This is a genomic window from Mucilaginibacter inviolabilis, from assembly GCF_011089895.1.
Classification (GTDB): domain Bacteria; phylum Bacteroidota; class Bacteroidia; order Sphingobacteriales; family Sphingobacteriaceae; genus Mucilaginibacter; species Mucilaginibacter inviolabilis.
Window position 1 is genome coordinate 288,356 of record NZ_JAANAT010000001.1, and the last position, 57,671, is coordinate 346,026.

The following is a 57,671-nucleotide window of genomic DNA, read 5'->3' on the forward strand; positions in this document are numbered from 1 at the left end:
AAGTGAAGCCTCTCTTTGCTGGATAAATCACGGTGCATCACCCATCTGGAAAAAATGGGATTATAAAGATGAACGGTTTTTACCTTATATGATTAATGCCGATGTCGAAAATGTATTGGCAGGTCGTAACCATCCATCAATCATCATCTGGTCACTCGGAAACGAGTCGGAGTGGAGCCCTTTGTGGGAAAAGGTATTAGCAGTTGTTAAAATGCTCGATCCTTCGCGTTCGACAACTTTTCATGACCAATGTTGGGGTGGTTATAATAATGCCCATAGTAAAGCCGATATCGCTGTATATCATTATCCTGGCATCAACGGAGCCGCTGCAAGCGATACCATGAAACGTCCGGTTCTTTTCGGTGAGTATGCTCATATTTCTTGTTACAACCGACGCGAATTATTGACTGACCCGGGTGTGCGAAGCAGTTATGGAAAACCCCTGGAAACCATGTATGATTCCATGTACTATCATAAAGGGTGCCTTGGCGGTGCTATATGGAGTGGCATTGATGATACTTTTCATATGCCCGACGGGAGGATTATAGGTTATGGCCCCTGGGGACCTATAGATGGGTGGCGCCGACCAAAACCAGAGTATTTTGGTATGAGAAAGGCCTATTCGCCTATAAAAATAAAGCAGATTATTTGGCCATCCGCTGGTAAAAAGTATATTGAACTCAGTGTAGAGAACCGGTATGATTTTATCTCATTAAAAGAGGTGACGATTACTGCTGTTTTAAATGGTGTTCCGCAACTAGTTAAAGCAGATATTAGACCCCACAGTAGCGGAGTTATCAGAATTCCTGCCGGTAATGTAAAAACGCTGGAAATAAACTTTAAAGACCCACGGGGTTTTATTGCCGATGAAGAAAAATATGAAACAACGGTTGATGAACCTATATTAACTAATCAGGATGTGGTGGCAGTATCCTACACAGAAAATGATGCCGCTTACATGGTAAAACAAGGCGATGTACAATATATCATCAGCAAAAATACGGGTATCATTATCTCGGCACGAAAAGGTGAGGTGGAGATATTGAAACAAGGTCCGGTATTTAGCATGGTACCCATGAATGATGAGGATGGCGGTAAACCCAACGTAGCAGGAGAAACATATCAGAATAATATTTATCCGCTTAAAAACTATCCTTCATATACTTTATTTGCCAGTAATATTATAGTACAAAAGACTGATTCGGGATTGAAATTTTCTATGGATATTACTTATGCTGATTGTAAAGGAAAACAAAGCTATTTGTTTACGAATGATGGGAAATTGATAACCGAATACGAGGTACAATATACAAAGGCCGATAGATCTCCGTACCAATATGGATTAATGTTACAGTTGCCAAAATCATTTAACCAGCTCACTTGGAAACGAAAAGCAGAATTTACTGTTTATCCGGCAAATGATATAGCCCGGGCAATAGGTACTGCCAAGCTTAATGCAAAGCACATGAAGGCGGTGGAGGATTGGGGTATTGTACAAAAAAGTGACTGGAAAGACGATACAAATGATTTGGGAAGCAATGATTTTCGTTCTACCAAGCGATATATTCAAAACGCATCACTACAGAATGATCTGGGAAATTTGGTTAATGTACTTTCTGATGCAACTCAAGCTTCCCGTACATGGTTGCAGGACGAACATATAAACTGGTTGATAGCTGATTATTGTAACAATGGATCAGAACCATTTTATGGGTCTCCGCATTCAGCCGGAAGAATTAAAATAAAAGATAATGTTTTAAAAGGGAAACTAGTACTTATATTGAAATAAAATGACAGGTAACTGTTACTGAAAAATATGAAAATTACTGACGTAAGAGTGTGGCTGGTTGAAGGGGTTAAATATAACTGGACATTACTGAAAATATATACAGACACCGGGCATACTGGCGTTGGTGAAGCCACAAACTGGCCAGGTAGTCCCATTGTTTACCATGCTGCAAAACACGTAGGAGAGCGTATTATAGGGCTCGACCCTATGAAAACGGATTTTATATGGACAAAGCTATATCGCGACTTGAATTGGATTGGGCCTTACGGAGCCAGCATGTGTGCTATTAGTGGCATCGATATGGCCTTGCTTGATTTGAAAGGTAAAGTGCTCAATACACCATGTTACGAGTTGCTGGGCGGAGCATTCCGTAAGGAAATCTTATTATATGCTAATTATTGGTTTACCGGTGGCGGGCACAATGATGATGACTATGCCGCGCAGGCAAAAAAGGTAAAAGAAGCCGGGTTTACCGGTTTAAAATTTGATCCCTTTGCGCATACCAATTATTTATACGGCGAAGATTTGTCAAGTAATCTAACCCTTACCGCTGCTCAACAAGATCTGGCCTTTAATGTGAGTAAGGCCGTTCGGGATACGGTGGGCCCAGATTTTGATATCATGATTGAGACCCATGCTATGCTTAATTATCGGGTCGCAGTAAAAATGGCTCAGCGATTATCCGAACTTGATATTACCTGGTATGAAGAACCCGCCGGACCTGAAAGTGCCGATACCTTACGGGCCATGCGTGAGCGTATCCCTTCTAATGTGTCTATATGTGTTGGTGAGCGGCATTATACCCGGTATGGTATCCGCCCGGTATTGGAAAAAAATATTTGTGATATCATGATGCCGGATATAACCCGTTGCGGTGGTCCCTCAGAAATGAAACGTATGGCCACTATGATGGAAGCATATAATGTTTTACTGGCACCTCATAATCCCAACGGACCATTATCTACACTGGCTTCTGCTCATGTATGTGCATCGGTACCCAATTTTTTCAGACAGGAATTTATGTTTAATGATGTACCATGGAGAGATACAGTGATTACCCATCCTATTAAAGACATGGTCATAAATGGGAATCTACATCTGAGTGATCGCCCTGGTTTGGGGGTAGATTTAATAGAGGAAGAAATGGAGAAATATCCAGGAGTAACAGTTTCGAGACCAGGTTTTTATGTGTAATAAAAGTATATTATATGTTTCAAATTGATTATACCGGGAAAACAGCGCTGATAACTGGCGCTTCATCAGGCATCGGATTAGGTGTCGCCAAAATGTTCGCAAAAGCGGGTGCTAACGTTTCTGGTTGTGGTTTGGAAAACATTGGTAATGAGTTTATAAATGAAGTGGAAAATCAAGGTGGTAAGGCATTGTATAGTGCATGTGATGTTACCAAAAAAGAAGACTTGCAAAAACTTGTCCAGAATACAATTGAAAAATTTGGTCAAATAGATATTTTAATATCCAATGCGGGCGGTAATATTTTTGAAGGTGTTGAAGATTGCGATGATGAACACTGGTATCAAAACATTGATCTGAACCTGGCGTCACATTGGCGGCTGGCAAAACTATGTAAACCTTATCTCCGAAAAAATAATGGGGGCATTATTATTATAACTTCCAATCATGCATACAGTTCTATTCCCGGCTGTTTCCCATATAACCTGGCTAAAACTGCTTTAACAGGCTTGGTAAGAAGTATGGCTATTGAATGGAACCCTGAAATAAGAACGGTAGGCCTGGCCCCCGGTTTCATTGATACCCCGGGCAATCAGCAATGGTTTAACTCATTCCAGGATCCTCAACAAGAAAGAACGCGGACAATAGATATGCACCCGGTTAAAAAATTAGGCACTACTGAAGATATGGGTGCTTGGTGCGTTTTTCTTGCAAGCAGTTATGCAGCCTTTGCGTCGGGTACCACCTATCTGATAGATGGAGGTAGAAGCGCACTGATGCAGGATCATAATATCTAAAGAAAGCATGACAGATTATCTATCTAACAATTACGCAATGCAAGTTTGGAACGCTGAAGTACTCTATAAAACAGATTTGATTCTAGGAGAAGGTGCATATTGGTACGAAGGCTGGAAGAAGTTTCTGTATGTTGATATTGAAGGACGAAAAGTAGGGTGTATTGATCCGATAACAAAAGAAATAAAGGAAAAGTATGTTGGTAAAAGGGTAGGGACAGTTGTACCAGCCACTAATGGTAAATTGATAGTAGCATTGCAGGGTTCAATTGAAGAACTGGACTTTGAAACCGGAGAATTGAGGGAATTAGTAAGGATTGAGCAAGATAAGCCAAATAATCGCTCTAATGATGGTAAATGTGATGCAGCTGGCAGGTTATGGATAGGTACTATGCATGTGGATGCAAAATTGCATGAAGGTGCGTTATACAGATTTGATGGTGAGGTGAAAAAAATGCTGGATAATATCAGCATATCAAATGGGATTTGCTGGTCGGCAGATAACCGGACAATGTATTATATAGATTCATCTGATTATAATATCAAAGCCTACGATTTTAATCTGGCTTCAGGTGATATCTCTAATGAGCGGGTTATTGTTCACATAAAAGAGCCTGATCATACACCAGATGGGATGTGTATCGACAAAGAAGGAATGTTGTGGGTTGCCATATGGGGTGGCGGTTGCGTAAATCGTTATAATCCTCATTCGGGCAATTTGATTGGTTGTGTAAATGTTGATGCACCAAATGTTTCCAATTGCGCTTTTGGAGGAAATGATATGAATCTGTTGTTTATCACTACCGCCAGAGCGGACCTGAGCGATGAACAATTACAGCAATATCCCTTAAGCGGCTCCTTGTTTTGTGCCAATATAGATGTATCCGGAGCTGACACAAATTGGTTTAGTCACCAGTTTATCGTGCCAGCTACGGAGTCTTAGCTATCTTACTTATTCGCGCCTCTTGCCCATTCTTTTAATTGATCTATGACATTGGCTAACACGCCTGCTGATCCTTTAAAGGAAGCGGATCCATTAGGCTTACCATTAACACTGTACCATTCGTAAAAACCTTTGTCCTTAATGGTTCTGTTAACCATAGGTTGTAACTCTTCGTAGGCTTCTTTAATAAAACCATATCTGATGAGCTGTTGTATCATCCGTGCCCCAAACCAGGTCCAATCGCCCCCATTTTGGTAAATGTATTGTTTTGATGCGGTAGAGCCTTTGTAAATTCCTTCTGGATAAACTGGGTAAAGTGTTAATCCGATGGATGGTGCGCCAGATAATTTTACATTACGTAACATATCCTGATTAACAAGCCGTATTTCATTTTTTGATAAAATACCAGCTTCAATGGCTATAGCCGAGCCTCCGTGAAAATAAATCTTATCTTCATGGAAACTTGCAGGAAAAGGTGATTTATCAAGATAGAGGTGAGGAATAAATTTATGGTTTTTTGAGTTCCAAAGGTATTTTCGGATCGAGTTAATCGTGGTCACTTTCAACTGTCGCCAATCGTGCTGACCCTGTTCCTGATTATAAAAGCCAATCATATCATTCAAGGCAATTACCAACATGGCATTATCGTAAATATCAATTGCCCAGTGGGTGTTTTTATCAATATCTACTGTAGCTCCGCCTTCAATCTGCACATCCCCCCAATCTTGTGTAGTGGCCCCGGTTAATAAATGATATTTAGTTGAATAACGATTCTTTAATAGATAGGCTATTGAAAGTTCCAGTCGTTGCAGTGCAGTTTTACCTGCAATTACTTCCTTAAGGATAGATCTGTCGCCGGTAACACGTATATACTTGGCGATGGCCTGTATCAGCGAAGTTTCCTGGTCTGTTTCTACTGTGTTTTTAAAGCCCACATGGGTACTATCATAAGGTGAGGTATAAATGTTTGGATCATTCCACGTTACATGTCCTTTTAATACATATCCATCTACAATTTCGCCATTAGGTTGTTGAAGCCGCAGAAAAGTGAGTAGATTAGTGCGGATACTATCGTGGTTGTAAACTTTGCATGAAGTTTCAATAAAAGTATTAAAATCACGTATCCATACCTGTGGGTAACCATCGCCTGCGTTAAACCCTTTGCTTAAGAGGGCTGTAGCCTTGGCGTACACGGTATCCAGTTTTTTATCTGCCAAGATCCGTGCAGCTAATTTCTGATCTTGCTGCGAATATCCCTGCACAGAAACACCAATTATCAAAGAAATAGCAATAATGATAGTTTTCATGTACTGTTCTTATAAGCCTCTAAAGGGTGAAAATGAAAAAAATAACCTGTAATCTTTTATTCTGCCATTGGCGCCATCCTGGCGGGGTAAAAGCCTCATTCCACTTACTTTATAGGATTTTCCAAGATCTATTACGATTTGATGTGGTGGTTTTGGAGCCTTATTCTCCCATTCAGTATGCCAAATGCTGGTATACTGTAAATCAAATACATTTGATGCGTCCCCATCATCACCATTTAGTTCTTCACTGTCTGCATAAACAATTTTCCAATTTGTTCTTGGAATTTCTTTTCCTTGATCATCTATTAAAATAATTTCTGCTATGGAGCTATAAGGCTGACCTTTTTGTTCAGATAGGGCTTCTAAACAAAAATAACGTGCGTTAATTGGTGGGAAACTTACGTTTTGCCATTTATTAGTGTTTTCAAAGGTGCCTTCAAAATGCGGACGTAATTGATCTGATATCCATTTTTGACCGGTCGTTTTATGCAACTGAGGTTGTTGTTCGTTAACAATATCCAGTATTGGCTTATCCAGAAACTGTAATTCGGGTGTCTTTACTCCAAAAAGATCAAAAACTATAACTTCATTTTTTCCCTTTTTAAGCCAGCTGCCGGGTAATAACATGGTTTGAGTGGGGCCTATATTCCAGTAGCGACCAAGGCAATTACCATTTACCCAAACAAGACCCTTATTCCATTTACTGAGATCCAAATAGGTGTTTTGTAAATTATCGGCGGTAAAATTGCCTTTATAAAATCCAACAGTTGGGTTCTGATTGGTTATTGCATTGTATTTTACCGGAATTGTGTTTTCCCCCATCTGTATAGGATAGTTTTTCCAGTTTCTGATCTCTGTTTTTTCTTCTCCGGTCAGTAAGTATACTTGCCCGTGTATACCTTTTCGATCATGCATAGCATAGCCGTAATTTACACGACCAGTGGCCTCTGCCAGTATAGTCAGTTTGGTGTTTTTCTCCCGTTTGGGTATTTCGATACTGTATTTATTTTTCCGGCGGTCAATTGTGCCAATTAGTTTATCATCAGTATAAATTAAGGCATAATCGTGTATCTCTTTAAATTGCAGCAGAGCTTTGGCTCCGGCTTTAATCGTAGTTTCATAAAGTACACAACCGAAATCCTGGTTCAGATCCTCCATTAGTTTTGCTGTATCTGATATAACCGGCCGAGGAAGATTTTTGTCCAACGCTGCATAGGACGTGAATTTAACAGGTTTCAGCTTTTGTATTTTATTGAGAGCAGGCACATCAGGTAGGCTTTCGTCTGTTTGTAAATAATTACTGAACAGGTTTCGAATCTGGTAATATTTTTCTGTTGGATTACCGGCCTCATCAATAGGCGCATCATAATCATAACTTGTGGTTTGAGGTAAATATGGAGGGGCATTAGCTCCACTGTAAGTGCCAAAAGAAGTGCCGCCATGTACCATATAAATACTGAAGGATTCTTTATGGTCAAGCATGTATTTTAATTCGCTGATAATTCTGGGGGTATTACCGGTATGATGCGGTCTTCCCCAGCTATCAAACCATCCCGGGTAATATTCCCCGCACATAAGCGGTCCTTTAGGTTGAATGGCCCTTAGCGCATTAAAATTACCCTCAGGTCCTCCTCCAAAATTCACGACAGGAAAAAGACCATCTGGGTGATCATTTTTTAATTGAGAGGGGCCATCGCAATGAAATAGAGGCACAGTAAAGCCTGCTGTTTCAATATATGATTTTATGATATTCATATATGCCTTATCATCACCATAGCTGCCGTATTCATTTTCAATCTGCACCATGATAATATTACCTCCCTTAGTTATTTGTAATGGAGCCAATTGCTTACCTACTTCCAGCAAATATTTTTTGCATCTATCCAGGTAATATGGATCCTGCGTACGGAGTTTAATGTTTTTGTTTTTTAAGAGCCACCATGGAAAACCACCAAAATCCCATTCGGCGCAGGAGTAGGGGCCCGGTCTCAAAATAACATATAAACCTTCTTCTTTTGCTATTTTGCAAAATGTCGCTGCATCACTTTGACCAGTCCAGGTAAACTGGTTAGGTTGTTTTTCGTGCATATTCCAAAACAAATAAGCGCAAACTGTATTCAATCCCATGGCTTTGGCCATTTTTAACCGATTTCGCCATTCGGCTTTTGGAATACGAGCAAAGTGCATCTCGCCACAGCGAATTATATATGGCTTACCATTTAACTCAAATGAGTCTTCTCCTATTTTAAAAGTTGGGTTTTGCGCTGATGATGAGAAATATAAAAATATAAATACGAGAACAAACAGGATACGCTTCATTTTTAGATTTAGTGGTTTATAATTTGGATAGCTGAAATTACTTGTATTTGAATAAAGCTGTATCTTATTTATTAACGCAAACGTTTGTGAAAGACTAATATTAACCCAAAGGTTTACTGATCGACTAACGCATATGCAATTTTGATAAAATATTAGGGTATTCTTTAGTTCCTGCAGATGTCCTAAAAATTCCTAAAATCAGAATCTGGATAAAAGCCTTTAAGGTTAGAATCTTTTTTAAATCTTGCTTGGTGTCCAAAAAATAATATCATCTTTAATTGAATATTAATTTTACATCTATGAAAATGATTAAATCCTTTGCTTTTTTGACCTTTATGCTGGCAATTTCCTTTAATGCTTTTTCACAAACCAAAACAGGGCAGGTTTATCTGATACGTTCTACAGGTTATACGGGTTCTGCAGTGAATTATAGATTATATATTGATGATCAGTTAGTTTGTAAGTTGAAAAACAAATCTTACTCCGTGCATGATATAGGCGTGGGTCAACATACTGTTAGTGTGGTTAGCGGGGGAATATCAAACGGGAAAAAATCAGCGCCATTAACTATAACGGTGATTGAGGGTAAAGTGAACTATGTGAGTGTTGTTAGTACGCAAAGCGGTTATGTAAACAAACTTACCTGCCAGGAAATTACCCAGAATTCGGCTGAGCCTCTACTGGCGAAAGCCACTCAAAATCAGAATTGTTTACCTGCTAAATAAAATAAGAGGAAAGGGATTCATTTATTATAACAACTGGTATTTAAAAGATATCTAAGTTCTTTTAACAAGTATGTCAAATTCATAAAATATGGAGATGCCCGAAATTGAACGTTTCCATCTGGGTTTATTTATCTCATATTTAGAAAAAATCAGCCTATAGTCTTCAGAACTTGGATGTTGAACTATTCAGAAATGAGCTGACTGTTTTCCAATAGGCAAATATCGCTAATTTAGTTAAAGCTTATTATGACTGTATTTTTGTAAATGCTATAATAAGCTTTAACTTAAAACTGTATAAATTACATTTTATGATGATTTTTAGCTGTTTACGATCCTGTTTTGACCTGTTTTTATGACTTTAAGTTGTTGATAATGTTATTCTTTTTTAAAGATGAGTTAAATAAAGGCTCTTTTTTTTGTCAACTTTTTAATTTTTATCGATTGTTTCTGATCGAAATAATAAAAGTTTATTATTTTTTTAATATCACTTGGTAAAACGTTTTTGTTAATTATATTTGTTAAAACCAATTGTAAAAAATACGTTACTGCTCAATAACTTAGTCCACCTGAAAGGCTTTTTTTGAGATTTATGTACTTATTAAATTAACCAATATCACTAACATGAAGAACCTGATTTACCTGTACCACATCTTCCGGGAATCAATATCCTGATAAGGAAGCCATCAATGAAAATCTCTTATGGAGGTTTTTAGATGCCAAGAGTATTTATTAATTAACCTAATCACCAAAAGTGAAAAGAACACAAGGGTTTCGTCGTCCCTGATGACAAATCTGTGGGTGCATAAGTATGCGCCGTTGTCAAGAATATTCCTGCAGATTATTTTTGGTAACGTGTTCTTTTTACTCAAAATCGCCACTATGGAAAAAGAATTACATTCTACTTAATCTAAAGGCATCCTTTGTTCGCGCAAATCATTTGCGGACATAACAGGATATGATCCTTTAAATCACAAATTTTTATTTCATCAATCTAAAGATCCATTAATTATGCGATACTTATGGCTGTGCCTTGTGGTTTTTGCTGCAATTACCACGTGTGCACTTACTGGCTTAGCTAAGGGGAATGAGGGTAAAAAAAGCAAAATAAAGCATGCTCTTTTTAATGATAATGCTCATGTCCGCCGCGATACGGTGGTTAAAGATTCATTATTAAAAGATAGTATAAATATTATTAAAAGACACACCATTTATAATAAACTGGCAGACAGCGTTAGCAAGAAGCCTTATGATTTGTCAAAGTTTCCTGGTGTTTCCCTGCAGCAGCTTTTAAAAGGACAATTTTCCGGTTTATATATACAAGAGCCTTCCGGTGAGCCAGGCAGTGTGCAAAATATGTTTATAAGAGGTGTTCCTATGCCGCTGCTTTCTCCCAGAGATGTTTACCAATCGCAACCATTGGTTGTACTTGATGGTATCCCGCTTGTAACCGAACACCCGTTTGCATACGATATACAGTTATATAACTATAACAGAATGGGGACTGCTACCAATCCTTTTGCAGATATCGATATGAATAATATCGCTTCTGTAGAAGTATTAAAGGATTTAGCTGCCACAGCAATTTATGGCCCACGGGCAGTAAATGGGGTTATTGTTTTAACATCTAAAACTCCCGTGGCTGCCAAAAGCATCACCTTTGATTCTTATATAGGTTTGGCGCAACGGCCCCATGTAACTACTATAAATGGTAAATATGAAAACGCTTTCAGGCAACGTTTTTATGACCTCTATACAACTAATGGAAGATATTCAGATGATGAAAATTATCCTATTTATCTGAGCGATTCATTAAATAATGTTTATAGCGGGAAATCCGATTGGAGTGATCTTTATTATCGTAACGCGGTAGTTTATGGTATCAATTTTGGCATCTCCGGAGGAACCGACCGGGCTAATTTCCGCTTCTCATTAGGTGATCTGAAAAATGAAGGTGTTGCTGATGGTACAGGGCTAAACCGATATAGCGCCATGTTCAATATCAACATGAAGCCTATAAAATGGCTCCTTTTTTCGGCTATGGTAAATGCTAACCGGGTTGAACGGCAACGAAATAAATACCTGCGTGACCGATTTGCCCAGATCAATTACTTCCCAGACCTGAGCGCGCCGCTGCCACCCAACAAAGACTTTTATGCCGATTACCTTGAACAGTACAAAAAAGGTTTTGATAATAATAAGAACAATATTATTGATGGTTATGCCAAAATAGGGATCGACCTTGGGAAATTTAAGTTTGTGACCACCTTTAATGTGGATTACAATGAAGGTTATCGCGATGTATTTTATGCGCGTACTCTTTTACAAGGCAATAGCTATGCTTCCAATTATTTTGGTTTTAGTCAACGCATCATGGCAGATAATAGGGCAACCTACGATTTGACCATAAATAAAGTACATGATTTTCATTTTGAACTTGGACAATCAACTCAATGGGATATTTATAAGTATAGCAACGCTTACGCTTACAAAGGGGTAAATGATTATATTAAAATAAATCTGTTAGTTTCAAATCCTAAAAACCCAGATGGATCTGATAACCCTGATTATCTGAATACCACAGCTTTTCCACGAGAATTAACCTATCGTTTTCTGGATAAGATCAAGGACAACCTGGTTTCTTTTTACGCTAAAACAGATTATTCATTTAAAGGAAAATATTTTTTATCGGCAACAGTACGTGCCGATGGCTCATCAAATGCCCAACCTACCAGCAGATGGTTTTATTCACCAGTAGTATCTGCCGCCTGGAGTATTAAAAAAGAATTACTTAACCACAGTACTACTGTAAGCGATCTTGTTTTACGTGCAAGCGCGGGTAGGTTAGGTAGGCTTAACGCATTTGACAATTATGCGCAGGGCCCTCAGTATACCGCATCGGTAGGATATACAGGTAATTTAACCGTACCCGGATATAATGGGTTTGGTGTATTAACCAGGCCTTATTCTACCGGATGGGTAGGCTATGGAATTCCGTGGTCATATTCAAATCAGCTAAACCTGGGTACAGATGCAAGTTTACTGAACAACCGTTTACATCTTTCGGTTGATTGGTACTTGAAACAGGAAAAGAACCTGCTGATTGGTATCCCTGCTTTTGCTGAGTATGGTTATAAGCAGTCGATCGAAAGCGGCATGGCTGTAAATAATACGGGTATCGATGTGTCTATATCAGCCAATATCATCCGCAGTACAAAATTTGGGTGGACATCATCCTTGAACCTTAATCATAACGCTAATAAATTAAAAGCTCTGCCAAGAGGTTTAAACCAAATTATAATAGATAATAAGCTTTTAAAGGTAGGTAGTCCGGTAGATCAGTACTGGCTGCTAACTAACGATGGCATTTATAAATCTGAAAGTGAAATACCAATTGTAAACGGTCAATCACTTAAATATAATGGTATTGCATTACACGCTGGTGATCCCAAATGGCAGGATATAAACGGCGACAATGTAATTGATAACAAAGATAAGACATTGAAAGGGCACTCATTGCCCCGCATATCAGGTGGCTATGATAACACTTTTAGATATGGCAATTGGAACTTAAATGTAAACCTCTATTTCAATCTGGGCCGCGACCTTATCCACCAGGAAATGGCCAATCGCTTTGACTTTATTAACCGCGAAGGTAATAGCGATGTCAATTCTGTTAAGGAGATCACATTTTGGGAGAAGCGCGGCGATTACAGTAAGTATCCCTTGTATAACCCCTGGAGCACAGTTATCCCGTATCGGGTAGATCAGGATCTTTTTCTTGAAAATGCTTCATTCCTGAAATTAAGAACAGTTTCCATAGGATATGATCTTACCAAAGTTATGCGCTCAAAGAAAATTAAACTCACCAGGTTTTATGTGTACGCAACTGCGAATAATGTGTTTACCATAACACCCTATACGGGTCAGGATCCTGAACTGGTAAATTATGATGGTTATGATACTGGCTACGGTTTGCCGATACCAAGAACATACACCCTTGGTGTAAAAATGGAATTATGATATGAAGAACGATCACAAAAATCATGTTATAAAAATGAAAAAGATATCATGTATCGCGCTGCTATTGGTAACGGCACTGATGAGCTGTAATAAAACACTGGATATTGATTCCTCAAGAGTTGTGGGTGAAAAAAATATGTGGAACAAGCTTGAAGATGCACGTGCGGGCATATTAGGGGTTTACGCTCTTACTAGGGCTGCCTTGTCTGACAATGATGGGCACTGGCTTTACGGCGATGTAAGGACGGGTGAGTTTATCAGTCCTAACCGGCAGGATCTGAAGGCATTGGCCAATAACCAGCTCAATGCATCCTATCCAACCATCGATGCCCTGTCTGACTGGACACGATTTTACGCTATAATTAATGCGGCAAATATTTTCCTTGAACGTATTGGCGACGTGAAAGCCGCTGATAAGCGATATACAGACAATTACCTGAAGGTTGATGTTGCACAAGTTCGCTTTTTACGAGCTTTTACTTACTTCTATATGGTGAGAATATGGGGAGATGTGCCATTTATCACCGCTTCGCACGATGGTAAGTTTGAAAATCAACCACGCGAGAACAGCAACAAAATATTAGTATGGGCGCAACAAGAAATACTTAAATCGGCAACGGATCTACCCTTTATTTATAGTGGCAACGATGTTCAGCAACCTGGCAATTATTATAATGAAGATGCCACCCGGTGGGGCGGAGCATTAGCTACAAAAAATACAGCTTACGCGGTTTTGGCTCATTTAGCGGCATGGCAGGGTAACTATACCGATGTGGCTACCTACACCAAATTTGTTGAAGACAATTATGGTAAAAGTGGTATCAATTATCAGAGTACAGAAGACCTTACCAAATCAAACGGGTTCTTTTATAATAAAAACACCAGTCAGATGTTTGGCTTTGATTCTGATTGGGGACACATCGACGGATCTGTAACGGGTCACCTGGAAGAACTTACCTTGGCCGAGCCTGTAGTAAATAAAAAGGTGCCTGATATTTATATCCCGAAAGATACTATCCTGAAAATATTTGATCAGCCTAAAGATGAGCGCTTTAGCATAGACACCCTGGGCCAGCCGCGATCGGAAAGATACTTTACCAACATTAATGGTAAGTATCCCATTTTTAGTAAAATAAAGGTTATCCAGGGAGGCGTTTCTGATCCAACTTTCAGATACTTTACCAGTGCACTGATTTTTACCAGATTGGAAGATATCGTGCTGCTTCGGGCCGAGGCGTTGGCTGTTTTGGGTGATCTGAATGGTGCCATGAACGAAGTAACGACGGTAATGACCAGAAGGGGAATAACCGAATTTGATTTCAATCAGGATATCATTGACATGATATTTAAAGAACGACACCGCGAGCTCCTGGGCGAAGGCCATCGATGGTATGATCTGATACGCTATAATAAAATCAAGCAAAATAACCCTGCATTTCTGAAACTCATCAATTCGCAGGGTATATACTGGCCTGTATCGCGTAAGCTTATTTCACAAAATAATCTGTTAACTCAAAACCCATTTTGGAAATAAACTAACCATATATGAAAAGACTAATAAAATATATGCTGTTTGTAGTGTTGTTGCAAAGCGCCTGTAAAAAAGATGGTGGTTATCACAATGCCGCAGGAAACAGTACAAAATTCTCGGGTAATACCTACGAGTATTTGAAAAGTAAACCAGGTGTATATGATTCATTGCTGGCTGTGATAGACAGAATGGGCTTAAAACAAACGCTGGCGGATAGCAATGTTACCCTTTTTGCAGTTACCAATCCTAGTTTTCAGTTAGCCATTAATAATTTGAACACCCTAAGACGACAAGGAGATAAAGATCCGTTGTTTTTGGCAAACATTGATGGCGTACAACTAGATACTATGGTTTCATACTATATTATCAGAGGTAAACGTACCACAGACTCCCTGCTTCTGCAAGACGGCCTTGATCTTTATAGCGTACGTTTTGGATACCCAATGCATGGTAAGGTTTCCAAAATAGCTGCATCTGGCCTAACAGGTGGAGGTCCTGATGTTATTGAATACAGTAATACCAAACGGAGTAAGTTCATCAGAAACTGGTCTTCCACTACAACTGGTTCTAATAATATCAGTACCAAAAATGGTATTGTCCATGTAATAAGCCCCGACCACATCTTTGGTTTTGATGAATTTGTATCGCGATTAACATTTGTTCCGCCACCGCCCAATCTGATGACTTTGATAGGAGGTAAGCTTACCGTTTTAAGAGATAACGACGGAGGTCCCGATAATGGTGAAGGCTCTAAAAAAGTAATTGATGGCGATGATCATACCAAGTTTCTGGCTAATCTTCAGGGGCGTTTGTGGATGCAGTTTGAGTTAAATGAACCTGCAGTATCAGGAGTTTACACACTTACGTCGGCTAACGATGCTCCGGAACGTGACCCCAAAGCATGGACCTATGAAGGTTCAAATGATGGTAAAGCGTGGACCGAACTCGACCGCAGGAGCAACTTCTTTTTCGAGGAACGATACCAGACAAAGGTTTTCAGATGCCCTAATACTACGGCTTATAAATTTTATCGTGTAGATATCACTGAACTACGTGACGGCGGCCTTTTCCAACTCGCTGAGTGGACTATAAATAAAGTGAAGTAAGCTATGGAAGATCAAAATATCAATGCAATGAAAAAAACTAAACAGATGCAAATATTCGTAAAAAAAGGATTTATAGCTATCCTGTTTGCTGCAGCAGTACTCAGCAGCTGTAGAAAGTTATACGGTATTCCAGACGAGAAGGATTATCTGAGTTCAAATATAAATTACAGCAATAAAATTTTTGAACCAATTTTAGGGCGCACCACTTTAATGGGCGGGTTTAACGGCGATAATTCAACCCAGCCGATAAAATTTGAGATAATTAATGCCCGTTTTGGCGATGGAAAACCCGTTACTGATCTTTTTCAGAAAAAGCAAACTTATGTATGGACAGCCCCTTATAGTGGTCTTGAAAAAAGTCTTGCCGAGATAGAGGCGAAACGAAAACTGGAAGAGCACCCATTATTTGAAGTGCGCTCGTCTGGTGAGTTTATTATGTGGGCTTCATCTACCAATGACCTCATTAAACCAAGGCCGGCCGATAGTACCAACTTTCCGCAGGATACCCGTTTCTTCGATATTAAAATAAGTAATACAGGTGGCAGCACTGTTATCAGGGATTTGCAGGTACGTCCATTTCGTGAACGCCCGTATGAACCTTCAGATGATTTTAACATTTATTCTGGTGGACCTGCTCCGCATCCTAAAACACCTTATAACCCGGCAAGCCGAAACTATATCAGACCATTTTTGAACGGCGTGATAGGTGCAATAACCGATATCCCATTACAAAGCAACGATGATAAAAAAGATGTAGTGGTTTATATACGACCATTTAATGGTGGTACCGGAAATTCACTCAGGTTTAAATTTCTAAATAAGGATTCGGTAGAAATGAACCCAGCTTTGTTCAACGAAACCGTATGGGATAAAATTGTGCATGGCTTTAATATGCAAAAAACGGCAACCTATGTGCAGTATGATGTTGCATATCCTATTCCACTGGTAGCAATACCAACTATTTATGCGCCTGGTGGAACAAGAGATCACTCCGAATTTAAATACTCCAGAATTGGATTTGGCGGTGGCCGGGTGGTGGCAAGTTTCGGAATTGATTTCGCCATATATAAAAAGGGGAACTGGGAGGTAGTGTTTCACTTTTTAAAGGACAACCCAAAGTTTGAAGACGAATAACCGAATTTAAAGCTTATCACGATGAGAAAACATATACTATTTTATATAGTGCTTGTTGTTTGTACGATGCTCTGCTGCACAGACGTTCATGCTCAAGCGCAAAATGTAACTATCACTGGTACGGTAGTCGAGAAATCAACTAATAAAACCTTGCCGGGTGTAAATATATACTTGGGAGGTAAGGGCTTAACCCAAACAGATACCAAGGGAAGGTTTACTGTTGCTATACCTGTTAACAGTATACTCACATTTACTTTTGTTGGTTTTGTTTCAGAAAAAGTAAAACTTGAGCCCGGTCAAAAAAATATAACGGTAACACTAACTGAGGATAAAAAGGGTCTTAATGAGGTAATTATTGTGGCCTATCAGAACAGAAATAAAGAAAGTACCCCAGGTGCTTCGGTAACTATAACGGCTAAGGATATTCAGGATGTTCCAACTTCAAACGTCGAAAATTTATTACAAGGTAAAGTTGCCGGATTAAATGTTCAAAATAATACAGGGGCTCCTGGCTTCAGAGGTTCTGTTCAGGTACGTGGTTTATCAACCCTGAGCGTAACAGGTAGCGGTAGCGAATCATTTTTACAACCCACATCTCCTTTATACATTATTGATGGAGTGCCTTTGGATGCAGATAAGGCTGCTGAATTTGGTTTTCAGACACAGGGACCGGGGGTGAGCCCTTTATCATTGATACCGGTAGAGGACATTCAAAGCATACAAGTGATGAAGGACGCGCAAGCAACCTCTATGTATGGATCAAGAGGCGCTTACGGTGTTATCATCATAACCACCAAACGCGGGAATTCAAAAGTGCCAAGGGTGCGGTATACCGGTAATTTCTTTGTTAATGCAACACCAAAGCTACGTGAAACACTTGGTGGGAATGCCGAACGCCAGGCAAAAATTCAGCAGATACTATCAAATGCCACAACCATTGATGAATTGAGAAAGCTGGGCATGACTGGTTTCCTGGCTGATAGTTTGAACGCTTACTGGAACAATTCCACAAACTGGCAAGCCATTTTTTACGGTACAACACATAACCAAAGCCATAACGTATCCCTCGATGGTGGAAATGAGCGCTTTAACTATAAAGTGAATATGGGATACTATTCGGAAAAAGGGGTTATTAAAAATACTGGTTTCGACAGGTATAACTTGAATATGAACATGGAGTTTAAGCCAAATGATAAATTCAGGTTTTTTGGTTCATTATTCGGTTCCTTGGGTAGTCAGGCCAAGGGAAATGGTGTTGGTTTATTGCAACAGGGAGTAGCTCAAAATGGGCAGGCTTCTACTTTACTGCCACCTCCCTCGTTTTATCTTTCACCCGATGGCGTGACTTCTGCTTTACAAACTAAAAATAGTAACAGTACAAGAAATATACGCACCAATATTGATGGCCGGTATGAGTTTCTTCCCGGTCTTGCCTTGTCTTCCAGCATCAGCTATGATTATACCTCTGATGCCGAATCAACATTTACCCCTGCTGCCGCAAATGCCCAGTTTGCGCAGATATATGATTATGAAGGTCGAAACTTTACATTATATAACCGTAATGCTATCACCTATGCTAAAACGTTCGGCGCAGATCATACTATATTCATCAATACTTTTAATGAAATATATAAGCAGGGCGGCCAAAGTGGTATCATCAGACAAACCCGCATTCCGAACGATCAATTAGAAGGTCCAATAGGATTCGATCCTTATAATTCAAGAGGCGGGGGCGTATTATCCAATTACAAAAATGCTACTATAGCATCGTTTGCCGGTTCATTTAATTATGATTATAAAAAGAAATATGTTTTGGAGCTTTCATACCGTTTGGATGGTACATCATCAAATGGTTTAGAGAACCCGTATTCAAAAAACCCTGCAGCCGGTTTCAGATGGAATTATTATAAAGAAAACTGGTTTAAAAACTGGGATTGGCTTACCTCAGGAGGTTTAAGATTAACCTGGGGACAGAACATTGTGCCAACGGGCAGTTTGCAAAGTATTTATGGACTGTATAATCTGAATGGTAATTTCAATAACAATCCAACTATTGGGGTTAACTACGAATTTATACCCAACCCGGCATTAAAACCGACCACAACCACGCAGTACAACCTTGGTTTTGATATGACACTTTTGCAAGGCAAGGTTGACTTAAGTTTTGATACCTATTATAAAAAAGTAGATAATTTATTGTTCGATAGATTTTTACCTAATAGCACCGGCTTTCAAAAGAAAACAAGCAATGATGTGTCTATAGCCGATTATGGTTATGAGCTCATGTTAACGGTACGGCCAATAACTTCTAAAGATTTTAACTGGACAGTATCGTTTAATGGAGCTATTAATCGCGATTATTTGTTGAGGCTACCTGCGGAGTATAACGGGCAGTATATCAAATTTGATTATAATAATTATCAGCATATTGTTTTCAGAGTAGGTAAAAATACCTTGTCAAATTACCTGCTTATCAATCAGGGGGTTTACTCAACCGACGCAAACGTGCCTGTGGATCCTGTAACAGGTAAAAAGTATCAAACAAACGGCCTGGCATTTAAAGGCGGCGACCCGATTTTTAAAGATGTTAATGGCGACTATATACTTGATAGCCGTGATTATGAAATAACCGGTAATTCACAGCCTTTAATTACGGGAGGTATATCCACAAATATCAACTATAAAAATTTCGGATTAAATATTTACGCCACTTACACAGCAAAGCGCACAATTTTAAATAATGCCCTTTCCGATAGGCTGTCTATCATGCGCGATCCCTATGCATTATTAGCTGTAGTACCATTGGCTAACCTGGATATATGGCGCAAACCCGGAGATAACTCAGTTTATCCTAATCCTTATTCGTTTTCGAGATTTAACCAGATACAACCTCTCCGTGCCGATCAAACACTGTGGCAAGAAGATGGATCATACCTAAAGATCAATACCGTTACGCTCTCGTACATGTTTGACCGCCGTTTTACCAGGAGAATCGGATTTAACACGGTAAGGGTTTATTTCTCCACCAATAACCTTGTCACATTTTCCGGATATAAAGGCCCCAACCCCGAGAACGTGACTTCGCTTGGGCGGGACGTGTCAAGCGGATATCCGGTACCGCGTACTTATAATCTAGGTTTAAATATTGAACTCAATACAAGTAAATAAAATTCAGGATCATGAAAAAAAGTGTGATATACATTTTAGTAACGGCAGCAAGCTTGTGTTTACCTTCCTGTAAGAAGTTTTTAAATGTCCAGCCCATTGACAAATTAACAGGAAACAACTTTTACCGCTCAAAAGACGACGTTGTAGCCAATATTTATGATATGTCGAGAACCTTCTTCGGCAAAATTAATGAAACGCATTTTATAGGTGCTACCGGTGAATATCGCTCCGGTGAGGTGTTGTCTGAGGCTCAGGCTGATAATGGCCCTGCTCGCGCATTTGTGGAGGTACTTGGCCGGAATGATTTGCTGGGTCTTATAAACGGCAATCCCCCATGGAATTTCTATAATTTTTATTTAATCACCGATTGGACAGGTTATTACCAGGTAATACAGAGTGCCAATATCCTTATCTCGAAGCTGGAAACAGGTGTGCCTGGTGTAAGCGAAACCGAGAAAAAGCAATTTGAAGCTGAAGCGGCTTTTATACGCTCGCTTGCTTATTTCTTCATGGTTAGGCTTTATGGTGATGTGCCTTATTATACCGATGCATTTCATTCAACCGCATTACCGCGCGAAAACATGGTGTCCGTTTTAAATAAATGTGTCGCCGACCTTAAAAAATACAAAGATGGTATACCTTGGAACTATACCGACCCTGCATTAAAAGGTGTGCGGGCAACCAAGGGCAGTATTATAGCGCTCATCATGAATATGAATATGTGGAACGCTGGCTTTGACAAACCAAATGCAAACAAATACTATCAGGAAACAGCCGATCTGGGGCAGGAACTTGTGAAGAGCAATGCCTACAGATTATTACCGCTAAGTGAGTGGGCAACGGTTATTAAAGGACGATCGGACGAAAGCCTTTTTGAGTTTTATCGCAGCATTAATTATGGCGATCAGAATACCAATGTAGCACCCATAGGGGATATGTTTTTGCATTACCCTTATAAAAGACCCGAGTACACGCATAGAGTGAGTTTTGCATATTACCGGGGCGAATACATGCAGAAGCTGTATTCGGGCACTGCAGATAAGCGTGTTTCCATATGGTTTAACTCAGACATATATGCTGATAATGGAAAATTCATGATGCTCAAATTTGCCCAAAATGCCTTTGCAACCGGCGAAGAGGACGCTAATCCTGATAACACCTTTATGATATTCAGATATGCTGGTGAAATATTGCTGTGTGCGGAAGCTTTGGCTGAATTGGGACAGGATGATGCTGCGATTGCTATGCTTAACAAAGTTAGAGATAGAGCCGAAGCTACACGTTATACTGGTGGTGGTGGGCAGGATCTTAAAGATTTTATCTTCCTGGAAAGATCGCGCGAACTGATGGGCGAGGGGCATCATTATTTCGATCTGGTTCGTACCCGTAGAATCATGAACAGCGAGTGGTCATATAATGTATTAACGCTAGACAAATTTAATCGCGGTGCCTGGACATGGCCGCTCAATAGTAATGCACTTGCTAATAACCCTTTTATGTCATTGAACATGTACTGGGTAAACGGAGGCAATTAACCTATTCCTAAAAGAGTAATAATAAGAAATATGAAAAATATAATTATTGTTTTTGCCGGTTTTTTACTGGTGTTTACCAGCTGTAAACGGGATGAGTATTATAAGGACGGAGGTAAAGCCAAAGCCGATTATCCTGGAGATATGTTGCAGTATCTACAGGACAAAGCAGTTCCGTTTGATACCATTGCGCAGATAGTAAAACTGGCTGGGATGGAAGAGACATTCCGCAAAACCGATTTTACCTTTTTTGCTCCTGATGATGATGTTATCAAAAGGACTATTGGCAATAACAAAACAGATGGCTCATTAAATAAATTTTTGTTCGATGCCGGACGCGATACCGTGAAAAAATTGTCGGACATCGACTCCGCGATTTGGAAAAAATATTTACAGCGATATATGTTTAAAGGCATCAACAGGCTTAAAGATTACCCGCAGATAGATCTTACACTGCAAAACCAATACCCTGGAGCTTTATACTACTCTTATAGCGGAGATGTGGTGAATATTGGGGTGATATACGGCGATGCCAATAACGTAAAATATATTGGCCCCCGTACACTGGTAATAGGATTTATAAATGATATAAATAATGCAGAAAATGCAGTTTTCCGTACCCTCATATCTTCCTCGGATATTAAACCCAAAAACGGGGTAGTGCACACCCTGCAATATAACGGTGCTTACTTTGGATTTAACCCCAGCGACTTTTACGAAGAGATTTATTTCGCGGGACTTCATCCATCCAATTAAAATGTTATAAATGATTTTTTCAATGGTAATGAATTGAAACATGAGCAAAATTAACTACATCATAACGATTATCCTTGCTGTATTTACCCTGGAGGCATGTAAAAAGGATAAAACAGAGTTTTCGGATCCATATGGAGACGGAAAACCACCCTTGGGAGTTACGCTAAGCAGAGATGCTACGCCTACACCTGCAACGGGTTCGGTGGGTACAGAGGTAACTTTTAAGGCTACCGGGCTTATACCCTTTAAGGATAAAATAAAGTTTATGTTCAACGGCGAACCCGGTCAGGTTACTGAAGTCACGGAATCAACCATTAAAGTAAAAGTGCCTCCGTTTGGCAGCACAGGCATTACTTCTATTGCTATAGATGACCAGTTAGTGATTGGCCCAATATTTAAGGTGACCGGATTAATCAATATTGATCCTTCATTCAGGGCCACGGCAGGGGCAAATAATTATGTAAATCAGGTATATCCGTTAGCCGATGGTCGAAATCTGATACTTGGTTGGTTTACCAATTATGATAATAAAGGGATTATTACCCCACTTAACAGACTTGTAAGAACATCGGCCGATGGCGAGTTTGACCGTACATTCAGAACCGGTAAAGCAGCAAACGGAGGTTTATCCAGAGTTATTGAACTCGGTGGGAAATATATTATTGCCGGTGGGTTTAGCGGTTACAATCAACGTACAGAAAATATCAGCAATATTACCAGTTTAAATATTGATGGCAGCATTGATACGATAGGTATAAAGACCTACAGAAGACCATCGCAAACGGATACAACTAAGTACTTCCCCAAATTCAACGGAGGAACCAATGATTTTATAGGCAAGATATATAAGCACCAGAATAAGATACTGGCAACAGGTAACTTCAGATATTATGTACGCCGGGTTTATACCGAGCATAATCATGATTTTACCCGCGATACAGTAATATTGGATAGTACAGAAATACGGCAGGTGATTCGTTTTAATCTTGACGGGTCACTGGATAAAACTTATCGTTTTGACATGGGCGCTAACAAAGGTCGGCCCTCGGCAAATGGGCCAATTGATTCTTATATGCATACCGATGCAGACCAATTGGAAAAACTGGTGCTGTTTGGAAGTTTTACCACATTTGATCAGAAAGCCGCTGGTCGTCTGATACGGTTAGGTGCCGATGGTAAAATTGACGCATCGTTTAAAACCGGTGTAGGTACTGATAATAGTATCTCATCTTTAACATACAATGCCGTAACCAAAAAATATCTTATAACGGGGATATTCAGGACATATGACGGCAAATCGGCTATTAGCATGGCTTTGCTCAATACGGATGGTTCGCTTGACCAAACCTTTAACGCCAAATCATTTGAAGGAGGATATCCGGGCTTTGCCCGTCAACTCGATGATGGGCTGATTGTAGTTAGCGGCAGTTTCAAAAAATATGATAACGTTACGCGTAATGGCTTTATGGTATTAAACGCCAAAGGTGAATTGGCAGCGAATTATAATTCCACAGGGCCATTCTCGGGTACTTTGAATGATATCATACAAACCAAGTCGGCTGACGGAAAAAGAGGATTGTTGCTAATTGGAGGGTTTGATCGCTTTGACAACGTACAGGTTAGTAATATCATACGCGTAACCATTGAATAAATTTTAAGAGAACCTATAATTTATAAAGAGATGCGGAACAGGAAAAAATATAAAGGAATAATTTTTTCGATCATTTGTGCATTGGCTGTAGCGGCTGTATCATGTAATAAGGATTTTGTGCGTGCACTGTCCGATAAAAATTATACGGATACGGCCAAAGCATCATTTGGCCAGCGCAAGGTGCTTTACCTTATTGTTGACGGAGCAAGGGGGGCGTCTGTAAGTAGTGCCAATGTACCCAATATTAAAGCCTTGTTGCCCAATTCAATTTACAGTTGGGTTGCACTGAGTGACCCGGATTCGACCCGCGATGTAAGTAATTGGGCCAATATGCTTACCGGTGTTAAAAAAGAAAAACACAAGGTTTTATCCGATGATCTTACAGGTAACAATCTGGCAACTTATCCTGTGTTTTTTGAACGGGTAAAAGAAGAAAAACCGAGTGCTAAGATTGTGTCTTTTTCGTCATCGGCTATTTTTAAGAACAAGCTGACGCAGAGCGCTGCAATAAATCAATTATTTGATACTGACGAACAGATCAAAACCGCTGTTGTAAATAATCTTAATGCCGATACGGCACAATTGATCCTGGGTCATTTTAATGATATTGAAGAAGCCGGTGCCAAATATGGATATGATAATTCGCGGACTCAGTATAAAGCCGCTATTGAAAAGTTTGATGGCTACGTTGGCGAAATAATTACTGCACTTAAAAATAGGAAGAATTATGCCAGCGAAGACTGGCTGGTGGTGATAGCTTCAAGCGGTGGCGGTAAGTTTGCTATTCCGGCTAATCAGGATGATAATACGGTTTTCAGTAATACAGCTGCAAATACCTTTACTATTTATTATAATCCAAGATATAAACAGAGGGTAATAGGTAAGCCGTTTACGGGTAACAGATATCTGGGCCGTACTGTGCGCTTAAAAGATACAGCTGTTAGGGCAGAGATAGATACTGCTGATATTTTTAATCTGGATGATACCACCAAGTTTACCATTGAGCTAAAAGTCAAGAAAAACGAAGACAAGTTCTTTTGGCCAAGTATTCTGGGTAAAAGAAAAGAGTGGTCTGCTGGCCACCCCGGTGTGGGCTGGGTAATTTACCTGGAAGATGCTTACTGGTATTTTGAATTTCGGGGTACTAAGGATAATGATTACCATCAATGCCGGGGAGGCGATCTGCAAAAAGGTAGATGGCAAAATCTTACTGCCAAATGTGAAATACGTGCTGGTAAACGATATATCAGAACATACACCGATGGTGTTTTCAATAATGAATTGGAGGTAACTGCGTCTGGTAGCTTTAGTAATAATAGCCCGCTGAAATTAGGTTTTTTAAATGGTACGGGACATGGTACGCCTGATGTATATGTAAGCGATATCAGGTTCTTTAAAGTTGATGTGCCTGATGCTGTGATTGGTAATTATGCTTGTGAAACATCCATCAGTGAAGGTCACCCTTATTATTCTTTTCTTGCAGCCTACTGGCCAGGCACAGATGGACAGGGAGATAAAATCAGAGATGTTGGCCCGCAAGCCCGCGATTTTCAATTAAAGGGAAATTATAAATGGGAGGATTTTAATGACCTCATTTGTCCACCACCTGCAGGAGCGCTTGCTGTATTTGTTCCGCAAACGGCAGATATCCCGGCACAAATAATAAACTGGTTCAGAATACCCAATAGGCAGGCATGGGGCCTTGATGGCCGTGTTTGGCTTGATCAATAAAATTAACCACAATAAACTAAATTATTTGATGATGAAAAAATATAAGTATAGTTTGCTTATAGGATTGTTTATACTGCTGGCAGGAGCCTGCAGGCAAAATGATCTGAATGATTTAAGTCCGGTTAAAAACACAGATAGGGACATTTCTGGTGCAGGCACCAATAATGGTGGTATAACTGCAGACAATGAAACTGTTAAGGTCCCATTTAAAATATCATTGTCAGGGCCGGCAAGTAAAGCTTTTCAGGTGGGTATCACCCTTAATAATGATACCGTAAATAAGTTGATCGCCAATGGAACGCTAAAAAATACAATAGTATTACCAGCAGGAGCAATTGATTATTCAAGCGTAATTAATGTGTTATTTGGGGCTGATACTGCTATGTCGGTCGCTACCATCAGGTTATCGGCTATTGAGGCCAATTATGGCAAAAATGTAGCTTTTGCATTTAAACTAACCGACCCGGGTAAGGGTAACCAAATCAAAGGCGGGCAATCAAATATATTGGTAGTGCTTGATACTAAAGCCATTGTTAAGGAAAGTGATATTCACTACCTGTCACTTTTAAATGGTGGTGGTATTATGGATGTTGATTATCAGAAAAACTATACCACATCACCGGCTGGTATTACAATTCCTCTAACCATAAACCTGGCGGGTGTTCCAGCTGGAGCATTCAATGTTAAAGTAAAATTAAACATGGATACCATAGCTACTCTTGTAAACAGCAAGGTGCTGCCTGATAATACCATCGCCCTCAAGCCAGATCAGTTTACAATTGACACATTGATAAGAGTAAACTCCAATGCAGCTACCGCGCAAATACGTTTATCAATAGGTTGGCCTATTTTTGACGCCAACATAACAGCCAATAAACGCTTTGGCTTTGTGGTGAGTCTGGCCGGCCCAACAAAGCATATTTTACACCCTACAAACAGTAAATTGATTGTTTTGGTACAGCCCGGTGTAAATCTCGATAATAACTCATATATAACCGGTAGTGGCACCGGTTTAAAAGCTGAATATTTTTCAAATAATCAACAGCTTGATTTTGATGGCAGAAAACCAGATCTGATACGAATAGAACCTACTATTGATTGGCCAAATGATGGGGTTTGGCAGCCTACAATACCAAACATAAGTCATGATAATTGTTCGACCCGATGGACGGGTGAGTTTCTTGCCCCCGTGCGAGGGGAATATGTTTTTTGGCAAAACGAGTGGGACGACGGATCGAGATTATTTATCGACGGCAAAGCCATTATCAATGATTTTACTACAGAGTGGGATAAAGACAGCCGTACCGCCAAGATATTCTTAGAACGCGGAAAACGTTATAAAATAGAAGCGGACCACCGTCAAAATGGTGGAGGAAAACGGGCGAGGCTAACTTTTGAAGTGCCATCAGCGGGCATTAATGGCCGAAGAATAGTACCGCAAAGCCAATTATATCCGGCTCCGTAAACCAATTATGATGATTGCTAAATGAAAATTAAGGACATGAAAAAGGTATTAGATATTATATCTGTATTTTCAATAGCGGCAATATTATTTGCCGGATGTAAAAAAGATAAAGCAGCACCTAAGGTTGAGCCGGATGTGCCTAAGCCAACAGCAGGATTCACAGCTGCCCGCACAGATAGTGTTGACTTTTTAAGTTATCAGTTTACCAGCACCTCAACCAATTACACCGATATATTGTGGCAGTTTGGGGATGATAGCACGTCGGCAGAAAAAGCACCGAAACACAGGTATGCTTTTGATGGTTTGTATCACGTAGTATTAACCGCAAGAAACTCTCAGGGATATTCAGCTGCCAGGGAGATAATACTAAATGTAGCCGATCCAAACTTTGACCGGACCAAGGTTGGTGAAAGCTATTTTGCTACCATAGGAGGCACGTTAACGGTATCGCGCGATAATGGAGGCGGACCTACGGCTGGCGAAGGCTCATTAAAAGTTGTTGATGGCGATCCCAATACTAAGTTTTTCCAATCGGGTTTCTCCGGCGATCTGGTGATGAAATTTGAGCTTAAAACACCAGCAGTAGCAGGTGCCTACACTATGACATCTGCAAATGACTCGCCAGACCGTGACCCCAAAAGCTGGGTACTCCAGGGCTCTGAAGATGGTATACGCTGGATAAATTTGCACAGCAAAAACAATGAGAGTTTCCCAAATCGTTTGCAACGGATTATATACCACTTTAACAACAATGTAGCATACAAATTTTACAGGATAAGCATTAAGGCCAATAATGGTGCCCGTGATTTTCAAATGGCTGAGTGGACGGTTAACAAAAAGCAACCATAATCGTTAATAATTATTATTTTGAAATAAGGCCTTTACTTGTATTAAACTTTCACATTAAGGGAATATTAACTTTTTTTTAATGGGCTGGCTGTTATTTGCTCGTGAGTTGATGAGCTAAATCGGCTGAGCCTGATAAATTAAATTCAAGTAATATTCTATATAATATGAAAATAAATACACAAACATTTGCGGGACTATCCCTAGTTATTTACCTCTTTTTTCCGTTGGCGGGTAAGGCACAAAACCCTATTATTCGAAATATTTATACAGCAGATCCATCTGCCCATGTTTGGAGTGATGGAAGGCTATATGTTTATCCATCTCATGATGTTGACCCTCCGCGAGGATGCGACCTGATGGATAAATACCATGTGTTTTCTACGGATGATATGGTACACTGGAAAGACCACGGTGAGATACTTAACGCAAGCGACGTAGCCTGGGGGCGGAAAGAGGGTGGTTTTATGTGGGCACCCGATTGTGCCTATAAAAATGGTAAGTATTATTTTTATTTCCCGCATCCTAGTGGAACGGACTGGAATAAAACCTGGAAGGTTGGGATTGCTACCAGCACAAAACCTGCTAGTGGTTTTGTGTCACAAGGATATCTTGATCTGGGCGATGACAGTCGCTCTATGATTGACCCTTGTGTGTTCGTTGATGACGATGGTCAAGCTTATTTTTATTACGGCGGTGGTGGCAGATGTGTTGGTACAAAGTTAAAAAGTAATATGACGGAAATAGCTGAACCATTGAAAACAATGGATGGCCTAAAGGATTTCCATGAGGCCACCTGGATATTCAAGAGAAATAATATTTATTACCTGACGTATGCAGATAACCATACCGAAAATGGCAAAGGAGCCAACAGGCTCAATTACGCCACAAGCAAAAGCCCTCTTGGGCCTTGGACTTATGGCGGTGTTTATCTGGAGCCAACAGGTTGTGATACCAGTCATGGCTCTGTGGTTGAGTATAAAGGTGAATGGTATGCTTTTTATCACAATAGCGTATTATCAGGTCGTGGAAATTTACGGTCGGTTTGTGTCGATAAGTTGAATTTTAATGAAGACGGATCAATACAAAAGGTAATTCAAACGGGTATGCTAAGTCAGTAGTAACATTTTATACTCCATCAATTAGTTTAATCCGCGTTTTTATAAAAATGCCCCCTTTAATGTTTTTTAAAAGGGGGCATTTTTTATATGTGTATAAACAGTACCCGTAAGTGATTTTCGCAATCCCGCAGTTTATCTCTACTATAAAAGCAATATAATTTATAGGTGTTTCTCCCAAACTTAAGCTAATGATACGATGGTTTTTACATTAAACTCTGAATTTGTTACCGATATAAATATTTGAATTTAAGTGTGTTGTGTTTAGTGGCTCTCTGTTATTGCTATATTAATCTGTTATTAAGATTTTATTAATGCCCGAGAGGTTATTTACTCCTAGTTAAATAAACCAATTTTTTATAACCCAAATTTTCAATAGAGCATGAAAAGATTTTTATGTATACTGTTGGTATGCTGTATAACATGGAGTAGTTACGCCGCAGCCACGCACTTAAAAGGCAAATATGCCTCGGCCGTTGCGCCTATAAATGGTAAAGTTAAGGATAGTAAAGGTGTGCCGCTGCCTGGCGTATCTATAAAAGTACAGGGAAGTAATACCATCGCCTTAACTGATGCTAATGGTGCGTTTAAAATAGATGCCCCGACAGGCGCCACACTGATATTCACTTATGTTGGTTTCGAAGACCAGAAAGTAGTTTTTAACGGACAAGCTTCCCTGGACATTACCTTGATTGATAAAACCATTGGTTTAAATGAGGTGGTTGCTGTAGGTTATGGTATTCAACAGAAAAGGGATGTGACCGGAGCTACTAGTTCTGTTACCGCCAAAGAGATAGCCAAACGGCCATTGGTTAGGGTAGAGCAGGCCTTACAAGGTACCACAGCAGGGATAACTGTATCCAGTAATAGTGGTCAGCCAGGTGCAGGCTTAAGCGTAAAAATACGAGGAGCCAATTCAATCACCGGGTCTACAGAGCCTTTATATGTTATAGATGGTTATATTGGTGGCAGTATCGAATCGATAAGTCCAAGCGATATCCAGTCACTGGAGATATTGAAGGATGCATCCGCAACAGCCATCTACGGTTCACGCGGTGCCAATGGTGTGGTACTCATCACCACCAGGAGCGGTAAATCAGGCAAACCTATCATCAATATCAATACCTGGTTCAGTAAAGCAAGCGTACCTAAAGAGCTAAGTTTGATGAATGCTTATGATTTTGCCCGTACCTTAAATGCACAGTACGCCACAACCGGTAATCCACCCGCGTTTTCTGATGCTGATTTGGCCAATTTTAAAAATAACCCAGGTACCGATTGGCAAAAAGCCGTGCAGCAAAAGCCATGGATCAGAAGCTATCAGGGTGATATATCAGGGGGCAGTGATAATGTGAATTACCTGGTATCATTCAACCATCTTGATCAGCCTGGTTTGATTCTTAACCAGTACTATAAAAGAACCACGCTGCGAGCCAACCTGGGTATTAAACTGAATGACCGGATGGATTTGAAAGTGAACCTTACCGCCCTACTACCACAAAGTCGTAATACAGGTTATGCGGGTGATATCACCGATCCGTTTGCACAAGCCAGTCAATGGGATCCTACTTCACCTGTGCGTGATGCCAGTGGCAACTATATCTTAAGATCCCAGTATGCATCAAACCAAATAAATCCGGTGGCTCAGGCCAATAATCAACAGGTAGATGTAAGTACTACTAATATAACCGGTACCGGTGTATTTACCTACCGTATAACTAATGATCTGACTTTGACATCCAATAATACCTATGAAAATCAATCACAATTAACCCAAACATTGTATGGTTTACAAACCAGTTTGGGTCTGGTAGGAGGTGATTATGCTGCTGCAGCTACCGGTAGGTATCGTGCTTATCAAACAAGCGATTTCTTAACGTATAAGAAAAAGTTGGGCGATCATGCATTAACGGTTACCGCATTATATGAGTTTCAAAACCATCAGAATACCAATATTAATGCACAATCAAAAAATTTGTCCACCTATGCTTTGGGCTATTATAACCTAGGCCTGGGTACCACACAACTTACTACATCGGGGTATTATCAGGATGCCCTACAATCGTTCATGGGCAGGGTTAATTACGCCTATAAAGATAAGTACCTGTTGACAGCTAGTTTACGTTCTGACGGCTCGTCGCATTTGGTTCAAAAATACAGTACTTTTCCATCCCTAGCATTTGGCTGGAATGCTGCACGCGAAAGTTTTATTGAAAAATGGAATGTTTTCTCTGACTTAAAATTACGTGCAAGTTGGGGTAAAACCGGTAACCAGGCTGTAGCTCCCTATGCTACTATCCCGCAATATGTAACTGGCGGGGCAGCTTATTACTTTGATGGTACAACGCCATCAATCAGTACCCCGTTGGGTACGCCGGTATCTAATACTTTGAAGTGGGAAACCACCACTACTACGGATGCGGGTTTAGATATGTCGTTTTTTAAAGGCCGTTTAACATTAACCGTTGACGCTTATCAAAAAAAGATCAACAATTTATTATACGCTAAACAAGTGCCTGCTTATGACGGAGGAGGTACCTATTTAGCTAATATCGGTAGTTTGGAGAATAAAGGTATTGAGTTTGCTTTAGGCGGAACACCATTAGCCGGGAAGCTGCATTGGTCTACCAATTTTACCATATCATTTAATAAAAACAGAATTACCAGTTTAGGCGGCGATGACAACATTGTGGTAAACAATATTGGTTCGGCACAAACCGGAGTATCCATATTAAAAGTAGGTATGCCATTGGGTGAGTTTTATGGTTATCAGTTTTTAGGTACCTGGAAAACGAGCGAAGCTGCACAGGCCGCACAATTTGGTATGAAACCCGGTGATGCTAAATATACCGATGTAAACGGTGACCATAAATATACTGGTGCTGATTTGATGCCTATTGGTAATGGCACACCTAAATATAGTTTCGGCTTTATTAACGATGTAAGCTATGGTAATTTTACCTTGAGTTTTATGTTCCAGGGGACACATGGCAACCAGATCTACAGCGGTACCATTCCTTATACTTTAGGTGGTTTGGGTGATGCTCGTAATGCTACATCCACAACCGCGCTCAATATTTGGACACCAACAAATCAAACCAATAACCCTACATTCAGTAGCACTAGTCAGAATTTTATCAATAGCAGTCGCTTTGTTTACAACGCAAGCTATATCAAGCTCAAAAACCTGTCATTGGGTTACACTATACCTACCAGCATTTTAAATCGCGCAGGGTTTAAAAGTGTAGAAGTTTATGTGAGCGGGCAAAATATCTGGACGATTACCAAATACCCAGGCTATGATCCGGAAGTTTCTAACTCAACTAATGCTATTACACAAGGTTTAGAAACAGGCGTTATACCTAATCCCAAAACCTATACATTGGGTTTAAGGGCCACATTATAATTCACTAACCTAATAGCTTTCTATATAAATTATAAAAAGATGAAAACAAGATATTCAATGATCGTAGCCTTATTTGGGGTTATATCTATATTCAGCTGCAAAAAACAGCTTACAGAAAACCCAAAAGGTAACCTTACACCAGTTAACTACCTCAAAACACAGGCCGACCTGGATGCCGCGGTGGCATCTATTTATGCCAAATATGCAGTTGATGGTGCTTATGCATTTACCAATAAAAGCACCTCTTATTTTGGTGCGGATGATTTAACTACTGATCCCGGACTTAATAAGGGAGATATGCGGGCTTTTGACGAATTAAACGGCAGTAGTACCAATTCCAGTATGCTGGCACAATGGAACGGCCCATGGACTGCCATTTACCAGGCCAATAACGTGATCACCAATTACGCGCAGGTAAATTCAACTGATGATTTAAAGCGTAAGGCAGCAGGGCAGGCTTACTTTTTACGTGCCTGGGGATATTATAACTTGGTGCGAACTTTTGGGGGCGTACCCCTGGTTGATAAATTAATCTCGGTTAATGACAGGCCGCCCCGTGCCAGTGTTAGCGATATTTACAATTTGATCATCAGCGATCTGAAAATTGCTAAAAGCTGGTTGCCCGTTAGCTATAATGATCCTAAGCAAATAGGCAGAGCAAATCAAATGGCGGCAAGGGCCATGTTGGCCGATGTATATTTAACCATGGCCGGCTGGCCGTTAAAGCAAACCGCTAATTACGCCCTAGCTGCCTCAGAAGCCGATACTGTTATTAGATCTGGAAATTATAATCTGATGAGCAGTTATGCTTCTGTATTTACAACTAACAATAATTCTGAATCCATATTCGGCCTTCAATTTAATGTTAGTGGGGGCTCGCCAAATCGTACCTATGGATCATCAAGTGTACCTTTAGATGAAGTGGCGGCAGATGGGTCAGGTGGTTGGGATGATTATTATCCCGAAATAAACTTCTTTTTGAATGCACCCAAATGCGACCGTACCGATGCCACTTTTTACACTACGCTTAAATTGAGGCAAGGGTCTGGTAACAACATCACTTTTAAACTGGTTCCCTGGAATTCACCCGAAACACATGCCGGCCATCCATATTACAAAAAATTCAGAGCTGGTGTGGGCGATGGGGTAATTGAAACGGCAAATGCCATACAATCTATTAATCCAAGCACCAATAAAACTACAGATATTATCAGATACCCTTTGGTACTGCTGGATTATGCCGAAGCACAGGCCATGTCAGCAGGTGGGCCATCGGCTGCGGCTTATGCCGCTGTTAACCAGGTGAGAACGAGAGCCGGTTTGCCCAATTTGCAAACAGGATTGTCGGCCACTGATTTTCAAAAAGCCGTTGTGAATGAGCGCGCTTATGAATTTGCAGGCGAGTTTGGGATACGCTGGTTTGATATTGTACGATTACAACTGCTGTCTGAAGTTATAGCAGCACGTGCCAGTAACGAAAACCCGATAAACTTTACCGGGGATATCACCCAGCGTTATCTGGCGCCAATACCTCAAAACGATATATATATTAACTCATCCTGGTCACAAAATCCAGGCTATTAATCACCAGAATGTTGTCTCAGTAAAGAATGCTCATCCGTGTGTGAAATTGCGGATGGGCATTTTGAATGTAAACTAATAACCTAAATAAAACCTCATGCAATTATGAAAAAGATACACTTTACAGTGGCGTATTTTTTAATGTTAAGTGTAGCTGTCTGCGCACAAACCAAACACTCAAAAATTACCCATTACCCCACTTATCATGGCCTGGTGATGGCTGGCTATCAGGGCTGGTTCAGGGCCGAGGGCGATGGTACAAAATCTGGCTTCAGTCATTACTTTGCTTCAGAAAGTCATTGCGGCGTTGATGCCTGGCCCGATGTAAGCGAGTACACCAATACTTATACTACCCCATTTAAACTGGCAGATGGAAGCAATGCCAAGCTATTCAGCTCGCACGATAAAAGTACGGTTGATCTGCATTTTAAGTGGATGCAGCAATACGGTGTTGATGGCGTTTTTATGCAGCGTTTCATGGGCTATGCCAAAAACGTAAGAGATCGCCATGAAACAGGTGTGGTAATTAAGAACGCGTTGGATGCAGCCTCAAAATATAACAGGGCTATTGCCATCATGTATGACCTTTCAGGGCTTAATGCCACAGGTGAAGATTGTTCGGCCATTATAGCTGACTGGAAATATCTGGTTGATTCATTAAAAGTGACCAATCAGCCTGGTAATAAAACATATTTGAACAATAACGGTAAACCTGTAGTGGCCATCTGGGGGCTGGGTTTTCCGGATAGGCCTTATAACATCCGTAATATCGGTATCATGAAACTGATAGATTTTTTGAAGAACGATCCTGTTTACGGTGGCTGTGCAGTGATGCTGGGAGTTCCCACTTTTTGGCGCGAGCTGAATGCTGATTGTTTGAATGATCCGTTTTTACATGAAGTGATCAAGCAGGCAGATATTGTTTTGCCTTGGACAGTGCAGCGATTTTCGCCCTTGCTGCACAATGATATGGATCGTTATCGCGATTTGATGATCGGTGACATGCAATGGTGCAAAGCCAATCATCTGGAATACGTGCCTTGCGTTTATCCTGGCTTTAGCTGGCATAACCTGAGTACCTATGAATTTCCGGATGATGTAAAACCTGTAGCATCTATACCACGACAGGGTGGCCGTTTTTATTGGCAGCAGATATCTACCGCATTACAAGCAGGGGCCTCCATGCTTTATGTAGCCATGTTTGATGAGGTTAATGAAGGTACCGCTATATTTAAGGTGACTGATAAACCACCTGTGAGTAATAGCGCCAAATTCATTGATATGGATGGCAAACCCAGCGATCACTATTTATGGCTAACCGGCGAAGCCGCCAAAATGCTGCGTAATGAGAAGCCATTGAGCTATACCATGCCCGTACGTACTAATTAATCATTACGCCCAAAAGCTTAATTAGTAATGTTGACTAAATGATACTGCTTTGGCAGTATCATTTAGTATTATGCCACAATGGAATGAAAATCCTTTTTAAACTCTTCGCCGTATAACGCTAAGTATTCCTTGTTAAAAGCCTGGAAGGTAGATTTGGCCAGGGAGTGTTTGCCCAGGAATGATAAGGCCCGGCACTTCATGGTCATCGCTTCTTCATTCACCGGGTCAAAGTTAAATATGCAATTAGCCAGTTTGATCAGCATTTCGGGGTCGTGCTCCAGGTTAATCTGGCTTGCATATTGCAGCAGGATATCAATAATTTCGTTAGATAGGTCAGATTTGATCTGGTCAAGCCAGGGATAATCAGCACTGGGTAAAAAATCACCACGTTGAGTAATCTCTATCAGATCTGTTATTTTTTTCTCATTGATCTGTTTGTGGTTAGCCATTAACTCTAAATAATTATGATAATCTACATAGACCTCATTAAAATCAATCTCTATTTTCCAGTTGCCGGTTTCTTTTGACAGGTGCACATACTCCATTTGGCTTAACAGGCTGCGAAGCTTGGATAAATTCGCCGAGCGGTTATTTTTAGCGCTATTTTCTGATTTATCAAACCAAAGTAGCTCAATGAGCTTCTCTGGACTTATACCCCGTCCGGATCTTAAACTGTAAATCAAAATAACCAAAAAAAGCTCTTTTATCAGAGAAGTAAACTGCCCGGTAATATCATCGCCTTTAACGGTATAAAGTTTTAGGTCACCAAACAACAGGATGGTTCTTTTTGGGGTAGGAGCGCCCGCCTCCGTAATTTTTTGCTGTTGTTCTTTAGCTAGTATGGGGGCTTGCGAAGTAACATTTTCAGTTGTTATGGCAACATTTGGTTGTAACGCAGATTTGCGTCGTTTATAATAAACAAAACCCGCCACAGAGATAAGAGCCAATAACAACCCTGTTATATAGTATTTGATGCCTGATGTGTTTGTTGGCAGAGTTATGGCCAAAGGTTCCGCATCAGGGGGGCTTGAGAGTGTAAAAACGCTCACCGTTGACACATTATCGGTTGATCTGGATAATGTCACCGCTATAAACTGCTGGGTAACCTTACTATAATATAAATTGGCAAATGCGTGTGTATCAAAAAAACCGAAAGGTATTTTACTGCCGATAGTATGGTAGGAGGGCTGGTTTAATGAACCGATTATCAGTTGCAGGTAAGCGTTATATTTATGATTGGAAAAAGCCAGCGCAGTAAAGGTTTGCCGCTCTTTATCGATGATCATGGAATTGGCCAGGGCAAAGTCTTCATCGGGGGGGGTTAGCGTGTATATCTTTTTAAATGTTTTGTTTTCTACATCGTATTTAACGAGGTCGTAAATGTTTTTTGGATTCAACATTTGCTGACCACTTGAACTGCCGTATCCACCTAAAAAGTAAGCATAGCGGCCACTGTCTGTAGTACCGCAGGCAGCCAGATAACGTGGACAAAAGCTGTCGCCACGGGTAGTTACCTCCGTCCATTTACCGGAAGGGATATGATAGCGGTGTACATTATTTTTATAAGTAAGCTGCCCATAACCGGCAACTACATATAAGGAAGTATCGGCTGCGCAGAAAAAGTTATTGGAGTGCCAGTAATCAATGATGGGAAAGTAGGATTCATCTTTGCTCCAGGTATGGGTATTAAAGTTATAGGTTGCTGCGGTGGCATTTTTATGGTCGATATAATAATTATATAATCTATGGTCATATATGTTGTATATAGACTCATTACTGGGCTTAAGGTTAAACCTGTCATTGCCATAGGCAGATGCAGTTTGTTTGCCATTTTTAACAGATATGCTCCATAAAGAATCGCTGCCTATTACATATACTTCGGCAGTTAGCGGGTTAAACGCCATACTAGCCATGCCCTGCGCCTTCACTGTTTTTATCTGCGCCCAATTGCGGTGCAGTGCCCTTACCCAAAGCGGGTGTTTTACAATGCCCCGTTGATTGCTTAATACATCATGTGCTACGTATCCTTCTGCCTCATTTAGGGGCCAGTGAAAACGGGGTTGGCCGCCAACATCAATCCTGATATCTCTGAGCTTAAACGGAGGAGCATCGTTAGTTTTAAAATTAGGGTAGTTGTTGATACCAAAGCATAATTTATAAACACCTTTTTTACTGAGGTGTGCGCCTGGTTCGGTATATTTATGCCCGTTTACATAAAGTATTAACTGATCATGTTCAAGGTCAAATTCCAACGTTATTTTGCTCCATCCGCTTAGCAGTTGTTTTTGTGATATATCAAATCCAATTTTGGTAAAACGGTCACCTAATATCAGTTTAAAGTGATTGTGATCTGCATCAGGGGCATCGGTAACCATATCTCTTTTGTTGTAAATAAGATCAATATTACGGTTACTGTTTTCAATGAGACGAAAGATGTAGCCGAAATAATCTATCTGATCTGGCAAAAAGAAGACCTCAAAAGAAAGCCGGAAATTTTGCGCTGGAGAGAAACCCTCTTCCGGGAAAAGATCAAGACTGGTACGTTGATCGGCTACTACCTCATGGCTGTAAAAACCTAGGCCATAAGACTGCTGTCCCCAACCTTTTAAGCAGCAAAGTATAATTATTAAGAAACAAAGAGATATAAATCTATAGCAATGAGAGGACAGTTTCATTAATAACTATATTAACAATTTTAATTGGTTTATTAAATTTTTCCTTAAAGTTCCGGTCAAAGTAAATGCCCCCTGTCCCTGGTTTGGATATTGCCGGATTTATAATTACTCAAAATTAAAAGTATAAAAGCACAATCACAACGCAATCTTTAGGAATAGCTATCAGAAACACATGTGCAATAAAGTTATTGCATCATGTTTAATACACTAACCTTGACTTGTTAACAGTCTGCCATTCTGCTCGATTGATCCCATTAAGGTTTAGTGTATCGATTGGTTTTTGTTAACTAATTGATTGTCTTTTATTTAAAATAATTTAATATTCTCCTTTTTTTTTGCCAGTTAAGGAATGTTTAAGGTTTCATTAAGGATTACGATTTATTTAGCGACACCAATTAGTCCAATTTTAAACCAATTAAATCTTAAGCATGAAGAAACTTTTATGTATTCTGTGTTTAACATGGATGGCGTTAAGCAGTTTTGCACAAAGCCATGTTATTAAAGGAAAGGTGATCGATGAAACCGGGGTGCCACTACCAGGGGTTACGGTCACTCTTAAACAAACTCAACGCCGGACGGTATCCGACAAAGACGGCATTTATTCCCTTGATTTAGGAAACCTTAGTGGTAATGTGCTGGTGTTTTCATTTGTGGGTTACCAAGCCCAGGAAGTAAGTACCACCGGGAAAACAGTAATCGATATCAAACTATTGCCTGACTCTAAAGATCTCAGCGAGGTGGTGATCAGCGCGCTCAATATTCCCAGGGCAAAAAAATCGTTGGGTGTAGCGCAACAAAGTGTAAATGTAAACGAGATGACAGAAGCCCGCGCAGGCAATATTACCGATTTGCTTGATGGTAAGGTTTCTGGCCTGCAGATATCAACCAGCGGCCAGCCGACGGGGTCGACCAAGGTACAGATTCGTGGTGCTAATTCCATTACAGGCAATAACCAGCCATTATGGGTGGTTGACGGTGTACCTATTGATAATAACGACTCTAATGGGCAGGTAGGTAATCTTGACTATGGTAATAATGCCGCGGACCTTAACCCTGATGATATTGAAAGTATGGAGGTGCTGAAAGGCCCCAATGCAGCTGCTCTATATGGCTCAAAAGCTGCCAATGGTGCTATCCTGATCACTACAAAAAAAGGTAAGAAAAATGCAGGTATGGGCATTTCTGTAAATAGCAATTACATGGCATCCCGGGTACTACAGTTTCCTGAATTTCAGAACGTGTATGGTGAGGGTGGCAATGGCAGGCTGTCCGGTACACTGGTAGGGCCATTAGGTTCCGGCGTGATACAGGCGGGTACAGGAGGAGGTCGTAACTGGGGGGTACCTATGCTTGGGCAGCCATATTTAACCTTTGATGGTAAACAAACTACCTACTCACCCAACCCTGAAACGGTTACCGGTTTGTATAAAGTAGGGGGGGCGTCGTCGCAAAATGTGGCTTTCAGCAATGCTACCGATAATTCAGCTATTCGTTTTTCTTATACCCGGTATGATGCTAATGATGTGGTGCAAAAGCAAAATCAAGTGGCTAAGAATAACTTTCAACTAAATACCAGTAAGGATTTTACACCCTTTATCAAGATCGAGACGCGTTTGCAATATATACAGGAAAGGGTAACCAACCGTACTTATCGCAATGAAGATCCGGCAAATCCGCTTAACTATTTGATCAACGCGGTAACCAGTATACCATTGAGCAGCCTGATACCATGGAAAGATGCTAATGGAAATGCCTTTAACGGAGGGGGTAACGGCAGCATCGAAAATCCTTATTGGGATATCAACGAAAATGGTAACCAGGATATTCACAATACCATAATTGGCGGGGTTACCGCTACTATTAAGATTTTTAAAGATCTGCAGTTTCGCGCACAGGAATCGGGTAATTTATTGTGGGGCAACCGATACACTTTTATTCAAAAGGGTTCACTGTCCAATATCAACGGTTCCTACACTGAGTTTCAGCAAAATAACAAAATATGGAATACTGAGGGCTTGTTGATGTACAACAAACGAATCTCCGATTTCTCCATTGTAGCCAATGTGGGTGGAAATCTGCGTAAAACAGATTATTACAACACCAGCGCAGGCACATCGTCGCTGGCAGTTCATGATGTACGTAGCCTGGCAAATACTACCAGTATTATTACGGCTAATGAGTCTTTTTTAAGATCGCAGGTAAATTCAGTTTACGGTACCGCCAATTTTGGATATAAAGATTTCCTTTATCTTGATTTGACCGGCAGAAACGACTGGTCGTCAACGCTACCTCCTGCAAATGCATCGTTCTTTTACCCATCTGCAAGCGCCAGCTTTGTATTTACAGAGCTTTGGAAAAGCATATCGCCCAACTTTCTGAATTTTGGCAAGATCAGGGCGTCGATAGCCCGTGTGGGTAACGATACAAGTCCCTATAACCTGTACAACGCTTTTGTAAACTCAGGCAACTTTAACGGCATTAATTATATGACGTTTGAGTCGCAGTTAAAAAATAAAAACCTGAAACCCGAGCTCACTACCTCAACTGAATTGGGTCTGGAGCTGCATTTTATGAATAACCGGCTAAGTATTGATGCGGATGTTTACAAATCAAAAACGGTGAATCAGTTACTTACTGGCAATACTCCTCCGGAGTTTGGTTTTACTACACAAATATTAAATGCCGGCGAAATTCAGAACAAAGGGGTGGAAGTTACGCTCACAGGCACCCCCATCCGTACCAAAAACTTTAGCTGGGATGCTACCTATAACTTCTCACTCAATCGCAATTTGGTTAAATCTTTAACGCCGGGTATCCCATCTGTATACCTGGGCGGGGCGGTTACTGCAGGTGTTTACGCAGAAGTAGGCAAACCCATAGGTGTGATCAGGGCGCAGGATCAGGCTTACTCGTCCGATGGTCATGCCATTATTAATCCCACCACTGGGATACCTTATTTTACTACGGTAAACCCTATTGTAGGCTATGCAAGTCCACGCGCGCTGATGTCGTTTGGATCAAACTTTAGATATAAGAATTTTTCATTCAACTTCCTGGTATCAAGCCGTATTGGTGGATCATTGTTTTCGGGTACGGGATATCGTTACTTTATATCAGGTGTGGCTACACAAACATTGGGCGGACGTGATGCATGGTTATTCAGCGATGGTGTACTCGGCGAAAATGCTAATGAGCAAAATGGAATAACGAGCATATATAACCTGCCGTATCCGGCAGCCGGTCGTGTGAAAGGATCCATTTACCAAGGCTACTATCCGGTGCTGGGCAGCAACGGGCAGCCTATTGTAGATGCTAACGGTAATTACGTGGCTAATTTGTCGGCGCCGAATACCAAATATATTTCGCCACAAACCTATTGGCAGCAAACCAACCACATATCGCATTTATATACTTATGATGCCTCCTATGTAAAACTATCGCAGGTAATTATAGGCTATTCATTACCATCAAGACTGCTGAGAGGTACGCCGTTCAGATTGGCTACGCTATCATTAGTGGGGCGTAACCTATGGACAATCTTTCAGAAAACGCCGCGTGGTATCGATCCTGAATCTGCTGCTTATTCGAGCAATGCCCAGGGACTTGAAGTGGGCGGATCGCTTCCTTATGCAACCTATGGTGTCGACTTAAAATTCTCGCTATAAAATCATGAAAAAGATCATCATATATTCAACGGTATTGCTTATTGCTTTTGCCGTATCCTGTACTAAGGATTTTACCAATATCAATACGAATCCGGCCAGTTTCCCGTCGGCGGCGCCAGAGGCTGTATTAACGGGGGCCTTTGTAAATACCATTAACAAGTTTGAATCCAATAATGTGATTTTCCTATGGGAATACTCACATTTGATTGACCCAGCCGGGCGTTATCTTGGCGGTGACGACGGTGGTGGAGCCACTTGGACCTTGCTTTATGCCAATGTATTAGGGTCTACACGTCAGCTTAAAAAACTATACCTGGGCAATCCTGCTTATACTAACCGAATGGCTATTACCGATATATGGGAGTGTTATGTATATACTTACTTGGTAGGTTGTTATGGGCCCATACCTTATGATAACGCAGGCAAAACAGATAACAGCGATGTAGAGTATAACGACGAGAATAGTATTTATACCTCATTACTTACCCGTCTGAAAGCTGATGCTGCCGCCATCAACCCTTCGGGTGATAAGTTTAACCCCGATGTGATATACAATGGCGATATGACCAAATGGGTAAAATTTGCCAATACCCTGCGACTGCGTATTGCTTTAACTGTGCAAAATAACCTGCCAGACCTGGCTGCTGCCAATATTCGTGAACTGATGACTAACGAAAACTCGTTAATTGGCTCAGACGCAGATGATCCTAAACTAACCTATGGCACAGCTACAGGCAGTCAATCACCTTATAACGTGATGTTGGTACAGGGTACATCCTACCAGGGCACGGCCACACCTGTTATGAGCGATTATGTGTTCACTTATTTCCGTTCCTATCATGATCCGCGCCTGGATGCCTATTTTAACAAGGCTGCAACGCCTTTTAATATTCAGGATACGCTGACAAGTAGAAAGGACAACCTTCATTATGTGGTCGTTTATCCTATTCCGCATTTGGGGCAACCCAAGTCACCGGCGCTTTTAAGTCAATGGGGACTTCAAAATCCACCCTTTGCCGGATCTACGGTACCGGTTAATTTTAGTACCCTGCCATCGGCGTTAACGGCTGCCACCAGGCCATTTTATATGATGACCTACGCAGAGGTGTGCTTTATGAAGGCTGAAGCGGCTCAGCGAGGCTATGGAGGGTCGCAAACAGCCGATCAATATTATTATGCAGGTATCAATGCAAATTTTGCTTTTTGGGGATTAACACCTGCCCAGGCTGCCGCCTACCAGGCACAGGGCGGCATTAAATGGGGTACTGCAGGTAAAGGGTTTAATTATGATCTGGGTTTTATCAATACCAGCACCCCGGCTGATAACCTAACCAAAATATGGATACAGGAGTGGATAAACTTTTTTGACGATGAAGCCTTTGAAGCCTGGGTATTACAACGCCGCACACGCAATTTAGTACTGCCACCGCATACCAACCCGGGTAGCGTTAACGTGCTCACTACTTACTCCAACCTTAATGACCGATGGATTTATCCTATCAAGAATGAGGTTCAAAACAATCCTATAGGTAATGCCAATGGAGTAAAACTATTGGGCGGCGGCGATTATGTATTTACCCCTCTAAAAATAGAACCCCAATATACCCCAACCGACTGGACAAAGGCACATGCTTTTGTGGACCTGAGCTTTGTCCAAAAGTGGTATGGTAATAACATTGAAGACCTTACCGCGGCAGGTATAAAGTATACCGTACTATCTACTTATTAATCAATAACAGACATATGAAAAAGAAATATATATATCGTTACAGCCTGTTGATATTGTTAATGTCAGTAGAGCTATTATCTTGTAAAAAAAACGATCCAAGTGTAAAAGATAATTTTTTGAATTACCAAATACCAGATGTCCCTGTAACATCCAACTATACGGTAGGGGCATTTTATTATAGTTTTACTACCCTTAATGCCAATGTTGCACAAATACCAACTGTGGGTAAATATGGCTATACCAACGGCTTGCCTCCTGATGGAGTAATGCAGCAACACATTGTCGACGCTGGCATTGCAAAAATTGATTACTTTATATTCTCGGTACGTTCACCCTCGCTTGATACCAAAAATTACCTGATCGATTCAACCACTGTAAATGCGTTTTTGACTGCGCCCAATAGCGCAGGTATAAAATTTGCGCTTTCCTATAATCTCAATACCGGTTTGTTAGGTATCACCAATTCGGGCGGTACTACAGGTAATGGAGTAACCATTGAAACCTCCCCATCAAAACTAACGGCATTTTATAATGATTTTAAAAGGCTCGCTTTTTTTCTGGGTAAAGCCAATTATCAAAAAGTTAACGGCAAATACCTGCTCATCATTAACAACGCGCAGGATTTGAACTCAAATGATAATGTAGCATTGTATAAACAGCTGCGAGCTAATTTATCGGCTCTGGGTTTCGACCTGTATATTGTGGGGATGCAAAACCGTTGGTCGCCGCCAGAACGTTATTATTATCGTTTCCAAAACTGTACCGATGCCATGTACGAAGCCAATATGGGCGATGTGGCCGGGGATAATGATCGTTATTGGAATTTTCCCCAATATACCGATCAGAATTGGGCTTACTGGAAAAAGACCATTGAGGCCTGGAACATGGAGTTTGTACCCTGCGTAATGGCTGGCTATAATTATCAAATCAATAATCCAACAACCAACCAACTCAGCGTTCAACGTACTGCTGATGGCAGCTGGTACAAAACGTTTACTAATGTAGCCAAACGTAATGCGTCCAAAAGCAGGCTCATCTTTGTCGACTCTTTTAATAATTTTTCGGTCGATTCACAAATTGAGCCTACACAAGCTTATGGCTATACTTACCTGGATATTACCCGACAAGCTTTTAAATTGAACTAAATAAAACAGCAGCAGACGGGCAGATGGCGTGTCTGCTGCTCATAGCATCCGGAGTGATGCAACATAACATTGATATCTACTAATGAACGTACTTACAAAAGCTTTAAGCACACTGATACTGTTTGGTTTTACTGGCGGCAGTTTATACGCACAAGATAATAGCCTAACTGAAAATTTTGAAAATCCTGGTCACCAGTATGAAAAAACAGGTCGTGGCGAATGTCATGTTGCCAATGGGATATTAACTACCAAAGACGCATATATAAGTTTTGGCGATGCCGATTGGAAGAATTATGAGATCAGTTTCAAAGCGAGGGTGCCGGATACCGCCAAACAGGTTCAGATATGTGCCGGTTTTAGGGCCGGAAACCGCGATGACCGGTATATGCTGATGCTTAAAGGAGGAATCCAGCAGGATATTTACTTGGCCCGATTGGGGTATATGGGTAGTGATGATTTCCTGGCGCTGCGCCACTTGGATTTTCATCCAGAACCTGGTAAGTGGTATAATTTCAGGGTGCAGGTAAGCGACAAACGGATCAGGGTGTTTTTAAACAATGAAAGTTTACCTCGTATTGATATTGTTGACTCACTAGCATATCTGTCGCCACAGGGTAAGGTAACCCTGGGCGGTAGTTGGATCACTAACCAGTTTGATGATCTGGTTATTAAACCGATGCGGGAGGATCAACTGAAAAGCAACCGTATACAAGAATATGCTGTAACTGTAAAAGATAAGGAGGCTTTACGCAAACAGCAACGTGCTACTTATAAGCCGGTTTCTGTAGAACAATTAGCAGGTGGGCGTACTCTTGTTTCTCTTAATGGTAAATGGCTGTTTTCACCAGGGTATGAAATCACAGATCAGACGAAAGCGGTCTTACCCGAAGAGAACGATAAAAACTGGCATATATTAACCATTCCCAATTTTTGGAATCCCATACGTGTTTGGTTGCATGGCGAAAAGTACAACAACGACAGCAAGGGTGTGGCAGATAACTATTATCAGAAAGAAACTGAGCGTTGCGAGGCCTATACTTTTGATTACAAAAAAACAAGCGTAGGCTGGTATCGTCAATGGATCAATCTGCCAAACAACATTGGCGCCAAAAATCTGCAGCTTTCATTTGACGCCGTATCAAAAGTGGCCGAGGTGTATATCAATGGGCACAAGGCCGGGAGCCACATCGGTATGTTCGGCAATTTTGAAGTAGACGGTACAGGTCTGTTTAAATCCGGCAAAAATCTGGTTGCAGTAAAAGTGACCCGAGATTATGTAAAGGATATTAAAGATGCTGATAAAGTAATGGACGTTGCGGTCACTGTGCCTGTTACCCAGAAAATGATGAAGGACCTGGCGCATGGTTTTTTTGACGATGACCCGGCAGGCATCTGGCAGCCGGTATCGTTGATCATCACTGATCCGGTGCGCATACAGGATGTATTTATTAAGCCTAATCTCACGGGAGCTGATCTGGATATCACAGTAAAAAATTATACCGATAAAGGGGTGCCGTTTTCAATTGTCGCGGATATAAACGGTGTACAACCCAATGATGTATTGTATAATCATACGATACTTGATCAGCAGGAACTGAAACCAGGAGAGGAGCGAACCTTTACTGCGGCCATAACTGGTTTGCAACCCAGAATATGGTCGCCGGAACATCCCAATCTTTATGATTTTAATTTTAAGCTGACAACTACTAATAGGGATCTAACAGATTCGAAAATTATCCGTTCCGGTTTCCGGACCTTTAAGGCCGAAGGGGATTATCTGTATTTGAATGGCAAACGTTACTGGTTGCGGGGTGCCAATCAAACACCACTTGGCTTGGCGCCTAATGATACCCTGCTGGCAGATACTTTTACTAAACTTATGAACAAGGGCAATATGATGGTTACCCGCACCCATACCGTTCCGGGTACCGAAACCTGGATGGATGCCTTTGATAAAAACGGTATTGGTGTAAGTTATGAAGGCACCTGGTCGTGGTTGTTTCTGAGTAGCAGTATGCCCTCGCAAAATCTCATCGATTTGTGGAAACAGGAATTTTATGATCTGTTAAAAAAATATCGCAATCATCCTTCATTATGGATCTGGACGGTAAATAACGAGATGAAGTTTTATGATAACGACCCCGATACAGAGAGAGCAAAGATAAAAATGAAGATCATATCTGATGTGGTTAAACACATGCGGCTGATCGACCCTACACGCCCAATTGTGTTCGACTCCAACTATCGCCGCAATACCAAACGTTTCGGTGACGATTTTTATAAAGACATTGATGACGGGGATATCGACGATCAGCATGCTTACCTCAACTGGTACGACTACTCTATATTTAGCTATTTTAAGGGAGAGTGGCAGCAAAGGTATAAAAATAATGGACGCCCGCTCATCAGCCAGGAAATGTCGACCGGTTATACGGATGAAACAGGCCATGCCACCCGCTTCTATAATTATGTCCATCAAAACCCGGAGTCGCTGGCTGGTAAATTTACCTATGAATACAATGATCCTGCTTATTTTATGAAACCGCAGGCTTTTATTACCAAAGAGCTTGCCGAAGCCTTGCGTCGCAGCGATGATCGCTCGGCTGGGATATTACATTTTGCATTGATCACCTGGTTTACCAATGTTTATCAACATGATCATATTAAGCCGTTCCCGGTATATTACGATATGCAAAAAGCCTTGCAGCCAGTGCTGGTATCAGCCGAACTTTGGGGGCGGCACTTTTACACCGGTACCAAATTGCCCGTGCGTGTCTGTGTTATTAACGATCAGGAAAATGGCTCCGTATTACCCGCATCAACGCTGCAATGGAAACTCACGGGAGATAAAGATATTGTACTGGCGAGCGGCAATATCGCCGTGCCACATGTTGATCATTACACCCGTCACTGGATAGAGCCGCAGATCAATATCCCCGAAAATCTACCCCGGCAAAAACAAGAGGCGCGGTTACAGTTGCAATTGATAGTCAATGGTAAAACTGTTTCTGAAAATAGTTATGAAGTATTGTTGGCTACAAAACTTGGTCTGCGGACCGATAAGCTATCAGGTAAAAAGATAGCTGTATTTGACGTTAATGATCACATAACTACCGCGTTGAAATGTTTAGGCATTCAGTATACGGCTTCATCCACACTCACAAATGCGCTAAAACAAAAGGCAGATGTTTATTTGCTCTCAGGACTTGACTCTATAAACACCACAACTTCTGATCTTAAACAGATCAGGAAGCTGGTTCACGACGGAAGAAAAGTTTTGCTCTCTAGTTCTGGTGATATGGCACATGCTTTATATCCGGAATACATCAGGAGCGTACTTAAAGAAAGGAGTGAGATCGCTAATATCGATATCCCAGAATCCCCGGTATTTGATGGAATTGAACCTTTGGAAATGCGTTACCTAAATAATAACCTGCGTGAAAGTCCATCGGTAGTATCGGGCGCTTACCGTATTAATCGTGATGCGCATGTGGAGGCACTGGCATCGTTTATAAAAATACATGGCTATCTCTCTGGCAATGTTACCGAACGGATGCATGCACTTGATAAGATCAAAGGATTTCCCATTGTTAAAATAAACGATGATAGGGGAGCAGTATTGTTATCAGAAATCAGGCTCGATAAAGCAGTTACGGATCCTGTTGCAGGTAAATTATTGGTTAATATGCTGTTTGATTTAACCCGTTAAAGCGAATAATGGTTGTTTGCGAATAACTAATATGAGCCCTGGAATAAGTTATTTTAATATTAAAATACTATCAAAATATATAATCCATTAAGCTTTTTTTAAGTATTGATTAATGTTTAAAAAGAAATTAGTGTTTATAACCAATTATTATCGTGCCTATTTAATACATTAACTATAGGTACTAGTCTTTAATGAATCGTGTTTGTTCTATTCCCCGTCGTGAGGATGGTGGTTTGCTATATGCTTGATTGGTAATGGCTTGTGTCTTTTAGGCGCTGCTGCAATTTTCATTGCCAATTGATAACCTTTTGCATTTACTAACCTATAAATACAAACCAAATGAGAAAAATGAACATTTTATGCTTAGCGGCCATCATGGGACTATCCGTTAGCTGTACTAAAAAAAACATGCCTGTTGATGCACCGAGCGCAGCCGGGAAGGGCAAACTGAATACGCAGGGTTCGCCTCCGGGTGATGTTGTGGGTAAGTTGGTAGTCGGTTATCAGGGCTGGTTTTCAGCAACAGGAGACGGATCTCCTAATAACCATTGGGTACACTGGGCCGGCAATGCTGGCGGTGCAGCACCATCGCCAGGACACCAAACATTTGAGCTCTGGCCAGATATGCGGGAGTATACCAACTCTTATCAAACAGGGTATGCCAATTTAGGTAATGGGCAGCCAGCCAAGCTGTTTTCGCCCTGGGATGTGCAAACCGTAAATACACACTTCTCTTGGATGCAGCAATATGGTATTGATTGTGCCGCCTTGCAGCGTTTTGGCAAAGGCAACGCGCAATTAGATGGCATTGCTACACGGGTAATGAATGCTGCTCAAACTTATGGACGTAAGTTTTATGTGATGTATGATATTTCTGGCTGGACTAATTTTCAATCGGAAATAAAAACTGACTGGACTAACGATATTGTGGGTTCGCTCCATCTTACATCATCAGCTGCCTATGCCATGCAAAATGGCAAGCCGGTAATTTGTATATGGGGTTTTGGTGTATCCGGCCGCCCGGGCGATGTAAATTCTTATACAGATGTGATCAACTATTTTAAAAACCAGGGATGCTATGTGATCATCGGCGGCCCGCGCAATTGGCGATCGCAAACTGCTAATTTACCTGCTTTTAATTTGGCCAATATGATCATGCCCTGGGCTACTGGTACTTTTAGCGATGTTGCTGGTGCCGACTCCTATGTATCAACCCTTAGTGCAGATTTTGCCTATTGTAACTCAAACGGTATAGATTATCAGGCAGAGGTGTTTCCTGGTTTTTCGTGGTCAAACTGGAATGGCGGTGCACAAAATCAGATTCCCCGCCAGCACGGCGATCTGATGTGGGAGCAATTTGCCAATGTACGCAACCAGGGTATAGGCAATGTGTACGTAGGCATGTTTGATGAATATGACGAGGCAACAGCCATCGCCAAAGCTGCCGAAGACGCCTCGATGATACCAACCAACCAATATTTTTTAACGCTTGATGCTGATGGTGTGCACGTATCGTCCGATTATTATTTACGGCTTACCAATGATGGCGGCAAGATGATCAAAGGGCAGATTCCACTTACTTTCACGCACCCTACGCCATTTGTAGTGGGGGGAACTACAACCACTGTATTTATTGATCATTGTGATACCACTACTGGTTGGACATCCAGTAACACGCTTTCGGTAAACACAACAGATAAGCAGGAGGGAACCGGAGCTTTACAGTCTGTTGGTAGCGGTACGGATGAGTTTAAGAAAAACTTTACCGCAGTTAATACAGGTGCGACGGTTGCTAACGGTTCCATCCAATTCTGGTATTACGTGTCTGATGCCAGTAAGTTTGGCACCGACAACCAGATAGAGCTAGGTAGTGGGGGAGCCGCCGATGTAAATGAATACAGCTGGAACATCGGCACGCTGGTAAACGGCTGGAATCTGATCACCAAATCATTCAATACCGCAACTGTAACTGGAGGGACACCTAATTTGGCTGCTCTCAACTGGTTTCGTATTTATCATACTAAAACAGCCAGTATTACTACCCGGGTTGATGCCATAACCGTTATACATTAATAGCTTACCAATACAAAATCTTTACGTAGGAAGAACCGGGAACGGTTCTTTCTGCTTGTGAAAATCATTTAACAATGAAAAAAATAACATTTACCTTATTGATAGTAATCGGTTACCTATGTATGAGTTGTGCGAAAAAGGAACTGCCCATATCAGCCAAATTATCTGCATCTGCAACAAAAAATATATCAGTTAATACCGCACCTGGCAATGGTGCTTTGGGCGATACTAATATTAAATATTTTGGTCGTTGGGATTTTAGCAGTACCACGCAATATTTAAGTTATTGGGGAGGCGCTTATATTAAAGTGAATTTTACAGGTACTACCGCTAAGCTCAAAGTAGGTAATACAACCAATTACTACGCCCGGATTGATAACGGACCCTGGGTAAGCTATATTGGAGCCAGCGGAACTATTGATTTAACGCCAACGCCCTTGTCTGCAGGGACGCACACACTAAGCGTGGCGCAGGGTAAAGATTATAGCTATGTGTTTAACTTTCAGGGTTTAATACTGGATGCGGGAGCAGTTACCAGCGCACCATCAACCGGTGCCGATCTGATAGAATATATCGGTGATTCTATTACTGCTGGTTATACCGATCCGCAGGCTAACGTATCCGATTATGCCTGGGTTTGTGCCGAAGCGCTGGGTGCCGAGCATACGCAAATTGCTTATCCCGGTATTGCTTTGGTAAATGGTTTTGGTCTCAATACGGATAAAACAGGCATGGACCTACAATATTTTAAGGCACGTTCACTGGCTAATGCAAATTCGCCCGTATGGGATTTCAGCGTGTATACGCCAAAGATAATCGTGATTAACCTAGGGCAGAATGATAACAGCACCAGCGTACCGGATGATACCTTTCAAACCGATTATATATCTTTTTTGACCAATATACGTGCAAAATTCCCCAATACCGAAATATTTGTAATGCGTACCTTAATGGGAGTTAAGACCAGCCCAACTCTGGCTGCAGTAAACGCGCGGATAGCCGCCGGCGATACTAAGCTCCATTATATTGACACCAATGGTTGGCTGACTCCCAATAGTGCCGATTATACAGGAAACTCAGGTGTGCATCCCAGTGTGGATGGTCATATAAAGGTAGCCAACCTGTTAAAGCCTATTTTAGCCTCCTATTTAACCGGCGGCATGCCACCGGCTCCATTGTATCTTGACCACTGCGACCTCACCAGCGGATGGACATCGGCGAATACTTTGAGTTTGAACACTTCGGATAAAAAAGAAGGCAACGGTTCATTACAAACTGTTGGGAGTAATACACTTGATTTTCAAAAAGTATTTACTCCAATTAATATAGGTGCCTCTACAGTTAATGGATCTATACGATTTTGGTACTATGTATCCGACGCAAACCAATTAGGTACTAACAATCAGGTTGAGCTTGGCAGCGGAGGCACCAATGATGTTAATGAATATAACTGGGATATTGGTCCGCTCAGCAATGGTTGGAATCTGATTACCAAAACATTCGCCAGTGCAGGTACAACAGGTGGTGCACCAAATTTGAATGCGATCAACTGGTTTCGTATCTATCACGCTAAAACAGGCAGTGTTACTACTAAAATAGATGCCATACAAATATTGCATTGAGTAATATTTTGTATGGCAACAAGAATGTACTTTCATTAATATCTTCTTAGACTAGTGTTTTATTGTGGATTTTCGAATAAGGGGTTCAAATTATGCTGAAGCTCAAGAGCAAAATGACTTTAACGATATTGTTAAGGTCATTTTGCATTTTCTACTAATTCTTAATCTGTATTTTTTGGATAAATTATTGTTTTTCAATTGCTTAGTAATTTAATCAAGGTTAAAATCCATTCCCGAGTTTTTTGAACTTCTGAGGACATTATTATTTTTCCGTTAAGACCGCTGAAAGAACTGAAAATTATCTATCTTGTTGAAGACTTAACGGGATATTTAAAATTGGGATGTAGAAATCAAATATGTACTATTTATCTAGCCTCTTCGTTTTTTTTCAGTATCACTTTCCTTGTTCGTCTGAATATGCACATTATCGATTTATTGAGATTCGCCGACAATTTTTCAGAAAATATTCAGAATTGAGGTTGAATTTCGACACCATTAAGTATTTACCAATCCCAATCAAATGAGGCTATAGCTACTTCACATTTTTCATATTCTTCCTTGAAACAATTACAGTCAATAACCTTGTTCAGACAACTGATTTTAGTTTGCAGTATTGTTTTATGCAGTTTGCCCAAGCGATTTGTTAAGATGGCAGTCCTGATAGTCTTTTTGGGTATTTGCAATGGAGTAAGTGCTCAGCAAACCAGTGGAGATGGAGGGAAAAAAAACACAATACCCGCGGCCACAGATGTGAGTAAGGACGACGGTGTTTTTACAATTGTTAGAGGCAAAGTTATGGATGCCGACGGTCATCACCCGCTTCCTTTAATCAATGTGAAAATTAACGGAAGCAAATATGGTATAGTGACAGATCCACAGGGGGATTTTTATTTGTCTGCTCCCGGTAGTTATAATCGGGTTACATTTTCATATGTGGGTTACCAATCAGTGACTAAAAGTATAGCACCCGGTAAGGATAATGTTTTGAATATATCTATGCGCAGGGGGCAAACCCAACTGAAAGAAGTTGCCATAACCTCCGGAAAGAAAAAGCGCTACAGGAACAAAGGCAACCCGGCTGTTGATTTGATTAGGGAAGTCATTAGTCATAAGGAGGAGAACAGGATGACGAGTGCTGATTATCTTCAATATGAGCAATATGAGCGAATCAATCTCTCTTTTGTTGATATCCCCGCCGCTCTGATCAATAACCGTTTTTTCAAAATGTATAAATTTATGCTGGACACTGTCCGGAATGGTGAAAAAAAACAAGCACTCTTGCCAGCTTATTTCAGTGAAAAAGTATTCAGGAATTATTACCGGAAATCGCCGGAAAAGGCCATCAAAATTTTAGTAGCGCAGAAGGAGTCCAACATACTGAAGTTTATTGATACGGCTGGTGTAGATGTATATCTTAACCGTCTTTATGGTAATACGATTGATATCTACGCTAATAATATTTTTATTATCACCAACCAGTTCCTGAGCCCCATAGCAGATCATGCGCCCGATTTTTATAAATTTTTCATAACCGACACCATTCAGGTTGGGAAAAATAAATTGATCGAGATCAGTTTCACGCCAAGAAACCAGGGAGATCTCCTGTTTGAAGGTAAACTTCTGGTTACCCAGGATGGACATTTCGCAGTACAGTCTTGTGAACTTGATGTAAATAAGCATATCAACATTAACTTTATGCGTTCACTCAGGATACGGCTTGATTTTTTACCTTTTTCAAACGGTCGGTATTATCTGAGCAAAAGTGACGTTAAGGCAGACTTTGGTGTTTTTAAAAACAAGGGATTTGGTGTAAACGGTGAGCGTACAGTAGTTTTTTCTAATTATTTATTGAACTCAGCACTTCCGGAGGTATTTTACAAAGGAAAAGATCTGCAAACTGCACCGGATGCGGATAAACCAGATACTGCTTATTGGACTCAGCACCGTCCGGATACCTTGACAGCTCAACAAGCAAGGGTTTATCCCCGTATCAGCAGGTTGGAAAAGATGCCGCAATTTAAACGGGCTACCTGGGTGGCGGCGACGCTGACTGGTGGTTATGCCAGTTGGGGACCGGTACAACTTGGACCGGTGGGTTCGTTTTTTTCGTATGACAGCCAAGAAGGCCCACGTTTTCAGGTAGGAGGGCGCACGACGCCAGCACTGAGCAAGACTATATATTTTGAAGGTTATACAGCGTATGGTACAAAGGACAAACAAATGAAGTATGATCTGAGTGCTTATATTGCTACCAATAAAACGGCTTTTTATCGGTTTCCGAACGATTATTTCAAATTAACCTATCAATATGATATCGGAGTGCCGGGACAAAATTTTTCGATCATCAACCAACAGGCGGCATTGTCTTCTTTTCAATCAGGTACTACCGCCTATTGGATTTATAACCGGACATATAAAGTTGAATATGTTAAAGATTTTGAAAATCATTTCTCCTATAACCTGGCTTTCCGGAACTGGGATCAACAAGCGGCCGGGAGGCTTGTGTACCAACGTAATGCTCCGGATGATCAAATTGTTGATCATCTAAGAACAAGTGAGCTTGACCTGGGGCTGCGCTATGCCCCACACGAGCAAATTTTGCAGGGTACTGTATATCGAAGAACCATTTACAGTAAATATCCAATACTTTATTTACAAGTGAATCATGGCATTAAGGGTTTATTCAATGGTTCGTACAATTATACCACGCTAGGGCTTAATATTTTTAAGCGGTTTTATTTTTCTCAGCTCGGATTTGCGGATATTACGCTTTTAGGGGGCTATCTTGATGGTAAGGTTCCTTTTCCACTGCTTAGTATTAGTCCAGCAAATCAATCGATCGCCTATGATCCGGATGCTTATAATCAGATGACTTATCTTGAATTTGTAAGTGATCATTATGCTGGCCTTAATCTTACCCAAAGCTTTAATGGTTTTTTCCTGAATAAAATCCCTCTGATAGAACATTTGAAATGGCGAGAATATTTAACCGGAAAAATACTTTTTGGAGGACTTCGAGATGAAAACAATCCGCTTTATTCTTCTGGGCTCTATAACTTTCCGGTTGCCGGAAACGGAGCAAACGGTACCTATGCACTTGGTAGCAAGCCCTATATTGAAGCAGGTGTGGGCATTGGGAATATATTTAAGTTTCTCCGGATAGACGGGATAAAACGCTTTAATTACCTTGATCATCCTGGCGCATCCCGTTATGGTATCAAATTAAGTTTCAACCCTGATTTCTGATCAGTTTTACTTCAGCCATAGCTAATAAACCCATCAGCGCCGCTTTCGAGGATAACTTTGGATAAGCGGTATTCTTTTCGGTTGCGACCATTCTTTTCTCTATATTTTCCTGGTAAAGGTTGCTAAAGTATAGGCCAATTCCTCTAAGAGCCCCTGTCCTTTTAATAAATGGTTGTCCTTTTCCGGTTCGGATATTCCTCGTGCGTATACAGTGCCAACCCAATCATGAGTTAAATAGTTTATTGTATGCTCAGCAGACTTGTGATTTAACTTTCGTCCTGATAAAAACAAGGAGATAATGACGGCATTGATCCGGTAGTTGAGCACCTGAATATGCTCTATCCTGGGTAGATCAACCTTGCCCGGTTCTACTCTCGCATGACGAATCCCTTCAGATAATCTGGCCAATCGCAAATGAGCCTCTTTCCTTGCCAGCCAAATTTCCTGCTGTTCCAATCTATTTACCACCGCTTCTAAAAACAAACGATTACCCTCCATAGCCAAGCGTCCAAGTTCTTCTAGTTCTATATTGATCCATACCGGAAAGATAAATATGCCGGCAAACGCTACTGCGCACCCTGCCAGAGAGTACCAAACCCTGGCCGATACAATCACCATTGGTTGTCCATGATATAAACTTAGGCAGATCACTACACAAATAGTAATACAGCAAACGCTCCACCCATATCTCGGGCGATTCCAGGCAAAAAAGCCCAATAGAGCAAAACTGGCAATAGCTAACAAAATAACAGCTGGTTTAATCAGGAAAATAAACAAGCTCGCGAGTACAACACCGGCAAATGTTCCAGATAATCGCTCCAGGTTCCGTTGCCAGGTTACTGCCAGCTTTGGCCGTGCTACAATAACGATGGTTAACAGTAACCAGTAACTATAATGGTCCTTAGTGAAAAATAGGGTAGCAAGATATCCAATACCGAATAATAGTGCCAACCGTAACGAAAACCGCAACACTGGTGATTGAAAATGGAGTTGTAGTTTAAATTTCTGCCAGTAGTTATCGCCACGTGGTAAAAAAGCGTTAAAATTGGAATTTGCCACCGTATTATCCCTATCAAAGTGAATATCTTCCAATAGCTGGCGTATGGCGCCCACATTTGTCAAAATACCATTTACTACCGCCTTTTCCTCGGTTGGCAATCCGATGGCTATCCTGCCCAATTCAATACTTAACTCTTGGTATCTTTCAAACTTTCTGGTTAGTATACGTTTTTTCGATTGGTCTGCCTCTTCCGCTAACAAATTGATGAGTTCTGTAATAATTATCAGAGCACCGGTAGGAGCCAGGCGTCTTCGAACCACTTCGTAGTCATAATGCATCGCCGTTATTTGTTCATAAAGACCGATAACTTTTATAGAAGAGTTAAGCAGTCTTTTCACTTGCGGTCGTGATTTTCGCATTGCTGCGCGGTCGCTTAACAACAATTGCCTCACTAATTCTTGTTTTTCGGATACCCGTAAATGCAATGTGATGATTTGCCGATAGCTTTCCTCCAGTGAAACATTAGGGTCATAACAATTAGCTTTGGCTTTCAAAAAGTCAGCCGTAGCTGATAAAGTCTCCCTTAGACCTTGATGTAAGGAACGGAAAGGCCATAAAAATACCTGTATCAAGCTTATCAGGTAAAACCAAATACAGCCTGCCAGCAGGTAAAAACTAAATGTTAAAGGCTCATGTGGTTGCAGACCAAGAATAAAAACCATAAGTATGATACCCATAGTTCCAACTACAGTTGAACGTCCACCTAATGCTGCCAGCATAGAAAGTAAAAATGTAAAGCCGACCAGCATCAGTCCGGTAATTACAGGTTTGGATAAGGCCGCCGAAAACAAAAGTGAGATCAATAAAAATACAGTGATGCTTTGCAAAGCAGTCAATGTCTTATTGCGTCGATTTCCGGGTAAATCAGTCAAGCTAATCAGTAATGCTCCTACAGCCATCGCAATTGCCATTTGCCGGTGGGTTGCATACAGCAATATTAAAGGCGCTAACACAACCAGTGTGTTTCGTAGTGCATCAATTACGCTTTCTTTTAAACGGAAAGCTAAAAAAAATGAAGGGCGGTTTAACACGGGGCAAAAGTAAATATAATAATACCTATTACCGTACTATAATTCCCGGCAGAAGTTTCAGGCTAATAAATATCATATGATTAAGTTTATCAGAATACCCTGTTAATAGATTAAAATGATTAAAGTACAATAGAATATTTGTATCTATTTTAGAAATCGATAAATTAAGATTTCATGTTATTAGCAAGTGACTTAAAAAGGTTAATATTATATT

31 protein-coding genes (1 of these 31 cut by a window edge) are annotated in these 57,671 nt (G+C 40.8%); 27 read left to right on the forward strand and 4 right to left on the reverse strand.

Annotated features, from left to right (window positions below; genetic code table 11):
- The 4 genes in view from G7092_RS01115 to G7092_RS01130 are tightly spaced (at most 27 nt apart) and all read left to right on the forward strand, a layout consistent with a single transcriptional unit that may run on beyond the window.
- Positions 1-1,789 carry the 3' portion of a glycoside hydrolase family 2 TIM barrel-domain containing protein gene (locus tag G7092_RS01115; protein ID WP_166085348.1) on the forward strand. The gene continues 983 nt to the left of window position 1, outside the view, so the window shows 1,789 of its 2,772 coding nt (coding positions 984-2,772); its start codon lies beyond the left edge, outside the window; the stop codon is at positions 1,787-1,789.
- 27 nt (positions 1,790-1,816) lie between these two features.
- A complete protein-coding gene (locus G7092_RS01120) occupies positions 1,817-2,983 on the forward strand; it encodes a mandelate racemase/muconate lactonizing enzyme family protein (protein ID WP_166085350.1) in 1,167 nt (388 codons plus the stop codon).
- Positions 2,984-2,997: 14 nt separating this feature from the next.
- Positions 2,998-3,777 carry an SDR family NAD(P)-dependent oxidoreductase gene (locus G7092_RS01125; RefSeq protein WP_166085352.1) on the forward strand — a complete coding sequence of 260 codons (780 nt, stop codon included), beginning with the start codon at positions 2,998-3,000 and terminating at the stop codon, positions 3,775-3,777.
- A gap of 7 nt (positions 3,778-3,784) precedes the next feature.
- A complete protein-coding gene (locus G7092_RS01130) occupies positions 3,785-4,717 on the forward strand; it encodes an SMP-30/gluconolactonase/LRE family protein (protein ID WP_166085354.1) in 933 nt (310 codons plus the stop codon).
- 5 nt (positions 4,718-4,722) lie between these two features.
- Here the strand turns inward: G7092_RS01130 and G7092_RS01135 are convergent, their stop codons facing one another.
- Both G7092_RS01135 and G7092_RS01140 read right to left on the reverse strand, forming a co-directional pair.
- Entirely contained in the window at positions 4,723-6,024 is a 1,302-nt protein-coding gene (locus tag G7092_RS01135; RefSeq protein ID WP_166085356.1) for a glucosidase family protein, read from the reverse strand.
- Between the two features lie 9 nt (positions 6,025-6,033).
- The gene (locus tag G7092_RS01140) at positions 6,034-8,343 is read right to left on the reverse strand and encodes a beta-galactosidase (protein WP_166085358.1); all 2,310 of its coding nucleotides are present in this window, start codon (positions 8,341-8,343) and stop codon (positions 6,034-6,036) included.
- Between the two features lie 299 nt (positions 8,344-8,642).
- On the opposite strand from G7092_RS01140, the gene G7092_RS01145 reads away from it, so the two are divergent.
- The 16 genes from G7092_RS01145 to G7092_RS01220 all read left to right on the forward strand — a co-directional run bounded on the left by G7092_RS01145 (position 8,643) and on the right by G7092_RS01220 (position 35,502).
- Positions 8,643-9,068 carry a DUF2846 domain-containing protein gene (locus G7092_RS01145; protein WP_166085360.1) on the forward strand — a complete coding sequence of 142 codons (426 nt, stop codon included), beginning with the start codon at positions 8,643-8,645 and terminating at the stop codon, positions 9,066-9,068.
- Between the two features lie 1,008 nt (positions 9,069-10,076).
- Positions 10,077-13,088: a SusC/RagA family TonB-linked outer membrane protein gene (locus G7092_RS01150; protein WP_166085362.1), complete on the forward strand. Its 3,012-nt coding sequence runs from the start codon at positions 10,077-10,079 to the stop codon at positions 13,086-13,088.
- A 34-nt stretch (positions 13,089-13,122) separates the two neighbouring features.
- The gene (locus tag G7092_RS01155) at positions 13,123-14,622 is read left to right on the forward strand and encodes a RagB/SusD family nutrient uptake outer membrane protein (protein ID WP_166085364.1); all 1,500 of its coding nucleotides are present in this window, start codon (positions 13,123-13,125) and stop codon (positions 14,620-14,622) included.
- Positions 14,623-14,633: 11 nt separating this feature from the next.
- On the forward strand, positions 14,634-15,725 hold the full coding sequence (locus tag G7092_RS01160) for a discoidin domain-containing protein (protein WP_166085366.1): 1,092 nt from the start codon (positions 14,634-14,636) through the stop codon (positions 15,723-15,725).
- A gap of 27 nt (positions 15,726-15,752) precedes the next feature.
- Positions 15,753-16,859 (forward strand): DUF5007 domain-containing protein, encoded by a 1,107-nt coding sequence (locus G7092_RS01165; protein ID WP_166085368.1) that lies wholly within the window; start codon positions 15,753-15,755, stop codon positions 16,857-16,859.
- Between the two features lie 21 nt (positions 16,860-16,880).
- Positions 16,881-20,027, forward strand: coding sequence for a SusC/RagA family TonB-linked outer membrane protein (locus tag G7092_RS01170; protein ID WP_235953755.1), 3,147 nt, complete (start codon positions 16,881-16,883; stop codon positions 20,025-20,027).
- A gap of 11 nt (positions 20,028-20,038) precedes the next feature.
- Positions 20,039-21,562, forward strand: coding sequence for a RagB/SusD family nutrient uptake outer membrane protein (locus G7092_RS01175; protein WP_166085370.1), 1,524 nt, complete (start codon positions 20,039-20,041; stop codon positions 21,560-21,562).
- 30 nt (positions 21,563-21,592) lie between these two features.
- Positions 21,593-22,315: a class I SAM-dependent methyltransferase gene (locus tag G7092_RS01180; RefSeq protein WP_166085372.1), complete on the forward strand. Its 723-nt coding sequence runs from the start codon at positions 21,593-21,595 to the stop codon at positions 22,313-22,315.
- A 40-nt stretch (positions 22,316-22,355) separates the two neighbouring features.
- Positions 22,356-23,966 carry a DUF5008 domain-containing protein gene (locus G7092_RS01185; RefSeq protein ID WP_166085374.1) on the forward strand — a complete coding sequence of 537 codons (1,611 nt, stop codon included), beginning with the start codon at positions 22,356-22,358 and terminating at the stop codon, positions 23,964-23,966.
- Between the two features lie 30 nt (positions 23,967-23,996).
- Positions 23,997-25,697: an alkaline phosphatase family protein gene (locus G7092_RS01190; RefSeq protein ID WP_166085377.1), complete on the forward strand. Its 1,701-nt coding sequence runs from the start codon at positions 23,997-23,999 to the stop codon at positions 25,695-25,697.
- Between the two features lie 31 nt (positions 25,698-25,728).
- Entirely contained in the window at positions 25,729-27,162 is a 1,434-nt protein-coding gene (locus G7092_RS01195) for a PA14 domain-containing protein (RefSeq protein WP_166085379.1), read from the forward strand.
- A 36-nt stretch (positions 27,163-27,198) separates the two neighbouring features.
- The gene (locus tag G7092_RS01200; RefSeq protein WP_166085381.1) at positions 27,199-28,011 is read left to right on the forward strand and encodes a PKD domain-containing protein; all 813 of its coding nucleotides are present in this window, start codon (positions 27,199-27,201) and stop codon (positions 28,009-28,011) included.
- Positions 28,012-28,175: 164 nt separating this feature from the next.
- Positions 28,176-29,129, forward strand: a complete 954-nt coding sequence (locus tag G7092_RS01205) for a family 43 glycosylhydrolase (RefSeq protein WP_166085384.1) — start codon at positions 28,176-28,178, stop codon at positions 29,127-29,129.
- 379 nt (positions 29,130-29,508) lie between these two features.
- The gene (locus G7092_RS01210; RefSeq protein WP_166085387.1) at positions 29,509-32,532 is read left to right on the forward strand and encodes a SusC/RagA family TonB-linked outer membrane protein; all 3,024 of its coding nucleotides are present in this window, start codon (positions 29,509-29,511) and stop codon (positions 32,530-32,532) included.
- A 39-nt stretch (positions 32,533-32,571) separates the two neighbouring features.
- Positions 32,572-34,116 (forward strand): RagB/SusD family nutrient uptake outer membrane protein, encoded by a 1,545-nt coding sequence (locus G7092_RS01215; protein ID WP_166085389.1) that lies wholly within the window; start codon positions 32,572-32,574, stop codon positions 34,114-34,116.
- A 102-nt stretch (positions 34,117-34,218) separates the two neighbouring features.
- The gene (locus G7092_RS01220) at positions 34,219-35,502 is read left to right on the forward strand and encodes a glycoside hydrolase family 99 protein (RefSeq protein WP_166085391.1); all 1,284 of its coding nucleotides are present in this window, start codon (positions 34,219-34,221) and stop codon (positions 35,500-35,502) included.
- A 68-nt stretch (positions 35,503-35,570) separates the two neighbouring features.
- Here G7092_RS01220 and G7092_RS01225 read toward each other — a convergent pair whose 3' ends face one another.
- The gene (locus G7092_RS01225) at positions 35,571-38,177 is read right to left on the reverse strand and encodes an AfsR/SARP family transcriptional regulator (RefSeq protein ID WP_166085393.1); all 2,607 of its coding nucleotides are present in this window, start codon (positions 38,175-38,177) and stop codon (positions 35,571-35,573) included.
- A 428-nt stretch (positions 38,178-38,605) separates the two neighbouring features.
- On the opposite strand from G7092_RS01225, the gene G7092_RS01230 reads away from it, so the two are divergent.
- The 7 genes from G7092_RS01230 (at position 38,606) to G7092_RS01260 (ending at position 55,366) form a co-directional block, all read left to right on the forward strand.
- Positions 38,606-41,842, forward strand: coding sequence for a SusC/RagA family TonB-linked outer membrane protein (locus G7092_RS01230; RefSeq protein ID WP_166085395.1), 3,237 nt, complete (start codon positions 38,606-38,608; stop codon positions 41,840-41,842).
- A gap of 4 nt (positions 41,843-41,846) precedes the next feature.
- Positions 41,847-43,571, forward strand: coding sequence for a SusD/RagB family nutrient-binding outer membrane lipoprotein (locus G7092_RS01235; protein WP_166085397.1), 1,725 nt, complete (start codon positions 41,847-41,849; stop codon positions 43,569-43,571).
- A 14-nt stretch (positions 43,572-43,585) separates the two neighbouring features.
- Entirely contained in the window at positions 43,586-44,716 is a 1,131-nt protein-coding gene (locus G7092_RS01240) for a glycoside hydrolase family 99-like domain-containing protein (protein WP_166085399.1), read from the forward strand.
- An 82-nt stretch (positions 44,717-44,798) separates the two neighbouring features.
- On the forward strand, positions 44,799-48,425 hold the full coding sequence (locus tag G7092_RS01245; RefSeq protein WP_166085402.1) for a glycoside hydrolase family 2 protein: 3,627 nt from the start codon (positions 44,799-44,801) through the stop codon (positions 48,423-48,425).
- 339 nt (positions 48,426-48,764) lie between these two features.
- Entirely contained in the window at positions 48,765-50,498 is a 1,734-nt protein-coding gene (locus G7092_RS01250; RefSeq protein ID WP_202985190.1) for a glycoside hydrolase family 99 protein, read from the forward strand.
- A gap of 74 nt (positions 50,499-50,572) precedes the next feature.
- Complete coding sequence (locus tag G7092_RS01255) at positions 50,573-52,120, forward strand: SGNH/GDSL hydrolase family protein (protein WP_166085404.1); 1,548 nt, start codon at positions 50,573-50,575, stop codon at positions 52,118-52,120.
- 648 nt (positions 52,121-52,768) lie between these two features.
- Positions 52,769-55,366 (forward strand): DUF5686 and carboxypeptidase-like regulatory domain-containing protein, encoded by a 2,598-nt coding sequence (locus tag G7092_RS01260; RefSeq protein ID WP_166085405.1) that lies wholly within the window; start codon positions 52,769-52,771, stop codon positions 55,364-55,366.
- A 99-nt stretch (positions 55,367-55,465) separates the two neighbouring features.
- Here the strand turns inward: G7092_RS01260 and G7092_RS01265 are convergent, their stop codons facing one another.
- The gene (locus G7092_RS01265; RefSeq protein WP_166085407.1) at positions 55,466-57,457 is read right to left on the reverse strand and encodes an FUSC family membrane protein; all 1,992 of its coding nucleotides are present in this window, start codon (positions 57,455-57,457) and stop codon (positions 55,466-55,468) included.
- Between the last annotated feature and the right edge of the window lie 214 nt (positions 57,458-57,671).

Coding starts and splice junctions, on each gene's coding strand:
- G7092_RS01120 (WP_166085350.1), top strand. CDS start 1,817: ATGAAAATTACTGACGTAAGAGTGTGGCTGGTTGAAGGGGTTAAATAT.
- G7092_RS01125 (WP_166085352.1), top strand. CDS start 2,998: ATGTTTCAAATTGATTATACCGGGAAAACAGCGCTGATAACTGGCGCT.
- G7092_RS01130 (WP_166085354.1), top strand. CDS start 3,785: ATGACAGATTATCTATCTAACAATTACGCAATGCAAGTTTGGAACGCT.
- G7092_RS01135 (WP_166085356.1), bottom strand. CDS start 6,024: ATGAAAACTATCATTATTGCTATTTCTTTGATAATTGGTGTTTCTGTG.
- G7092_RS01140 (WP_166085358.1), bottom strand. CDS start 8,343: ATGAAGCGTATCCTGTTTGTTCTCGTATTTATATTTTTATATTTCTCA.
- G7092_RS01145 (WP_166085360.1), top strand. CDS start 8,643: ATGAAAATGATTAAATCCTTTGCTTTTTTGACCTTTATGCTGGCAATT.
- G7092_RS01150 (WP_166085362.1), top strand. CDS start 10,077: ATGCGATACTTATGGCTGTGCCTTGTGGTTTTTGCTGCAATTACCACG.
- G7092_RS01155 (WP_166085364.1), top strand. CDS start 13,123: ATGAAAAAGATATCATGTATCGCGCTGCTATTGGTAACGGCACTGATG.
- G7092_RS01160 (WP_166085366.1), top strand. CDS start 14,634: ATGAAAAGACTAATAAAATATATGCTGTTTGTAGTGTTGTTGCAAAGC.
- G7092_RS01165 (WP_166085368.1), top strand. CDS start 15,753: ATGAAAAAAACTAAACAGATGCAAATATTCGTAAAAAAAGGATTTATA.
- G7092_RS01170 (WP_235953755.1), top strand. CDS start 16,881: ATGAGAAAACATATACTATTTTATATAGTGCTTGTTGTTTGTACGATG.
- G7092_RS01175 (WP_166085370.1), top strand. CDS start 20,039: ATGAAAAAAAGTGTGATATACATTTTAGTAACGGCAGCAAGCTTGTGT.
- G7092_RS01180 (WP_166085372.1), top strand. CDS start 21,593: ATGAAAAATATAATTATTGTTTTTGCCGGTTTTTTACTGGTGTTTACC.
- G7092_RS01185 (WP_166085374.1), top strand. CDS start 22,356: ATGAGCAAAATTAACTACATCATAACGATTATCCTTGCTGTATTTACC.
- G7092_RS01190 (WP_166085377.1), top strand. CDS start 23,997: ATGCGGAACAGGAAAAAATATAAAGGAATAATTTTTTCGATCATTTGT.
- G7092_RS01195 (WP_166085379.1), top strand. CDS start 25,729: ATGAAAAAATATAAGTATAGTTTGCTTATAGGATTGTTTATACTGCTG.
- G7092_RS01200 (WP_166085381.1), top strand. CDS start 27,199: ATGAAAAAGGTATTAGATATTATATCTGTATTTTCAATAGCGGCAATA.
- G7092_RS01205 (WP_166085384.1), top strand. CDS start 28,176: ATGAAAATAAATACACAAACATTTGCGGGACTATCCCTAGTTATTTAC.
- G7092_RS01210 (WP_166085387.1), top strand. CDS start 29,509: ATGAAAAGATTTTTATGTATACTGTTGGTATGCTGTATAACATGGAGT.
- G7092_RS01215 (WP_166085389.1), top strand. CDS start 32,572: ATGAAAACAAGATATTCAATGATCGTAGCCTTATTTGGGGTTATATCT.
- G7092_RS01220 (WP_166085391.1), top strand. CDS start 34,219: ATGAAAAAGATACACTTTACAGTGGCGTATTTTTTAATGTTAAGTGTA.
- G7092_RS01225 (WP_166085393.1), bottom strand. CDS start 38,177: ATGAAACTGTCCTCTCATTGCTATAGATTTATATCTCTTTGTTTCTTA.
- G7092_RS01230 (WP_166085395.1), top strand. CDS start 38,606: ATGAAGAAACTTTTATGTATTCTGTGTTTAACATGGATGGCGTTAAGC.
- G7092_RS01235 (WP_166085397.1), top strand. CDS start 41,847: ATGAAAAAGATCATCATATATTCAACGGTATTGCTTATTGCTTTTGCC.
- G7092_RS01240 (WP_166085399.1), top strand. CDS start 43,586: ATGAAAAAGAAATATATATATCGTTACAGCCTGTTGATATTGTTAATG.
- G7092_RS01245 (WP_166085402.1), top strand. CDS start 44,799: ATGAACGTACTTACAAAAGCTTTAAGCACACTGATACTGTTTGGTTTT.
- G7092_RS01250 (WP_202985190.1), top strand. CDS start 48,765: ATGAGAAAAATGAACATTTTATGCTTAGCGGCCATCATGGGACTATCC.
- G7092_RS01255 (WP_166085404.1), top strand. CDS start 50,573: ATGAAAAAAATAACATTTACCTTATTGATAGTAATCGGTTACCTATGT.
- G7092_RS01260 (WP_166085405.1), top strand. CDS start 52,769: ATGGCAGTCCTGATAGTCTTTTTGGGTATTTGCAATGGAGTAAGTGCT.